At 51.6% G+C, this 57167-nt stretch carries 53 protein-coding genes, 1 tRNA gene and 1 riboswitch (1 of these 55 cut by a window edge); of the genes, 22 read left to right on the top strand and 32 right to left on the bottom strand.

The window, feature by feature from the left end; all coding sequences use genetic code 11:
- Positions 1 to 1323, bottom strand: the 5' portion of a protein-coding gene (dacB, locus tag DBY90_RS02060; protein ID WP_070491373.1) for a D-alanyl-D-alanine carboxypeptidase/D-alanyl-D-alanine endopeptidase. The gene continues 120 nt to the left of window position 1, outside the view; only the first 1323 of its 1443 coding nucleotides appear in the window; it begins with the start codon at positions 1321 to 1323; the stop codon falls past the left edge of the window.
- A gap of 473 nt (positions 1324 to 1796) precedes the next feature.
- Between dacB and hisC the strand changes: the two genes are divergently transcribed.
- Positions 1797 to 2876 carry a histidinol-phosphate transaminase gene (hisC, locus tag DBY90_RS02055; protein ID WP_070491371.1) on the top strand — a complete coding sequence of 360 codons (1080 nt, stop codon included), beginning with the start codon at positions 1797 to 1799 and terminating at the stop codon, positions 2874 to 2876.
- A 29-nt stretch (positions 2877 to 2905) separates the two neighbouring features.
- Positions 2906 to 3889: an imidazoleglycerol-phosphate dehydratase HisB gene (gene hisB / locus DBY90_RS02050; protein WP_070491368.1), complete on the top strand. Its 984-nt coding sequence runs from the start codon at positions 2906 to 2908 to the stop codon at positions 3887 to 3889.
- 405 nt (positions 3890 to 4294) lie between these two features.
- Here hisB and DBY90_RS02045 read toward each other — a convergent pair whose 3' ends face one another.
- From DBY90_RS02045 to metK, 7 genes are all read right to left on the bottom strand, one after another.
- Entirely contained in the window at positions 4295 to 5770 is a 1476-nt protein-coding gene (locus tag DBY90_RS02045; RefSeq protein ID WP_070491390.1) for a transferrin-binding protein-like solute binding protein, read from the bottom strand.
- Positions 5771 to 6087: 317 nt separating this feature from the next.
- Positions 6088 to 8184 (bottom strand): TonB-dependent receptor plug domain-containing protein, encoded by a 2097-nt coding sequence (locus DBY90_RS02040; RefSeq protein ID WP_107986455.1) that lies wholly within the window; start codon positions 8182 to 8184, stop codon positions 6088 to 6090.
- 533 nt (positions 8185 to 8717) lie between these two features.
- Entirely contained in the window at positions 8718 to 9140 is a 423-nt protein-coding gene (locus DBY90_RS02035; RefSeq protein ID WP_070491364.1) for a hypothetical protein, read from the bottom strand.
- Between the two features lies 1 nt (position 9141).
- Positions 9142 to 9939 (bottom strand): NUDIX domain-containing protein, encoded by a 798-nt coding sequence (locus tag DBY90_RS02030; RefSeq protein ID WP_070491362.1) that lies wholly within the window; start codon positions 9937 to 9939, stop codon positions 9142 to 9144.
- A gap of 74 nt (positions 9940 to 10013) precedes the next feature.
- Positions 10014 to 10391, bottom strand: a complete 378-nt coding sequence (acpS, locus tag DBY90_RS02025) for a holo-ACP synthase (protein WP_003744561.1) — start codon at positions 10389 to 10391, stop codon at positions 10014 to 10016.
- A 52-nt stretch (positions 10392 to 10443) separates the two neighbouring features.
- Positions 10444 to 11172: a pyridoxine 5'-phosphate synthase gene (gene pdxJ / locus DBY90_RS02020; protein ID WP_039856360.1), complete on the bottom strand. Its 729-nt coding sequence runs from the start codon at positions 11170 to 11172 to the stop codon at positions 10444 to 10446.
- A 166-nt stretch (positions 11173 to 11338) separates the two neighbouring features.
- Positions 11339 to 12508 (bottom strand): methionine adenosyltransferase, encoded by a 1170-nt coding sequence (gene metK, locus DBY90_RS02015; RefSeq protein ID WP_039856373.1) that lies wholly within the window; start codon positions 12506 to 12508, stop codon positions 11339 to 11341.
- A 191-nt stretch (positions 12509 to 12699) separates the two neighbouring features.
- Positions 12700 to 12809, bottom strand: a riboswitch (SAM-I-IV-variant riboswitch).
- A 92-nt stretch (positions 12810 to 12901) separates the two neighbouring features.
- On the opposite strand from metK, the gene DBY90_RS02010 reads away from it, so the two are divergent.
- On the top strand, positions 12902 to 13951 hold the full coding sequence (locus tag DBY90_RS02010; protein WP_070491359.1) for an FAD:protein FMN transferase: 1050 nt from the start codon (positions 12902 to 12904) through the stop codon (positions 13949 to 13951).
- 38 nt (positions 13952 to 13989) lie between these two features.
- Positions 13990 to 14211, top strand: coding sequence for a (Na+)-NQR maturation NqrM (nqrM, locus tag DBY90_RS02005; RefSeq protein WP_003744568.1), 222 nt, complete (start codon positions 13990 to 13992; stop codon positions 14209 to 14211).
- A gap of 374 nt (positions 14212 to 14585) precedes the next feature.
- Here nqrM and DBY90_RS02000 read toward each other — a convergent pair whose 3' ends face one another.
- Positions 14586 to 14933, bottom strand: coding sequence for a hypothetical protein (locus tag DBY90_RS02000; protein ID WP_070491357.1), 348 nt, complete (start codon positions 14931 to 14933; stop codon positions 14586 to 14588).
- 6 nt (positions 14934 to 14939) lie between these two features.
- Entirely contained in the window at positions 14940 to 15131 is a 192-nt protein-coding gene (locus DBY90_RS01995; protein WP_049228940.1) for a zinc-finger domain-containing protein, read from the bottom strand.
- A gap of 315 nt (positions 15132 to 15446) precedes the next feature.
- Here DBY90_RS01995 and DBY90_RS01990 point away from each other — a divergent pair, with 315 nt between their 5' ends.
- Positions 15447 to 15941 carry a DMP19 family protein gene (locus DBY90_RS01990; RefSeq protein WP_070491355.1) on the top strand — a complete coding sequence of 165 codons (495 nt, stop codon included), beginning with the start codon at positions 15447 to 15449 and terminating at the stop codon, positions 15939 to 15941.
- A gap of 81 nt (positions 15942 to 16022) precedes the next feature.
- Here DBY90_RS01990 and recO read toward each other — a convergent pair whose 3' ends face one another.
- The 3 genes from recO to dnaX all read right to left on the bottom strand — a co-directional run bounded on the left by recO (position 16023) and on the right by dnaX (position 19692).
- Positions 16023 to 16763 carry a DNA repair protein RecO gene (gene recO, locus DBY90_RS01985; RefSeq protein ID WP_070491353.1) on the bottom strand — a complete coding sequence of 247 codons (741 nt, stop codon included), beginning with the start codon at positions 16761 to 16763 and terminating at the stop codon, positions 16023 to 16025.
- Between the two features lie 341 nt (positions 16764 to 17104).
- On the bottom strand, positions 17105 to 17440 hold the full coding sequence (locus tag DBY90_RS01980) for a YbaB/EbfC family nucleoid-associated protein (RefSeq protein WP_003678854.1): 336 nt from the start codon (positions 17438 to 17440) through the stop codon (positions 17105 to 17107).
- A 143-nt stretch (positions 17441 to 17583) separates the two neighbouring features.
- Positions 17584 to 19692 (bottom strand): DNA polymerase III subunit gamma/tau, encoded by a 2109-nt coding sequence (dnaX, locus tag DBY90_RS01975; protein ID WP_070493322.1) that lies wholly within the window; start codon positions 19690 to 19692, stop codon positions 17584 to 17586.
- Between the two features lie 159 nt (positions 19693 to 19851).
- Here dnaX and DBY90_RS01965 point away from each other — a divergent pair, with 159 nt between their 5' ends.
- Positions 19852 to 20604, top strand: a complete 753-nt coding sequence (locus DBY90_RS01965) for an aldose epimerase family protein (protein ID WP_234403825.1) — start codon at positions 19852 to 19854, stop codon at positions 20602 to 20604.
- Between the two features lie 122 nt (positions 20605 to 20726).
- Here DBY90_RS01965 and mltB read toward each other — a convergent pair whose 3' ends face one another.
- The 5 genes from mltB to rpsF all read right to left on the bottom strand — a co-directional run bounded on the left by mltB (position 20727) and on the right by rpsF (position 23298).
- Complete coding sequence (gene mltB / locus DBY90_RS01960; RefSeq protein ID WP_070493325.1) at positions 20727 to 21809, bottom strand: lytic murein transglycosylase B; 1083 nt, start codon at positions 21807 to 21809, stop codon at positions 20727 to 20729.
- A gap of 112 nt (positions 21810 to 21921) precedes the next feature.
- The gene (gene rplI, locus DBY90_RS01950; RefSeq protein WP_070493328.1) at positions 21922 to 22374 is read right to left on the bottom strand and encodes a 50S ribosomal protein L9; all 453 of its coding nucleotides are present in this window, start codon (positions 22372 to 22374) and stop codon (positions 21922 to 21924) included.
- A 16-nt stretch (positions 22375 to 22390) separates the two neighbouring features.
- Positions 22391 to 22621, bottom strand: a complete 231-nt coding sequence (rpsR, locus tag DBY90_RS01945; RefSeq protein WP_003678863.1) for a 30S ribosomal protein S18 — start codon at positions 22619 to 22621, stop codon at positions 22391 to 22393.
- A 6-nt stretch (positions 22622 to 22627) separates the two neighbouring features.
- Positions 22628 to 22924: a primosomal replication protein N gene (priB, locus tag DBY90_RS01940; RefSeq protein ID WP_070493331.1), complete on the bottom strand. Its 297-nt coding sequence runs from the start codon at positions 22922 to 22924 to the stop codon at positions 22628 to 22630.
- Positions 22925 to 22926: 2 nt separating this feature from the next.
- The gene (rpsF, locus tag DBY90_RS01935; RefSeq protein ID WP_003757376.1) at positions 22927 to 23298 is read right to left on the bottom strand and encodes a 30S ribosomal protein S6; all 372 of its coding nucleotides are present in this window, start codon (positions 23296 to 23298) and stop codon (positions 22927 to 22929) included.
- A 212-nt stretch (positions 23299 to 23510) separates the two neighbouring features.
- On the opposite strand from rpsF, the gene serS reads away from it, so the two are divergent.
- Complete coding sequence (gene serS, locus DBY90_RS01930; RefSeq protein WP_070493335.1) at positions 23511 to 24806, top strand: serine--tRNA ligase; 1296 nt, start codon at positions 23511 to 23513, stop codon at positions 24804 to 24806.
- Between the two features lie 131 nt (positions 24807 to 24937).
- On the opposite strand, the gene DBY90_RS01925 is transcribed toward serS, so the two are convergent.
- From DBY90_RS01925 to DBY90_RS01910, 3 genes are all read right to left on the bottom strand, one after another.
- The gene (locus DBY90_RS01925; RefSeq protein ID WP_049228932.1) at positions 24938 to 25180 is read right to left on the bottom strand and encodes a putative hemolysin; all 243 of its coding nucleotides are present in this window, start codon (positions 25178 to 25180) and stop codon (positions 24938 to 24940) included.
- A 361-nt stretch (positions 25181 to 25541) separates the two neighbouring features.
- Complete coding sequence (locus tag DBY90_RS12575) at positions 25542 to 25736, bottom strand: hypothetical protein (RefSeq protein ID WP_141745315.1); 195 nt, start codon at positions 25734 to 25736, stop codon at positions 25542 to 25544.
- A gap of 288 nt (positions 25737 to 26024) precedes the next feature.
- Positions 26025 to 26786 (bottom strand): OmpA family protein, encoded by a 762-nt coding sequence (locus DBY90_RS01910; RefSeq protein ID WP_070492804.1) that lies wholly within the window; start codon positions 26784 to 26786, stop codon positions 26025 to 26027.
- Positions 26787 to 27227: 441 nt separating this feature from the next.
- On the opposite strand from DBY90_RS01910, the gene DBY90_RS01900 reads away from it, so the two are divergent.
- Positions 27228 to 28178 carry a CysB family HTH-type transcriptional regulator gene (locus tag DBY90_RS01900; RefSeq protein ID WP_049228281.1) on the top strand — a complete coding sequence of 317 codons (951 nt, stop codon included), beginning with the start codon at positions 27228 to 27230 and terminating at the stop codon, positions 28176 to 28178.
- A gap of 324 nt (positions 28179 to 28502) precedes the next feature.
- Positions 28503 to 29417 (top strand): MetQ/NlpA family ABC transporter substrate-binding protein, encoded by a 915-nt coding sequence (locus tag DBY90_RS01895; protein ID WP_070492803.1) that lies wholly within the window; start codon positions 28503 to 28505, stop codon positions 29415 to 29417.
- Between the two features lie 469 nt (positions 29418 to 29886).
- Here the strand turns inward: DBY90_RS01895 and DBY90_RS01890 are convergent, their stop codons facing one another.
- Complete coding sequence (locus DBY90_RS01890) at positions 29887 to 30744, bottom strand: c-type cytochrome (protein ID WP_070491345.1); 858 nt, start codon at positions 30742 to 30744, stop codon at positions 29887 to 29889.
- A 286-nt stretch (positions 30745 to 31030) separates the two neighbouring features.
- Here DBY90_RS01890 and DBY90_RS01885 point away from each other — a divergent pair.
- Positions 31031 to 31106, top strand: a tRNA-Arg gene (locus DBY90_RS01885).
- Between the two features lie 105 nt (positions 31107 to 31211).
- On the opposite strand, the gene DBY90_RS01880 is transcribed toward DBY90_RS01885, so the two are convergent.
- Positions 31212 to 32405 (bottom strand): amino acid aminotransferase, encoded by a 1194-nt coding sequence (locus DBY90_RS01880; RefSeq protein ID WP_070491342.1) that lies wholly within the window; start codon positions 32403 to 32405, stop codon positions 31212 to 31214.
- Between the two features lie 146 nt (positions 32406 to 32551).
- Here DBY90_RS01880 and folP point away from each other — a divergent pair, with 146 nt between their 5' ends.
- The 9 genes from folP (at position 32552) to DBY90_RS01825 (ending at position 42294) form a co-directional block, all read left to right on the top strand.
- Entirely contained in the window at positions 32552 to 33406 is an 855-nt protein-coding gene (gene folP / locus DBY90_RS01875) for a dihydropteroate synthase (protein ID WP_107986451.1), read from the top strand.
- A 442-nt stretch (positions 33407 to 33848) separates the two neighbouring features.
- Positions 33849 to 35186, top strand: coding sequence for a phosphoglucosamine mutase (glmM, locus tag DBY90_RS01870; RefSeq protein ID WP_003743468.1), 1338 nt, complete (start codon positions 33849 to 33851; stop codon positions 35184 to 35186).
- A 311-nt stretch (positions 35187 to 35497) separates the two neighbouring features.
- On the top strand, positions 35498 to 36181 hold the full coding sequence (locus DBY90_RS01860; RefSeq protein WP_060974965.1) for a DedA family protein: 684 nt from the start codon (positions 35498 to 35500) through the stop codon (positions 36179 to 36181).
- Positions 36182 to 36627: 446 nt separating this feature from the next.
- A complete protein-coding gene (locus DBY90_RS01850; protein WP_070492079.1) occupies positions 36628 to 37620 on the top strand; it encodes an asparaginase in 993 nt (330 codons plus the stop codon).
- A gap of 7 nt (positions 37621 to 37627) precedes the next feature.
- The gene (locus tag DBY90_RS01845) at positions 37628 to 38419 is read left to right on the top strand and encodes a TatD family hydrolase (RefSeq protein ID WP_070492045.1); all 792 of its coding nucleotides are present in this window, start codon (positions 37628 to 37630) and stop codon (positions 38417 to 38419) included.
- A 150-nt stretch (positions 38420 to 38569) separates the two neighbouring features.
- On the top strand, positions 38570 to 39526 hold the full coding sequence (gene thiL / locus DBY90_RS01840) for a thiamine-phosphate kinase (RefSeq protein ID WP_070492042.1): 957 nt from the start codon (positions 38570 to 38572) through the stop codon (positions 39524 to 39526).
- Positions 39519 to 40007, top strand: coding sequence for a phosphatidylglycerophosphatase A family protein (locus tag DBY90_RS01835; protein WP_045075013.1), 489 nt, complete (start codon positions 39519 to 39521; stop codon positions 40005 to 40007). Before thiL ends, DBY90_RS01835 begins: the two co-directional genes overlap by 8 nt.
- A 103-nt stretch (positions 40008 to 40110) precedes the next feature.
- Positions 40111 to 40479: a Co2+/Mg2+ efflux protein ApaG gene (gene apaG, locus DBY90_RS01830; protein ID WP_003743457.1), complete on the top strand. Its 369-nt coding sequence runs from the start codon at positions 40111 to 40113 to the stop codon at positions 40477 to 40479.
- Between the two features lie 423 nt (positions 40480 to 40902).
- Positions 40903 to 42294: an alanine/glycine:cation symporter family protein gene (locus DBY90_RS01825; protein ID WP_070492039.1), complete on the top strand. Its 1392-nt coding sequence runs from the start codon at positions 40903 to 40905 to the stop codon at positions 42292 to 42294.
- A 73-nt stretch (positions 42295 to 42367) separates the two neighbouring features.
- Here DBY90_RS01825 and DBY90_RS01820 read toward each other — a convergent pair whose 3' ends face one another.
- Both DBY90_RS01820 and DBY90_RS01815 read right to left on the bottom strand, forming a co-directional pair.
- Positions 42368 to 43867, bottom strand: a complete 1500-nt coding sequence (locus DBY90_RS01820) for a subtype B tannase (RefSeq protein ID WP_070492036.1) — start codon at positions 43865 to 43867, stop codon at positions 42368 to 42370.
- Positions 43868 to 43985: 118 nt separating this feature from the next.
- Positions 43986 to 44780, bottom strand: a complete 795-nt coding sequence (locus DBY90_RS01815; RefSeq protein WP_070492034.1) for a formate/nitrite transporter family protein — start codon at positions 44778 to 44780, stop codon at positions 43986 to 43988.
- A gap of 346 nt (positions 44781 to 45126) precedes the next feature.
- Here DBY90_RS01815 and DBY90_RS01810 point away from each other — a divergent pair, with 346 nt between their 5' ends.
- Both DBY90_RS01810 and parE read left to right on the top strand, forming a co-directional pair.
- A complete protein-coding gene (locus DBY90_RS01810) occupies positions 45127 to 45651 on the top strand; it encodes an RNA pyrophosphohydrolase (protein ID WP_003743450.1) in 525 nt (174 codons plus the stop codon).
- A 69-nt stretch (positions 45652 to 45720) separates the two neighbouring features.
- Positions 45721 to 47706: a DNA topoisomerase IV subunit B gene (gene parE, locus DBY90_RS01805; RefSeq protein ID WP_070492031.1), complete on the top strand. Its 1986-nt coding sequence runs from the start codon at positions 45721 to 45723 to the stop codon at positions 47704 to 47706.
- A 255-nt stretch (positions 47707 to 47961) separates the two neighbouring features.
- Here parE and DBY90_RS01800 read toward each other — a convergent pair whose 3' ends face one another.
- From DBY90_RS01800 to DBY90_RS01770, 7 genes are all read right to left on the bottom strand, one after another.
- Positions 47962 to 48600, bottom strand: coding sequence for an alpha/beta hydrolase (locus DBY90_RS01800; protein WP_070492028.1), 639 nt, complete (start codon positions 48598 to 48600; stop codon positions 47962 to 47964).
- Between the two features lie 113 nt (positions 48601 to 48713).
- Positions 48714 to 49715: a TraB/GumN family protein gene (locus DBY90_RS01795; RefSeq protein ID WP_107986483.1), complete on the bottom strand. Its 1002-nt coding sequence runs from the start codon at positions 49713 to 49715 to the stop codon at positions 48714 to 48716.
- A gap of 244 nt (positions 49716 to 49959) precedes the next feature.
- Positions 49960 to 50838 (bottom strand): NAD(P)-dependent oxidoreductase, encoded by an 879-nt coding sequence (locus DBY90_RS01790; RefSeq protein WP_070492076.1) that lies wholly within the window; start codon positions 50836 to 50838, stop codon positions 49960 to 49962.
- A 195-nt stretch (positions 50839 to 51033) separates the two neighbouring features.
- Entirely contained in the window at positions 51034 to 52155 is a 1122-nt protein-coding gene (locus DBY90_RS01785; protein WP_070492011.1) for a Csu type fimbrial protein, read from the bottom strand.
- Positions 52146 to 54563 carry a fimbria/pilus outer membrane usher protein gene (locus tag DBY90_RS01780; protein WP_107986443.1) on the bottom strand — a complete coding sequence of 806 codons (2418 nt, stop codon included), beginning with the start codon at positions 54561 to 54563 and terminating at the stop codon, positions 52146 to 52148. The genes DBY90_RS01785 and DBY90_RS01780 overlap by 10 nt, the downstream gene beginning before the upstream one ends.
- A gap of 37 nt (positions 54564 to 54600) precedes the next feature.
- Positions 54601 to 55326 (bottom strand): fimbrial biogenesis chaperone, encoded by a 726-nt coding sequence (locus tag DBY90_RS01775; RefSeq protein WP_070492006.1) that lies wholly within the window; start codon positions 55324 to 55326, stop codon positions 54601 to 54603.
- Between the two features lie 42 nt (positions 55327 to 55368).
- On the bottom strand, positions 55369 to 56007 hold the full coding sequence (locus tag DBY90_RS01770) for a spore coat protein U domain-containing protein (RefSeq protein ID WP_070492003.1): 639 nt from the start codon (positions 56005 to 56007) through the stop codon (positions 55369 to 55371).
- 432 nt (positions 56008 to 56439) lie between these two features.
- On the opposite strand from DBY90_RS01770, the gene tmk reads away from it, so the two are divergent.
- Positions 56440 to 57066, top strand: a complete 627-nt coding sequence (gene tmk, locus DBY90_RS01765) for a dTMP kinase (protein WP_070491999.1) — start codon at positions 56440 to 56442, stop codon at positions 57064 to 57066.
- The last annotated feature ends 101 nt before the right edge of the window (positions 57067 to 57167 follow it).

Genomic DNA, 57167 nt, shown 5'->3' with positions numbered 1-57167 from the left:
GTTGATGATTACGACGACAATCATCGGCTTGTCGCCCAGCCAGTAGCCTGCCAGTGCCCGCACGTTTTTGAGCGTGCCGGTTTTCAGACGCAGTCGGCTGCCGGGTTGTTTCAGGCGTTTTTTCAATGTTCCGTCCTGTCCGGCAATCGGCAGCGTGTCGATAAATTCCTGTTTAAACGGGCTGAAATAGGCTTTTTCCAGCATTTGCCCCATCATGTGTGCGGTAACGCGCTCGCTTCTCGATAAGCCCGAACCGTTTTCTAAAACTAGGTTTTCCGTATCAATCCCTGCAGTCGCCAATTCCAGGGAAACCGCTTGCGCTGCTTTTCTGCGTGCGGTTTCGCTGTCGCCGTTGCCGCCAAGTTTTAAGAATACGGACCGTGCAATCAGGTTGTTGGAATGTTTGTTCATGTCGGTCAGTATTTCTGACAATGGTTTGGAGCGCGAAACTGCCAGCGTTTTTGCGTTACTCGGTGCATAGGCAGTTTTGAGGTCGTCTGAAATCGTACCGCCGAGTGCGCGCCATTGATTAACAAAGCTTTTGTGTGCAAATTCTATGGAGGAGAGCATGTTGATATGCATTTCCCCGCCTAAACAACTCTCCGGAACCTTACCGCCGATATGTAGCTTTCCACCAGAATAGCTGGCACGCATATGATTTTGCAATGCGCCGCATTTCCCAGAGTTAGATAGTACTGTTTTGTTTTCAATAGGAATATCGGGTAGGGGAGGCGAAGTCGCGATGGTAATGCCGCCTGCGCTATCTGACTCCGGTCTGAGCCAGACAACCTTGTAAGCCAGCATATTCGGGTCGGGAGCGGTCATAAACGGCGAACCTGCGTCGGATTCGAAATCCGGCGGGTTGCCGACGGTACCCCAAAGATGGCGGTCGAGTACCAAGCTGCCTTTAATATGCCTGATGCCTTTGTTTTGCAGTTGTTGCAGGGCATTCTTCAGCCCGTCTTGGTCGAACACGGGATCGCCGCTTCCCACCCAATAAATATCGCCTTCCAACGAATCGCCTTCGATATGTCCGTTGGTTTTAAATTCCGTTGTCCAGCGGTAATCCTTACCCAAAGCTTCAAAGGCGGAAAATGCTGTTACCAGCTTCATCGTCGATGCCGGATTGACCGAGGCATCTGCTCTGTGTGATTCGATAACTTTGCCGCTGTCCAATTCTTGAACGTAGACGGAGATTTCGTCCGGCGGGATATTGCCGAGACTCAAGGCATAGGCAGAGAACGGCATTAAGCACAAATACCATGCCGCTACCGTTTTTTTCCAATTCATATTGTTGAGACTTCTGAAAAATACATAAAGCATAATTATAAAACAAAGTATCGTTACGGTAAAAAACAAATCAGGTGCATCAATGTCTTGAAACTTACTGTCTTGGAGTCATTGTCTTCTAGAATAAATACTATCTACCGCATCAGACAGCATTCCTTGAGTTCATATAAATAAACAGAATTTTTACCCATTTTAAAAGATAAGTTAAATAAATGAGAGAGTAAGGATTGCTGCATTGAATATTGCATAAAACGTTAAATAGTTCTCTAAAATACGATATTTTTTAATTTAAAATATATATGTCAGGTATTTTTTGGGATATAATATTAAAAATTAAAATCTATTAAAAATATATGGTTAAGCTGATTTTGAATAAAAATAAATAAGGAATATATCTTTTTATCGGTGGTGTAAATTATTTATTGATTTCTTCGGTGATTATTTAAAAAAGCTGTGTTATATTGCGGAAGAATCGTTGGTTATTTTGTAAAATCTGGAGGAAAATCATGAAAGATACAGCTAATTTCATCCGAGACGACATCAAAGCCATGTCCGCCTACCGAATTGCCGACTTGCCCGAAGGCTTCATCAAGCTGGATGCAATGGAAAGTCCGTATCATCCGTTTGCCCGTTTTTCCGAGCTGTCAAACGAATGGCTGCGGCTGATTGCCCAAGCGCCGATTCAGCTTTATCCCAACCCCGCCGCCAGCGGGCTGCAGGAAACTTTAAGAAAAGCCTTCGATATTCCTGAAGCCGCCGCCATCGCTTTAGGAAACGGCTCGGACGAGTTAATCCAATTCTTGACCCTGCTCGTTGCCCAATCAGGCGCGACCATGCTCGCGGTTGAGCCGAGTTTCGTGATGTATCGGCACAATGCCGAGCTGTACGGTATGAATTATGTCGGCGTGCCGCTCAATGAAGATTTCACGCTTGATTTGCCCGCCGTTTTATCCGCCATTGAAAAACATCAGCCCGCTTTGATTTTCATTGCCTATCCGAACAATCCGACAGGCGTATGTTTCCGCCGCGAAGAAGTCGAAGCCATTATCCGCGCGGCGCAGGGTATCGTGGTTGTCGATGAAGCATACGGCGCATTCAGCCGCGACAGTTTTCTGCCGCAGGCGGGCAGCGTTGAAAATTTGGTTGTGATGCGCACCATCAGCAAAATCGGTTTTGCCGGACTGCGCATCGGCTATGCGGCAGGAAACCCCGTCGTAATGGGCGAGCTGGCGAAAATCCTGCCGCCCTACAATATGAACCAACTAAGCTTGGCGACCGCCAAATTCGCCCTGCAACACCACGACGCGATTCAGACGACCATCGATATTTTAAAAGCCGAACGCGAACGCGTTTTCAGCGAATTGTCCGCCATAGGTCGTCTGAAAGCCTTCCCCAGCGAAGCGAATTTCATTACCGTGTGCGTTCCCGATGCAGACGCATTGTTTAACACGCTTAAAGAAAACCGCATCCTGATTAAGAAACTCCACGGCGCGCATCCGCTTTTGACGGAGTGCGTCCGCATTACCATCGGCAGTCCCGAGCAAAACGATGCCGTACTGGATATTATCCGCAAGCTTTATGCCTGATTTTTTAAAACCTCACAGAGAGTAAAATTATGACCATCACTCAACTCCACCTTGCCAATTTCCTGCAGCTTGTCGAAGAAGCAGGCTCGCTGACCAAACTTGCCCGCAAATGCGGTTACGACAACGCGGCATCCCTATCCCAACTGAAACGCCGCCTTGAAGAGCAGGCAGAAGACGAAAAAGCGCGCGGCATCCGCCCCAGCCTTGCCGCCAAACTCGAAGCCGGCATGCACAAACGCAAAGGCTGGTTAAACCGCGACCACAGCAAAGATAAAGAAAAAGCCGCTGCCGCCGAAGCCGCACGCCAAGAGCGTGCCGCCCAAGCAGCCGCAGTCGCCGCACCGGCATTCCATATGCCCGCAGAAGGCCGCGCAGTCAGCATCACCCGCAACACCAGCGAAACCCAAATTACCCTCAGCCTCAACCTCGACGGCACCGGACAATACCGTCTCGACACCGGCGTCCCCTTTCTTGAGCATATGCTTGCCCAAGTCGCCCGCCACGGCATGATCGACCTCGACATCACCTGCAAAGGCGATTTGCACATCGACGACCATCACACCGTAGAAGACATTGGTATCGTACTCGGTCAAGCCCTGAAACAAGCCTTGGGCAACAAAGCCGGTATCCGCCGCTACGGCCATGCCTACGTTCCGCTCGACGAAGCCTTGAGCCGCGTTGTCATCGACCTCTCCGGCCGCCCCGGACTCGTCTACAACATCGACTTCACCCGCGCCCTCATCGGACGCTTTGACGTTGACTTGTTTGAAGAATTCTTCCACGGCGTCGTCAACCACAGCATGATGACCCTGCACATTGACAACCTCAGCGGCCGCAACGCCCACCACCAAGCCGAAACCGTATTCAAAGCCTTCGGCCGCGCCCTGCGCATGGCAGCAGAATACGATCCGCGCATGGCAGGACAAACCCCGTCCACCAAAGGCACTTTGAGCGACGAATCCGTTGCCGTTGAAGTTGCCGTTGAAAAAGAAGAAGCGCAAAGCGAAGAGTAATCCGCTTTAATGAAAAAGGTCGTCTGAAAACCGGGAAACAGGTTTTCAGACGACCTTTGAACATGATAAGGATGCTTAATTATCGGTGTCTTTTGCTATTTTATGGTGGATTAACTTTAAACCAGTACGGCGTTGCCTCGCCTTGCCGTACTATCTGTACTGTCTGCGGCTTCGTCGCCTTGTCCTGATTTAAAGTTAATCCACTATATATTTCGAAAAGTACGAGATTGCGGAATGCATGGGGAATATATTGAATCTTCGTTATAACCTCTGTTGTTAACCATCATTCCCGCTTGCATAGAAATAACGAAGCAGGAAATTTCTGTCTAAATGACGATAAAAAAGGTCGTCTGAAAACCTGTTTACCAAGTTTTCAGACGACCTTTCGGCAGATTGAAGGATGGTTTATTGACGTTTCGCGCCGTAACCACCGATCAGGTGTTCGCTACCGTCTTGGTTTTTCAGACCGTAAGTACCGCCGATTTCAGCAGCTTTTGCACCGTAGAATTTACCGCTCAAATTACCTTTCAGACCTGCTGCGGCTGCTTCAACAGAACCCAGGAAGAGGTTGCCGTTCTCCCATTTTGCCGTACCTTTCATGTCGTAGTCAGTACCTTGTACAGTTACACGGCGACCGTTGTCATCAAGAGAATGGAATTGGGAATTGGAAGTCTCAAAGCGTACGCCTTTCAAGCCGAAATCGACGATAGCTTTAACGTCTGCAGTCAGCTGACGGCCTTGGTCGCCTTTCACAACATAGGCGGTAGTCAAACCGTTGTAAGTTGCCGTACCTTTTTCAGGCAGATCGGTGAACTTGGTTTCATCGCCCAGGCTTTGGTAGCCGAATGCAACGTCGTTTTTTGGATCAAAATAGTATGCAAAGGTTTGGTAAGCCCAGCCTGCCGCGGCAGGGTCGTGCATAACGATTTGTGTGCCATCAGTAAATTGGATGATATACACACCGTCGAAGCGTTTGTCAAAAACGAGATGTTTGCCGTCTCCAGCAACCAAGTTACCTTTTTTAAAGTATGCCAATTTATCTGCCAAGCTTTTGGCTCCGGCAGCTATAACAGGGCGTATATCACGAAGACGACCATCTAAATCGTTCAATTCGTCAAGCTTTGCCTGAGCTTTTGCGATAGCATCAACATCGCCTTGCTCCTTAGCTTGTTTCAAAGTCTCTTTGGCTGTTTCAATTTGAGTGTACAGTTCGGTAATCTTCTCGTCGATTGAGGCGCGACCATTAATAAAGTTTTTGCTGTCACCATCTATCTTACCGTTTTGTGGACCACCATCACTTTTCGTATTACCACCTGAAAATACTTTCATAATCAGAGAATATGGTGTGGTCCAATTGACTTGAGCGGCATTTTTGTTGGCAATTACTACGCCGTCCAATTTTACTTCGTCATTGTTTTTGAAGTCCAATGAGCTAATTAAACCGTTTTGATTGTTTTCTTTGCTGTCGGTAAGGTAGAAATCACCTGTATATTCTTTTCCGTCTGCTGTTCTGGTAAGACGTAACTGGGCATTTGGATTGCCTTGTTGTGCAGTGGCGGAGGAGATAAAACTGGTGTGCAGTGGTGTAGTGCCATTTACTGCTTCAATAGGTGCTTCATCAATCAAGTCCGCGAGATTGTCAGCGCGGTTATGACTAGGGGTTGCTGCTGCTACGGTATTGCCATTATTTTTGTTGGCTGCGCTGGGGGTAGCATTGTTTGGACTGCCGTTTTTAGCAGGGCTGCCGTTGCCGCCTGTGCTGGTTGATCCGGTGGAAAGTGCGGCTGTATCGCCGCCACCGCCACCGCCGCAGGCTGAAAGGATTGCCGCGCTGATGGCGGTGAGGATGATGGTTTTGATTTTGGTGTTGATTGCAGACATATTGTCCCCCTTTTTTTGGTTGAAATAGTGCGTTTTTATCAAACGGCATAAATCCAATATCATAGATACAATCATGACAAAAACAAAATGTTATTTGTGTTTTGCAGGGAGATGGGTGATTTGGCGGCGGTTTGTGTTTGATTTTTACGACAAAAAGTTGTTTAAGAATGTTGAGCGGTTGATTGTGCCATGTAGGGAAGGGTAATGGGGTGAAAATGGCGGCAGGGGGTAAATGTCTACCCTTAACCTAATACATTAAAAAAGGTCGTCTGAAACCCAAAAATCAGGTTTCAGACGACCTTTTGTCAACGTTTCTATCAGAAGCGGTAATTCACACCCAAGGCAAACTCGCGGCCGCGCTCGTAGAAAGGGGTACGACCGTTGCCGTCGGGGAAGCGTTGGCTGTGCGAACGGTATTGCTTGTTGCCGATGTTGTTGACGGCGAAGTTGACGTTCAGGTTGTCTTTTTTCAGCGGCTGCCAGTTGGCGTAGATGTCGTGTACGCCGTAGCCTGATTTCTTGCCGTGTATCGTGCCTTGTCCGCGGGCGACGTCGGTGTATTTCACGCTTTGGGCGTAGCGGCCGCGCCAGCCGATTTCGAGTTTGGGGTTTTCAAACTGGTAAGACAGGCCGGTCAGCCATTGGCGGCCGGTATTCCAGAAGGTGAACGAGCTTTCGTGGTCTTCCGCTTGAATCGGGCTTTCGCCGTAGTACATTTCGCCGTTCAGACGGGGTTTGACGTAGGACACGCCGGCGCGCGCGGTCAGGCCACCCCAGCGGTAGGATGCGTCAAGTTCGTAGCCGTAGGTTTTGAGCGTGCCGCCGTTGTAAATCTTGCCGCGTTCGGTAATGGAGGCGGTGTTGTTGTTGATTTTTGCCCAACGGTAGACGATGAGGTCTTTGATGCGTTGGTGGAACACGCTGCCGCTGACGTTGAAGTTGTCGTTGCGCCATTTGAAGCCCAGTTCGGCACGGCGGGCGGTTTCGGCTTTGAGGTTGCTGTCCAAATCGGCGGCGGCGCCTGCGCGTTCGTTAGCCAACAGGGCTTCGTTCAGGCGGGGCGCACGGCTTGCCTGATTGAGGTTTGCCAAGAGCGAGAAGTTGTCGTTGATGTCCCAAATTGCGCCGATGCTGGGGTTGAGCTGGCCGTGGGACGCGCTTTGTTTGCTGGCAGCGTTGTATTTGAAATGGTCGTAACGCAGGCCGGTGGTCAGGGTAACGGGGTTCAGGTTCCAGATGCCTTCCGCGTACACGCCGTATTCGGCTTTTTTCTCTTTGTCGCGGTCATACAGGCCGAGAATCTTCAGCCATGCGCCTTTGTCGGACGGCTCGGAGGTTTCGTGGCGGTAGTTGACGCCGTATTTCACCATGTGTCCGTCGCCGAAGGAGCTGGCGAGGTTCAGGTTGGCGCCGGTCGCTTTGATTTTGCTTAACTCAAGCTGGCCGATGGGAACGCCGCCTTGCGCCGTGCCGGAGGCGTGGGCTTTCGGGGAAGGCGCGCCTTTAGGCGGCTTGGTGTCGTCGGTGTTGATTTGGAAGACGTTGGCGTCGATTTTGTCGAGGAAACCGACGTTGCGGCCGCGGTATTCCAGATTGTAGGATTGTTCTTTTTGATAAGTGCCGTCCACGCCGACGTAGCTGTCAACGTTTTGGAACTCGGCTTTGTCGGTGCGGTTGCCTTTTTGGTATTCCTGACGGTAGGTCAGGCGGATGCCGTGGTCGTCATTGAAGTCGTAGCCGATTTTGGCGAGGTAGCTGTGCTGTTTCAGACGACTGCCGCGGTTGACATTGCCGTTGCCGTCTTTGTAGTCGCGGTTGTTGAGGAAGTTGCCTGCAAACAAGGCATCGAAGCCGTTTTGATAGCCGTAAACCGCCGCGTTGCCGGTTGAGCCTTTATTGCTGCTCAAGCCCGCGCCGAGTTTGAAGCCGAAAGGTTTGCCGTCGGTCAGCAGGTCTTTCGCGTCAACCGTCGTTACGCGGATGGTACCGCCGACCGCACCCAAGCCCGCGCTCGCCGCGCCCGTGCCTTTTTCGACGTTGATGCTTTTCACCAAAGCGGGGTCAAGCTGGAAGCGACTTTGGTGGTGGAAAATTTTGGTGGATTGGCTGGTGCCGTCCACTTCCAGATTAATCTTGTCTTCGCCGACGCCGCGGATGCTGTAAAACTGCGCCACGCCGTTGCCGCCGCCGACATCCATGCCGATTTGGTCTTTCATGACTTGTTTCAAATCGGTCGAAGTTTCGCGGTCAAGCTGGTTGCGGGTAACGCGGGTCGGTACGGCAGTACCGGTAACGACGACTTCTTTCAATTCGGTTGTTGCTTCGGGTTTGATATTTTCAGCATGGGCAAAGCCTGAAGACAGTGCCAGCACCATGATGCTGAAGCGGAAGGCGGGGGAATGGGGGGATTTCATAGTTCTTCCTCTAGACGAGTTTTGATGGGTTACGTTAATTTGAGAGTGCGTATTCTAATATTAATTGATAATGATTTGCAAGGAATATCATTTATTAAGAGAACATTAATCATATAATCATAATTTCAGAGATTGGGATTTGCTGATGTGTTTTAGCCAAACTTGATGGCAGGCGGATTTTGGGAAGGGTAGGGGAAACCTGTGTATTAGGAAGAGTGGGCTTGTTGTGATGCGGATATTTTGATGGAGGGATAGCGCATAGAGAAAGGTCGTCTAAAAACGGATTTCAGACGACCTTTGGTGAAATAAAGGGAAAGGATAGCAAGAGAAAATATAGTGGATTAACTTTAAACCAGTACGGCGTTGCCTCGCCTTAGCTCAAAGAGAACGATTCTCTAAGGTGCTGAAGCACCAAGTGAATCGGTTCCGTACTATCTGTACTGTCTGCGGCTTCGTCGCCTTGTCCTGATTTAAATTTAATCCACTATAAATCTTTCTCCAAAAAGTTTTCTTGCAGAATACGAGTAGAACGCTTACTGGGCGGTAAAGGTCGTCTGAAAAGTCTGTCCGCCTATGGTGATATCGGCGATGTAGTCGCGTCTGCCTTCAACGCAGACGGGCAGGCGGATTTGGTGCGCTTGCCAGGTGCGCGGGGATTGCTGTTTGAGCATGTAGCGGTTGAAGCCCATGTCCATATCTTTCATGCTGAAGCTGATGCTGACTTGTTGTGTTTCGGCAGGGGCATTTTCGACGGTGATGTCGAAGGCGGAACGGGTGCTGATGGGAGTGGAGCGGACGTGTGAGCCGTCGGGTAGGGTGCAGCCTTTGATAAGGTCGCACTCGGTAGCGCGGGCTTGGGGCTGTTGTTTTTGCCACCAGTCCAGCAGTAGGAGTTTGGCGGTAGCGAAGAGAATGAGGAGGACACCTGCGAGGAGGAGTTTGCGGTTTTTGTCCATTTCAGACGACCTCGGTGTCGGTCAGGACTGCGTGTGCGCCTGTTGAAAGCCAGCGGTCGAGATAGTTTGAAACCAGTGTTTCGGGCGCGGCGACAATCAGCGGAACGGATACGCCTTGTTCTAATATTTCAAGCACTTGTCGTGCGCTTGCGTCGTCGTTGACTTGCCAAACGACGACGTCGGCATCTTGCACGCGTTGCCATTGTTCGCGGGTGTGTATTGATACCCAAACGCTTTGGGCTTGGGGCAGCTTGCCGAGCTTGTGCAGCTCGGTTTCTGAGATGAGGATGTTGGCGTGGTGCGGTTCGGCTAGGGAGTAAGGCGCGACGCGGTATTCGCCGCTGCGGTTTTGTCCGTGCAAACCGGTTTTCAGACGACCTTGAAGCTGGCGTGGGACGGAGAGGGCGCGTAGCAGCGGACCGTTGGCGGGCAACATGGGGGCGACGTTGAAATCGCCCGCTTTTTGCCACGACCAAGCCTGTCCTTCGCGGGATTGCGGTTCGCCCGTCCATTGGTCGGGGTTTACCCATAGGAATTTCAGGCAGACGCGGGCGTGTTCGTAGGAATGGATTTTGGTCAGCCAAGGCGTGGCGGCGAGGATGCGGATGCCGAGTTCTTCTTCAAACTCGCGTTGCAGGGCTTGGAAGTCGGTTTCGCCTGCTTCGACTTTGCCGCCGGCAAATTCCCAATATCCGGCATAGGGTTTGCCTTCGGGGCGGGAACTGAGCAGGTAGTCGCCGTCTTGGTTGAGCAGGATGCCGGCAACGACGCGGATAAGGGGGCGGGTGTCTTCGGTCATGGGGTAGGGGAAAAGGTCGTCTGAAAATTCGGAAAAGTCGGATTTGAGAATCCGACCTGCCGATGGGTATTGTCTTATTTTTCGGCAATGACGAATGCCAACACGGTGTCTTCTTCGTCGCTCATGCTGAGGCTGACGTGGCTGATGCCTTGTTCTTCCAGCCATTTGGACAGGGCGGGGGCGTAGAAGAATTCGGGTTTGCCCAATGCGTCATGTCCGATGCCGATGTTGCGGAAGGAAACCGCGCCGCGTATGCCCGTGCCGACGGCTTTGGCGAAGGCTTCTTTGGCGGCAAAGCGTTTGGCGAGGTAGTTGACGGGCTTGCCTGCTTGCGGAAATTCGAGCAGCTCTTCGGGCGTAAGGATGCGCTCGGCAAACGCTTGTCCGAACTTTTTGCTCAGGCGGATGATGCGTTTGAGGGAAACGATGTCTGTGCCTATGCCGTAAATCATGCGGTGGTCTCCTTGTTGAGAGAAGGTCGTCTGAAAAGGTGGGTGTCGCCTATCAAGGCAGCAGCCTTGCCCTGAACATGGTTTCCTTCATCTGGCGGACGGCTTCGGGCAGGCCGAGGAAGAGGGCTTGGGCAATCAGCGAATGTCCGATGTTCAACTCGCGGATGGCGAGGATTTGGGCGATGGGGGTAACGTTGTGTATGGTCAGTCCGTGTCCGGCGTTGACGACCAAGCCCAAATCACTGGCAAAATGCGCGCCGTTTTGCAGACGCTCGAATTGTTGGATTTGTTCGGCGTGGCTGTGTGCGTCGGCGTATGCGCCGGTGTGCAGCTCGATAACGGGCGCGCCGACATCATAGGCGGCTTGGATTTGATCGTTGTCTGCATCGATGAAGAGCGAAACGCGGATGCCTGCGTCGGTCAGGATTTTAGTGAATTCGGCAATTTTTTCTTGTTGCGCCAATACGTCCAAACCGCCTTCGGTCGTGATTTCCTGACGTTTTTCAGGCACGATGCACACGTCTTGCGGCATGACTTTAAGCGCGTTTTCCAGCATTTCTTCAGTCAACGCCATTTCAAGGTTTAGGCGCGTGCGGATGGCGTTTTTGACGGCGAACACGTCCGCGTCTTTGATGTGGCGGCGGTCTTCGCGCAGGTGCATGGTAATCAAATCCGCACCGTGCGTTTCCGCGACCAATGCCGCTTCCACAGGGCTGGGATAGGTCGTGCCGCGGGCGTTGCGGACGGTGGCGATGTGGTCGATGTTTACGCCTAAGAGCATGATGTGTCCTTTCTTTGGATTTTCAGACGACCCGCTAATTGTAATCTTTCTGGTCGAAAAAGGCAGCATACCGATGCATGCTGCCTTGCTGATTGGGAAAAATTGCAGTTGCCATAAGGATGGAAGGTCGTCTGAAACTCCCTTTCAGACGACCTTTAGTACCTTTTTATACGCCTGCAGCTGCTTTCAATGCGGCTGCTTTGTCAGTGCGCTCCCAAGTAAATTCGGGCTCTTCGCGGCCGAAATGGCCGTATGCGGCGGATTTGCTGTAAATCGGGCGCAAGAGGTCGAGCATTTGGACGATGCCTTTGGGGCGCAGGTCGAAATGTTCGCGAACTAAGGCAATCAGTTTTTCTTCGCTGATTTTGCCTGTGCCGAAAGTGTCGATGGAAATCGAAGTCGGTTCGGCAACGCCGATGGCGTAGGAAACCTGAATCTGACATTGAGTCGCCAAACCTGCGGCTACGATGTTTTTCGCGACATATCGGCAGGCGTAGGCAGCGGAACGGTCCACTTTGGACGGGTCTTTGCCGGAGAACGCGCCGCCACCATGCGGAGCCGCGCCGCCGTAGGTATCGACGATGATTTTGCGGCCGGTCAGACCGCAGTCGCCTTGCGGGCCGCCGATGACGAAGCGGCCGGTCGGGTTGATCAGGTATTTGGTTTCGGCAGTCAGCATTTCGGGCGGCAGAACAGGCTTGATAATCTGCTCAATAACGGCTTTGCTCAGTTCTTCATGGCTGATGGCAGGGTCGTGCTGGGTGGACAGGACGACGGTGTCGATGCGTTTTACTTTGCCGGTTTCGCTGTCGTAAACCACGGTCAACTGCGCTTTTGCGTCGGGACGCAGCCACGGCAGGCGGCCGTCTTTGCGCAATTCGCTTTGACGCTGCATCAGGCGGTGGCTGTAATAGATGGCAAACGGCATCAAGGTCGGGGTTTCGTCGCAGGCGTAGCCGAACATCAGACCTTGGTCGCCCGCGCCTTGGTTCAGGTCGATGCCTTCGCCTTCGTTCACGCCTTGGGCGATGTCGGGCGATTGCTGGTCGTAGTACACGCCGACCGCACAGCCGTTGGCGTCAAAGCCCAGCTCGGACGAATTGTAGCCGATGCGTTTGATGGTTTCGCGTGCGACTTTGATGTAGTCCACATGGGCGGTGGTGGTGATTTCACCCGCCAACACGCACAAACCGGTGTTTACCAGAGTTTCCGCCGCGACGCGCGCTTTGGGGTCTTGTGCCAAAACCGCATCCAAAATCGCATCGGACACTTGGTCGGCTACTTTGTCCGGATGGCCTTCGGAAACCGATTCGGAAGTAAACAGATATTCGCTCATTTCAATATTTTCCTTCAAAAACAAGCCGTCCGCTTTCAGACGACCTGTTGTTTCATCATATATCCCACAACGGAAATCATAACAAAATTTCCACCTGCGCTCCATCCAAATGATAAATATTCCCACTTGGATAAAGCGGTTCGGAATCCTGCCCGTACAGAACATACAGGCAAAAAAATTCCCGCATCAAGCGGGGGGATTTGAATTGCCCTCTCGGACCACATCGGCTTTGCAGCCGTCCACCTTACCTTTCCGTCTGAAAAGCAGGTTGGCATGGAATTCCCAACTCTTAATGCAGCGCGGATGTTAGCAGAAAAGCCCTTCCCCCGCAAGCCGCGCGCCCTTGCGTTTTACGTTACAATACGTCGTCTGAAAACACCCGAACACCCTATCATGCACCTGCCCTCCGCCATTCCCGCCCTTGCCGCCGCCCTCGCCCTTACCCTGCCCTTGGGCGCATGCGGCAAAAAAACATCCGAACAAACCGTGCTTCAGGGCGAAACGATGGGCACGACCTATACCGTCAAATACCTTTCAGACGACCTTCCCAACCCGCCCGCACCCGAAGCCGTGAAAAAGCAGATTGACGGCGCGCTCGAAGAAGTCAACCGCCAAATGTCCACCTACCGCGAAGACTCCGAAATCAGCCGCTTCAACCAAATGCGCGAAACCCGCAAACCCATGCCCGTTTCCGCCGATTTCGCCGCCGTTACCGCCGAAGCCTTACGCCTCAACCGCCTCACACAAGGCGCGCTTGACGTAACCGTCGGCCCGCTCGTCAACCTTTGGGGCTTCGGGCCAAACAAAGAAATCACCCGCGAACCCACCCAAGCTGAAATCGACAAAGCCGCCGCCCAAACCGGTACCGACAAAATCATCCTCACGCAAGACGGCAAACAAGCCACGCTCGCCAAAACCCAGCCCGAAACCTATCTCGACCTTTCCTCCATCGCCAAAGGATTCGGCGTGGACAAAGTGGCAGGCGAACTTGAAAAACTCGGCATCAACAACTACCTTGTCGAAATAGGCGGCGAGTTGCACGGCAAAGGACGCAACGCCCAAGGCGAACCTTGGCGCATCGGCATCGAACAGCCCAACATCGTCCAAGGCGGCAACACCCAAATCGTCATCCCCCTCGACAACCGCTCTCTCGCCACCTCCGGCGACTACCGCATTTTCCACGTTGACCCGCAAGGCAGGCGGCTGTCCCACATCATCGACCCCAAAACCCGCCGTCCGCTGTCGCACCGTCTCGCCTCCATCAGCGTCGTCGCCGACAACGCCACCACTGCCGACGGTCTGTCCACCGGACTTTTCGTACTTGGCGAAACCGAAGCCCTCAAACTCGCCGAACAGCAAAACCTCGCCGTTTTCCTGATTATCCGCGAACAAAACGGCTACCGCACCGAAATGTCCGGCGCGTTTAAAAAACTACTCCATTAATATCCACGCACTCATATCCATCCCACAGGAACACCATCATGAAAACCCTACTCCTCACCTTCGGCCTTTTCCTCCTCGTCATCCTCGGCATGGCGGTCGGCTATATTTTCTCCAAGCGCACCATCAAAGGCAGTTGCGGCGGCATTTCCTCGCTGGGCATGAAAAAAGTCTGCGACTGCGACACCCCGTGCGACACCCTGCAAAAGAAACTGGACGAACAGAAACAGCAGGAAAACAAAGGCATCACCGTCGATCACTAAACCCTGCCCGAATCAGGTTCAGCCTTGCTTTGAGCTTGGCAACACAAAAGGTCGTCTGAAAACCGCATATTGCAGTTTTCAGACGACCTTTGATTTGAAGGTGTAGCTGTTTTTAAAAGGCAGATAACAATTTATCGAAGCTGCCTAAATCGCCGTCATTCCCGCGCAGGCGGGAATCCAGCCTTCGGTTTTTTAGAGGTGCTTAAAGATTGCCGCAAGCCCGAACCTCCGGGTTTACCGTCTCCGCGCAGGAGGGAATAACTGAACAGATACTTCCGATGTGGATTTACGATACCGAACTTGTCAAAAGGTCGTCTGAAAAACCATCGTGTAAGGTTTTTCAGACGACCTTTTGATAAGGATTTCAGACAGGATTATTCGATGATTTCGGTGAAAACGACGGTTTTACCGCCACGGGTAAGCGTGGCGAAGCCGTCTTGAAGCTGCCATCTTGTGCTTGCGTTGCGGTATTCCGTGGTTTTGGTCATCGAATGGGTTTGCGTCAGTTTTTCAACCGTACTTCCCTGATGCAGCTCGACCGTCATCGGGCTGTTGCTGTTGACGTAGATGGCGGAGATGCGGCTGCCGTCGGCGGCTTGGTAGCGGATGGCGTTGTTTTGCGCTTCGACAACGACGGCGCGCGGGGCATCGGGGCGGACGGCTTTATACGAACCGCAGGCGGCACACAGTCCGAGCAACAGCAGGAGGGCGGATCTCTTCATAGCGGCTCAATAATGGTGGTGGGGAATGTGGCCTTCGAGATGGTAACGCGTTCCGCAGTAGGGGCATTCAATGTCGCTGTCGGACTGAATCGGGAGGAAGACGCGCGGATGCCCGTTCCAAGTTTCGTGATTGGGGCCGGAGCAGTGCAGCGGCAGGTCTTTGGGCTGGATAACGACGGTTTCGGTGTTTGCGTTCATGATTTTTCCTTGGTAAATCCGACCTTATTGTACGATATAGTGGATTAACTTTAAACCAGGACGGCGTTGCCTCGCCTTAGCTCAAAGAGAACGATTCTCTAAGGTGCTGAAGCACCAAGTGAATCGGTTCCGTACTATCTTGTACTGTCTGCGGCTTCGTCGCCTTGTCCTGATTTTTGTTAATCCACTATATATCGCCTTCTTGTGCAGCGCAAAAGGTCGTCTGAAAAGAAGTTTTGATTTGATAATGCTTTGGTTATAATGCAATTTTTATAAATCAGCTTTAAATCCACTTTATTTCAGACTGGCTTTAACATGACGACACTTTTCCGGCAGGATGATTTGAACCCTCAAGATGCGGCAGAATTCCTCTACACATTGAGCGCGGCGTATTTGGATTATACGGATGCGGCAGGCGATGAGGAAATGCGGTGTTTGAACGACGAGCAGCACACGCTGACGGCTTACTGCTATTTGGACAGCCAAGTGCAGGAGGGCGGCTTTGTGCAGCTGATCGCGGCAGGTTACGGCGAATATGTGTTCCATAACCCCGTTGCCGACAGCCTGCGCCGCTGGCGGATTAAACCGACGCCTAAGATTTTGGATAAAGCGAAGGCTTTATACGAGCGGGACGGCGCAAAAATCGAGGAAATGGCGGATGGCGGGGCATCTTTGGACGAGATTCGTGCTAAGTTTCCCGATTTTGAGGAATTGGACGGCGAATATTACGAAATCACGGACGACGATATGGCGGCGGCTGTGGCGTATGTGTTGGCAAATTGGGAGAAGTTCGCAGAGATTGCGGATTGATGTGCACGGTATGCTTTTGATTTTCCGCATCAGGATGAAACTAAGAGAAAAAATCGAAATGAAAAGGTCGTCTGAAAAGGATTAAACGCCGAAACTGAATTGCTGGAGCTGTTGCAAAACCTGTCTGGATTTAATGCCTTCGGGCAGGAGGTTGTCAATCAGTAGGCGCGTAATTTTTAGCGACTGTCCGAGGCTTTCGGAGTGGGTGAAATCGCCTTCGCGCAGATGAATCAAGATGTTGCCGCCGACTGCAACACCATGGTTGCGCGGATTGAAGCGTTCGGCTTCTTCGATGGGGACGACCGCGGTTTCAGGCGTCAGCCAGTAGGTTTCTTCGGCGCGGATTGCTTCGCCATTGCCATCGTGGAACAAATCGGGCGCAAATCCCAAGCGGGTAAGTAAAGTCCATTCAAAGCGTCGCAGCGCGGCGGTATGGCTGCTTTCGCCACATACCGCCCGCATGACCGCCTCCAGCGCGTCGTAAAGCTCGGGTATCGGGTCTTCTCGAGCCGTCAGTTTGAGCATTAGTTCGTTGATATACAGGCCGCTGAACAAAGCTCTGCCTTGTGGCTGCGGCCAGCCGCCTATCCACTCCGCACGATGCAGCGTTTTCAACTCTTGCGAACCGTACCAAGAGGCGCTGACCGGTACAAACGGCACCAACACGCCGCGCAGCTCGCTCTGCCGCTTGCGCGCACTTCTCGCCAATAACGCCACGCGCCCGTAGCGGCGGCTGAACACTTCCACCCACAAACTGCTCTCGCGCCAAGGGGCGGAAGCAAGTAGGAAGACGGGTTCGTGGTTGATGCGCTGGTTGGTCATGGGCAGTTGGCGTTGCTGGGGAATGGTGGAAAAGGGCGGTTGATTGTATGGTGTATAGTGTATTAACTTTAAACCAGTACGGCGTTGCCTCGCCTTAGCTCAAAGAGAACGATTCTCTAAGGTGCTGAAGCACCAAGTGAATCGGTTCCGTACTATCTGTACTGTCTGCGGCTTCGTCGCCTTGTCCTGATTTTTGTTAATCCACTATATTTTACCAAAGCGGGCAGGGGTCGTCTGAAAATATTGGACGGGTATCGATTTGTCAAACCGATAATCCGAAGGTCGTCTGAAACTGCTTTTGGGCGTTTCAGACGACCTTTATTTGCTTTTACGGCGCGGGTTTAACGGAAGAAGTCACCCATGCCTGCGGGCAGACCTTGGGTGAACGCACCCATGGTTTTATTGGTGGTTTCTTCGGCTTTTTCAGAAGCGGCGTTGATGGCGGCGAGCACCAAATCTTCGAGCATTTCTTTGTCGTCTGCGGCTTCTTGAATCAGGTCGGGGCTGATTTCGAGTTTGCGGACAACGTGGGAACAGGTCATCACGACTTTAACCAAGCCGTTGCCTGCTTCGCCTTCTACTTCGGTCTCGGCAAGTTTCGCTTGCGCTTTTTTCATGTTTTCCTGCATTTGCTGCGCCTGTTTCATCAGGCCGCCTAATCCGGCTTTTCCGAACATATTTAAAACTCCTGTGGTTGAATCGTTAAGGTGATGGGGTGATACCGTTTTGGTGTCTAAGGGTCGTCTGAAAGCGGGTTGACGGTTTTCAGACGACCTGAATGTTTATGTATCCGAATGGAAACGGAAATTCTCGATTGCCGTTATTCCGCCTGCTCCGCCAATTCCAAAGAATCGGGCTGCCATTTGGCTTCGAAAACTTTTAAAACCTGACGCGCGGTTTCGTCGGCTTCGAGCAAATCCTGTGCCTGTTGCCTGCCTTCGAGCTGGAGGCGTTGGCGGCGCATGGTCGGGGTTTCCCAGCCTGCATCGTCGCGCCACGGTTCGGTTTGCAATTTCAATGGCAGACCGTAGGCTTCAGCGAGCGTGTTTTTGATTTTGTCGAGCCGCTCTTTGTTGGCGGTCGCGCGGGCTTCGTCGGTCATCGACAGCATCATCAGATGGCTGTCTGTGTCGTAGTTCGTCCATGCGGCGTGTTGCGCCAGCATTTGCGCGGCGCCAAGCTTGCGGGCGAAGTGTCGGACGATTGCCGCCCAGTTTTCGGTGGAAAACTCGGGCAACGGTGCAAACTGCGTGTCGTCTTCGTCGTCGCTGTCTTCTTCGGCTTCTGCCGTATCGGCAGGAACGGCGTGTTCCCAATCCGGCGGCGGGGGCATTTCTGCGCTGTCTGCTACGGGATAGTCATGCTCGGGAGAAACGTAACCGTAGAAGGGCTCTGCGGTATCATCATGCGGAAACGCTTCTGCTTCTGCGGCTTCAGCGATTGGGGTCGTCTGAATTGGGTTTGTGTTTTCAAGGTTTTCAGACGACGTTTCGGCTTGAGGGGTCGTCTGAAACGGGGTTTCTGCTTCGTTTGCGGACGGAGCATCTGCTGCTTCAGAGGTCGTCTGAACACTCTCCGCTGACTCTTGCGCAGGCGTGTCCGTTACGGTTTCTTCATCGCCTGGTGCGTCTTCCCAAGGCGGTACGTCGTTGTTTTCTTGAGTCGGAACCGGTTCGGCAACCTTGTTTTCAGACGACGTGGCAGGCGTAGGGGTCGTCTGAACGGATGGTTTGGCGGCTTCAGACGTGGGAAGTTGCAAGGGCTTTTTTGCGGTATGAACACCCGTTTCGGCAGAATGCAGCTCGGTGTTTTCAATATGTCCGCCAATGTCGTGCGCATCCGCCGCCAACGGTGCGAACGCAAGCATACGCAACAGGGTCATAACGAAGCCGGCGTATTCGTCAGGTGCAAGGCTCAAATCCTGTTTGCCGTGGATGGCGCATTGATAATAAAGCTGGATTTGTTCGCCGCTGAGTGCTTGGCTCAATTGCAACAGGGTTTCGCGCTCAGGGTCGTCGTGCACCAAAGCGGAAGGGACTGCCTGTATCAAGGCGAGGCGTTGCAACAGCATGGCAAGTTCGCTCAACGCGCTGTCAAAGCCGATGGCGCGCGCTGCCATTTCCTGCGCTTTCGCCAGCAGGGCTTCGCCGTCTTGGTTGACGATACCCGCCAGCAGTTCGTACAGATATTGTTTGTCCACCGCGCCTATCATTTGGCGGACGTCTTGTTCGGCAACGCTGCCCGAACCCATGGCGATGGCTTGGTCAAGCAGACTTAAAGCATCGCGCATCGAGCCTGCGGCGGCACGGCCTAAGAGTTGCAGGGCGGCGGGTTCGTAGGCGATGTTTTCGTTGTTTAAAACGTGGGCAAGGTGGTCGGCAACCTGCTGCGAAGTCATGTTGCGCAAGACAAATTGCAGGCAGCGGCTCAAAACGGTGATGGGGACTTTGTGCGGATCGGTGGTGGCAAGGATGAATTTGACGTGTTCGGGCGGCTCTTCCAGCGTTTTCAACATGGCGTTGAACGCGCTTTTGGAGAGCATATGCACTTCGTCGATGATATAGACTTTGTATTTGCCGGCGGTCGGCGCGTATTGGGCGTTTTCCAATACTTCGCGGATGTTGTCGATACCGGTATTGGAGGCGGCGTCGATTTCCAGCAGGTCGACGTAGCGTCCAGTGTCGATTTGCGTACAGCTTTGGCACACGCCGCAAGGTTCGCCGTGTTGCGCGTTTTCGCAGTTGAGGCTTTTCGCCAAAATACGGGCGATGGTGGTTTTACCCACGCCGCGCGTGCCGGTCAGCAGGTAGGCATGGTGCAGACGGCCTTCGTCCAGCGCGTTGCGCAAGGCTTTGACGACGTGTTCCTGACCGACTAAATCGGCAAAGGTTTTCGGACGCCATTTGCGGGCAAGAACTTGATAAGCCATAAGTTTTTCTCTGCTGGAAATAAATCGGAAGGTCGTCTGAAAAGTGGTTGAACGCCTTTCAGACGACCTTGAAAGATGCTTGGTATTTTAGCATTTTTTTGATTTTTATTAAGGATTTTCTCTCTGCATATCGGTAATGGCGCGTATACAAATGTTAGAATGTTACAAAATTTAAAACAACCTAAAGAACAAGCCGCCATGTCTGAAATCATCTTACGCAATCATTCCGCATCCATGCAGATAAACATCCTGGGCGCATATGTAGACAACTTGATTTTACAAGGTCGGGAAGTGTTATTCCCGAAAACCAGCGTCCAAGTCGGTACTGATACAAAATTACGCGGCGGGATGCACGTCTGCCTGCCGCAGTTCGGACCGGACAGTAAAAACCATTTGGCGCAACACGGTTTCGGCAGAACCTCTACTTGGCAAATCCGTTATCAAAATGAGTCAAATGTCGGCTTGAGATTGATCAGCACGGCAAAGGGCTACGAAAACGTCGAATGGCTGCTGGATTACAGTCTGCCGAACGAAAATGAAGCAGTCGCCACGCTGACTGTCTGCAATTACGGCGATGCGCCCGTGCGCACTTCGCCCGGCTTCCATCCCTATTTCCCCGCCGTCGGCACCCAATTCGATTTCAACGGCGCGCCCTACGATGCCGACTATATCGCACACACGGAATTTGTCGCCTCGCCGTCGGATACACACGTCGCGTTTGACGGACTGAAACTCGACATCCGTACGCAAAACCTGCCCGTTTACGCGCTTTGGAGCGACCGCAACGGACAATACACCTGCGCCGAACCCACCGCCGAAGGTAACGCATTTTTATCGCCTGCGCGCGGCGGACAGTTTGTATCGGGACACGGTAAAAAGCATTACGGCATGAAAATCCGTTTGATTGCTTGAGTTTTGTTGGGTTTGTAGTGATTTTCTCAAATCCACGGGCGATTTGAGCGGCTCTATTGTTTACTATCGTGAATTTGAGTTCTCAAATAAAAAACCACCTTGAAAAAGGTGGTTTTTGAATATTACAAACCGTTGTTGTTGATTGCATTGGCGATATCACGCACGGCGGTAACATACATTCGGCTGTTGTTATACTGCCAAACTGTATAGAAATTATTCAGACCGAGATAATATTCAAATACGCCCGGACTGGTTTCCAAACTGAATAAAACGGCTTTTTCATTGTCTGCAACCGCTTGTTGCGGCACCACGCCCATCGCTTTGAAATCCGCAACGGTACGGTTCAAGGCGGTTTTTTCATCAATGATGGCGTTCAAGTCAGGCGTAATCGTCAGATTGACGGGAATAATCATTTTGCCGCCTGTTTTCCAGCCGTGCTGCTTCATATAATTGGCAACAGAAGCGGCAACGTCGCCGATATTGTTCCAAATATCGCGGTGTCCGTCGCCATCATAATCAACCGCCCATTTGCGATAACTCGAAGGCATGAATTGCGGCATACCCATCGCGCCCGCATAGCTGCCTTTGAAGTCAAAAACGTTCTCTTTTTCTTCTTTCGCCATCAGCAAAAGCTCAATCAGCTCGTTTTGGAAAAACTCGGCGCGGCGCGGATAATCAAAACCTAAGGTACTCAAGGCATCGGCAACGCGGAAGCTGCCTGTGTTTTTACCGTAGTTGGTTTCAATCCCGATAATCGCCACAATCAGCTCGGCAGGTACGCCGTATTTGCGCGTCACATCATCGATAACGGCACGGTTGGCAGCGTAAAACTGTTTGCCGCCGTTGAATTTCGTTGCGCCGGAGTTGCCTGTACGGAATTCATACCAAGGGCGAGAAGTTGACGGGCGGTACATGATATTGATGATATTGCCCTTGTAAACCACGCCATTAAAAAAGTTTTGCAGCTCTGCCTCTGTAAACTGCTTTTTCGCTGCTTCGTAACGGATAAACTGGCGGACATTGGTATTGGCATTAAAGCCGCTGCTGGCAACCGATTCCGCAGCAGAATCAAAAGCAGGACGCTGGTTTTTGCTTTGATTAATCGGCTCAACCGTTTTAGCAGATTCAACGTTTGTTTTGGTTGTACTACAAGCGGAAAGCAACAACGCGGTTGATATTCCGATGAAAGGGATAAGTTTTTTCATATCTGGATTTATAGTCACTAAGGAAGCAGTCTTAATTATGCAAAAAGGTCGTCTGAAAGATGGCAGGAATATGCATTCCATTCCCTTTCAGACGACCTTTTAAGACTGTCTATTACTCGGCAGCTGCAACAACAGCAACGGTAATCGCAGCAACGGCGTCAGTGTGCAGAGCCACTTCAACTTCGTACTCGCCTACGGCTTTCAGAGGACCGTTAGGCAGGCGGATGTTGGATTTTGCAGCTTCAACGCCTGATGCAACAATCGCAGCAGCGATGTCAGCATTGGTAACGGAACCGAACAGACGACCGTCCACACCGGCTTTTTGAGCGATAGTGATGGTTTGACCGTCCAGTTTTTCTTGACGTGCTTTAGCATCAGCCAAGATTTCGGCTTGTTTGGCTTCCAATTCGGCACGACGTGCTTCGAATTCTTTCATGTTGGCTTCAGTAGCGCGTTTGGCTTTGCCGGCAGGAATCAGGAAGTTACGGGCATAACCGTTTTTCACGGTAACGATGTCGCCCAAGTTGCCCAAACCGCCGATTTTCTCTAACAGAATAATTTGCATGATTTAAACTCCAAAATTATTTGTGTTGATCGGTGTAAGGCAACAGAGCCAGGAAGCGCGCGCGTTTGACTGCAGTAGCCAATTGGCGTTGGTAATGCGCTTTGGTGCCAGTGATGCGGGCAGGGATGATTTTGCCGTTTTCAGAAATGAAGTCTTTCAGCAAATCAACTTGTTTGTAATCGACTTCTTGGATTTTTTCAGCCGTAAAGCGGCAGAATTTTCTACGTTTGAATGATTGACGAGCCATTGTCGTTTAACCTTTATATTCTTTAATGTTCTGTATGCGGAGTATCGGTCTTGGGAAGCGTTTGCTGCGCTGTGCGAGAAAGCCTTCTGCTTCAACCATCATTTCTTGCCGATACTGCCATTCTTCAGCCTGCTTACCTAAAATACGCGCAGGAATTTCAAAACTGACCAGGCATTTTTGCCCGTTTTCTTCCTGCCAAGATTCATGCTTTAACATAATATCCAAAACAGGGATTCCTGCCGGCGTATATCTCAAGGGTTCAACCTTGTAAATCAGGGCGGTAAGCTTTGTAAGATTATCCAATCTTATTCGGCTGCTGCAACTTCTTCAGCCGCACCGTTCAGCAAGTTTTTTGCTTTTTCGCCACCCAGCATAGGAGAAGCTTCGGTTACAGCATGTTTTGTTTTGATGGTCAGATGGCGCAGTACGGCATCGTTAAAGCGGAAAGCGGTTTCCAGCTCTTCAACTACTTCAGGAGTAGTTTCGATATTCATCAAAACATAGTGTGCTTTGTGGATTTTGTTAATCGGGTAAGCCAGTTGACGGCGGCCCCAGTCTTCCAAGCGGTGGATTTTGCCGCCGGCTTCGGCAATCATGGTTTTGTAACGTTCAACCATAGCAGGCACTTGCTCGCTTTGATCAGGATGAACGATAAACACGATCTCATAATGACGCATGTTATCTCCTTATGGATGATTAAATACAGCCTTTTGCCATGCGAAAGCAAAAGGCAAGGTTTGACAAAACGATGGATTCTATCCCATTCTTACTTTTTCTGCAATGCATGATATGTAAGAAAGGGTTTTTTGAATAAAAGTGTTGTCATGAAAAGATTGGCGATTTGGTTTACAATAATGCCATTTCTGAATTCTATCGAGAGAATAACAAAATGTTAGACATCCAACAGCTCCGCAGCCACACCGCAGCCGTCGCCGAACGTTTGGCGCAGCGCGGTTACGAGTTTGATACCGCACGTTTCAATGCCTTGGAAGAGCAGCGCAAAGCCGTCCAAGTAAAAACCGAAGAACTGCAAGCCTCGCGCAACAGCATTTCCAAACAAATCGGCGCATTGAAAGGACAGGGCAAACACGAAGAGGCGCAGGCAGCCATGGATCAAGTTGCCCAAATCAAAACCGATTTGGAGCAGGCAGCCGCCGATTTGGATGCCGTTCAGAAAGAATTGGACGCATGGTTGTTGAGTATTCCCAACCTGCCGCACGAAAGCGTACCCGCCGGTAAAGACGAAACCGAAAACGTCGAAGTCCGCAAAGTCGGAACGCCGCGTGAGTTTGACTTTGAAATCAAAGACCATGTCGATTTGGGCGAACCTTTGGGCTTGGATTTCGAAGGCGGCGCGAAACTGTCTGGCGCGCGCTTTACCGTCATGAAAGGTCAAATCGCCCGCCTGCACCGTGCGCTGGCGCAATTCATGCTCGATACGCATACGCTGAAACACGGCTACACCGAACATTACACGCCCTACATCGTGGACGACACTACCCTGCAAGGCACAGGCCAACTGCCTAAATTTGCAGAAGATTTGTTCCATGTTACCCGCGGCGGCGACGAGAGCAAAAAAACGCAATACCTAATTCCGACCGCCGAAGTGACGCTGACGAATACCGTTGCCGACAGCATTTTGGCGGAAGGCGATTTGCCGCTGAAGCTGACCGCTCATTCTCCATGTTTCCGCTCCGAAGCGGGCGCATACGGCAAAGACGTGCGCGGTCTGATTCGCCAACACCAGTTCGACAAAGTGGAAATGGTGCAAATCGTTCATCCCGAAAAATCATACGAAGCGCTGGAAGAAATGGTCGGTCACGCCGAAAACATCCTGAAGGCTTTGGAACTGCCCTACCGCGTGATTACCCTGTGTACCGGCGACATGGGCTTCGGCGCGACCAAAACGTATGACTTGGAAGTTTGGGTTCCCGCGCAAAATACCTACCGCGAAATTTCAAGCTGCTCCAACTGCGAAGATTTCCAAGCCCGCCGCATGAAAGCACGTTTCAAAGACGAAAACGGCAAAAACCGCTTGGTACACACTTTGAACGGCTCCGGCTTGGCGGTCGGCCGCACTTTGGTTGCGGTTTTGGAAAACCATCAAAACGCCGACGGCAGCATCAATATTCCTGCCGCCTTGCAGCCTTATATGGGCGGCGTGACCAAACTGGAAGTCCGATAAGCCGTGTAGCTGCATTCCATCGCTAACATATCAAAAGGTCGTCTGAAACCCTTAAACAAGGTTTCAGACGACCTTTCTTTATCGACTTTACGCGGCAATCAGAACATCATCTCGTCCGAATGCCCAAAGCGTTAATTTTTATTGTTCTGACGGAAATATTCCCATTCTTCAACGACCGTACCGTCCGGCAGATGGCACAGCGCATATTCGCCGCCGTCCTTGTCTTTTTTCATTTCCAATTTCCCGCCCTGCTTCACGCAAAACTCAGAAGCCGGATTAGACATACCGACCATAGGGGCATCTTCCTTACCAGACGTACCACAAGCTGCCAAAACCGTAGCGGCGGCAATGCTTAAAACAGCAGGTTTAATCATATTATTTCCTTTCGATATTGTGATTCAGACGACCTCAGCCCAAATTTCGCGGCAGGCGACACGAGCCGCCGCGCTGTGTTACGGGTCATCCGAACAGAATTAGACAGTTCCTGTTGAAAGAAAGTTCTTCACGTTTGAGTAAACAAACGCAATCAGCCCCATCGGATTATCCGCCTATTTCCTGCTTTCGCTGCTCATTCCGCCAACGATATAGTGGATTAAATTTAAATCAGGACAAGGCGACGAAGCCGCAGACAGTACAGATAGTACGGAACCGATTCACTTGGTGCTTCAGCACCTTAGAGAATCGTTCTCTTTGAGCTAAGGCGAGGCAACGCCGTACTGGTTTAAAGTTAATCCACTATACTTTAGGCGGCGGCGCCTGTCTCACACCGAAACCGAACAGCCCCGCCAACTGCCTGCTGTCTTCCAAACGTCCGCCCGCTTCCAAAGTGAATCGGCGGGCAACCTTCTTCCACGGCCACGTCAACCGTTGCTTGGCTCGCGCTTCGACGGCGTGTTCGCAACGATTGGAGACCTTTGCAAAATTCCCCAAAATCCCCTAAATTCCCATCAAGACATTTAGGGGATTTCTCATGAGCACCTTCTTCCAGCAAACCGCACAAGCCAATGCCTTTGCAAAAAAGCCTTTCTCCCGACAGCCGAAACCCAAAAACAGGTTTTCGGCTGTCGGGAGAAAGGCTTTTTTGCAAAGGTCTCTTTTTGATTATTTATGGAGGTGGGTGTAAGAGGGAGGGTAAAAAGTCTCTTAATTTGTAGAGGGGAAAATACAAATATAAGAAAACCCCGCATATGCGGGGTTTTGAATTAAAACTAAATTTAGTTAAGGTTTGGCGTAACCGTGTACACCGTTGTAGGGGGAAGGAATCCAACCTTCATCTACTGCGGGACGCTCACCTTGACCTTCAATTGTTTGACCCGGAGCGACTTGTTTAGTAACAGTGCTGCGGATTTTTACGTCAACACGGCGGTCAGGTTCGATACATGCAATCAGAGCAGCACGTTTTTTGGCTTTGGATACTTTTTTGCCCAGTTTTGCTACTTCTGCTTCACAAGTAGCAGTCATTTGAGCTTGAGATTCGCCAAGACCTGCAGCGGAAACTTTGCTGGAGGGGACACCACGGCCAACCAAGTAGTTGGCAACTACGTTTGCACGGCGTTCGGACAGAGCTTGGTTGTACTCTTCTGAACCCATAAAGTCGGTGTGGCCTTCGACACGCACAGTTTGAACGTTTTCATTGCTCAGGCGTTGGGCTAATGCGTCCAAGTTCTCTTGAGCTTCAGGGCGGAGGTTGTCTTTATCGAAGCCGAACAGTGTTTTAGAAGACAGAGATACGGTTTCGTCAACATATTCGGGAGCTTGTTGGACTGCGGCTACTGCTTCGCGGTCACCACATTCGACACGACCTTGGGTCTCTTTGTCGAAATAGCTGTTTCTCCAGCATTCGCCATAGTTGTTACGGACAACTTCTTGAGATTGGCTGCTTACGACGTAGCCGTGTTTGGTATGCGGTTCGCTTGCCATTGCGGTGCCGGAAGCAACCAATGCAACGAACAATGCGCTTAATTTCAGCTGTTTGGTCATTTTATTCCCTCATCTAAATTGTTATGCGGCGGGTGTTTAAGAACCGCTGCAAATTACCAATATACAGGCCGCAGCATACTAAGCAGCGGCAAATCGGATATATCAGTTTGCACTATAAAGAAGCATGGTGCCTACTGTCAATACTCAATGCCTCATACAATCATGAAACTGCCTGCTTCCTAGCTTCGAATCATGCCTAAAAATCAAGTTTGTGTCATTTATTTAGGACGAAATTAGAGCTTGTTGCTTTTTGTTGTTGTATGGAGGCAACAAATTATTTGGTTTGAAAAGACAGTTTTAATAATTGATTTGTATAGTGTGAGTTAAAACAAAAGTTTCTATTTGAGGTCAGAGGGCTGCCGACAATTTAGGAAAAATATGTTAAATTGTCCGTCGTTTGTAGTGCAAATCATACAAGTAAACATTGAACACGAGCCGTTTATGAAATTACAGCAATTGAGGTATGCATTGGAGGTATACCGGCATAATTTGAATGTATCTGAAGCTGCTGAAGCACTATTTACTTCCCAGCCAGGGATTTCTAAACAAATCCGGCTTCTTGAAGAGGAGTTGGGGGTGCAGATTTTTATCCGAAGCGGCAAGCGTGTGGTATCTGTGTCCCAACCGGGAAAGGCTGTTTTGGAAATTGCGGATCGGATTTTGCGTGATGTTCAGAATATTAAAAATATAGGAAGTGAGTTTACCGAACACGACAGTGGTTCTCTGGTCGTTGCGACAACACATACGCAGGCACGTTATGCTCTTCCCTTAATTGTGGCAGAGTTTGTCAAACGTTATCCTAAAGTAACGCTGACCATCAAGCAGGGTAGTCCTGCGGCGATTGCCCAGATGGTCAGTAATGGGGAGGCGGATATTGCGATTGTAACTGAGCGTATCGATGAGCATCCGGAGTTGGGTAAATTAACTTGTTATGAATGGAATCATGCGGTTATTGTGCCGCATGAACATCCTTTATTGGATTGTAAAAATCCCTTAAGTATTGAGGATTTGGCTTCTTTCCCTTTGATTACGTATGAATTTGCATTCAATCAGGGGAGTAGTATTGCCCGGGCTTTTAATAAAGCCAGGTTAGAGCAGCCTGATGTCGTGTTATCAGCAGCAGACACTGATGTTTTAAAGACGTATGTCCGTTTGGGTCTTGGTGTTGGGTTGATGGCGAAGATGGCTTACGACCCTGAGAATGACACGGATCTGGAATTAGTGGATGCCTCGCATTTGTTTGAGTCGTCTCCAACTTGGATTGCCGTTAGGAAAGATACCTATCTTAGGGGTTATGCATATGATTTTATAGAATTGTTCGCGCCTAAGCTGACACGTGAAGTGGTCGATAGAACGCTTTATGCTCCAGTTGTCGAGGACTTTTCTATTTGATCGTTGGTAATGTAATCTATTTAATATGAAATAAAAAGGTCGTCTGAAACCCTGTCTACAAGATTTCAGACGACCTTCTTTAATCTATTCGTACGTTTGGGGTAACGCGAGCTAGATCTGTTGACTTGGAAAATTGTAGGCTATCATAGCGCGTAAGTTTTGGATTGTGCCGAGTTTTATTTCGAATATACTGTGGTAATAATAAGAATCAACAGAAAAATCTGCAAAAAACACCCTGAGTTTTACCAAATAGATTTAAAATTCTCGTTTTTTGACGGCAGAGGTCGTCTGAAAACTGTTTCAATGAATTATCAGGAGTAAGATATGCAAGTAAATACTTTTTTTAAAACCCTTTCTGCTGCTACGCTTGCTGTGGTGCTTGCAGCTTGTGGTGGTCAGAAAGATAGCGCACCTGCCGCATCCTCCGCATCTCCGGTTGCCGATAATGGCGCGGCGAAAAAAGAGATCGTCTTTGGTACGACCGTTGGCGACTTTGGCGACATGGTCAAAGATCAAATCCAACCTGCGTTGGAGAAAAAAGGCTATACCGTCAAACTGGTTGAGTTTACCGATTACGTCCGTCCTAACCTCGCTTTGGCTGAAGGTGAACTGGATATCAACATTTTCCAACACAAGCCTTATTTGGACGACTTCAAAAAAGAGCACAAATTAGATATTACTGAAACTTTCCAAGTGCCGACTGCGCCTTTGGGTCTGTATCCGGGCAAACTGAAATCTCTGGATGAAGTTAAAGACGGCAGCAGCGTTTCTGCGCCTAACGACCCGTCCAACTTTGCCCGTGCATTGGTAATGTTGAACGAATTAGGTTGGGTCAAATTGAAAGACGGCGTTAATCCGCTGACTGCTTCTAAAGCCGACATTGCTGAAAATCCGAAAAACATCAAAATCGTAGAACTGGAAGCCGCACAACTGCCACGCAGTCGAGCCGACGTCGATTTTGCCATCGTTAACGGCAACTATGCCATGAGTAGTGGTATGAAGCTGACCGAAGCCCTGTTCCAAGAACCGAGCTTTGCCTATGTCAACTGGGCAGCAGTCAAAACTGCCGATAAAGACAGCCAATGGCTCAAAGATGTAACCGAAGCCTATAACTCCGATGAGTTCAAAGCCTATGCGCACAAACGCTTCGAAGGCTATAAATATCCTGCTGCATGGGGTGAAAATGCAGCCGCCGGTGCAAAAGCCGAAGCAGCGTCTACTGCTTCAGCGGCAAAATAAGCTATAAGCTAAAAAACAAAAAAGGTCGTCTGAAAACCAACATTGGTTTTCAGACGACCTTTTTAATTGGAATTCTTGCCGCAAATCGGTATGAATTGAAATTCAAGCCTGCCTCTTATCTTGTAAGTGGAGGAGTGGTGAAATAGGGAATGATGATGAAGGTATTGCTTGCGGCAATTTTGTCATTTGGGAGATCAGGCTTCAACACTGATTTTTAAGTATCTGCACAATGCGGGCTATAGAGCAGCTTGGATTTCGAATAACTTTGTTGCTGTAACGGTAATCTTGCACTTTTCCTGTTTCGGTAGGGAAAGTTAGGGTATGGCTTGTATGCAAGTATAAAATCTTAGAGTTGCCATCTGCTTTCTGTTTTTCTCTTGTTAAGCGGAAGCAGGTGGTATAGCCATCAAAAACGCACCTTGTTTGAAGGTGCGTTTTTGATCGGGTATCTATGGCGTTTTTGAACAAATCAGAATTTAGCGCCTGATTGGTTAGCCATGTAGTTGACCGCTGCTTTGACTTCGTCGTCGCTCAGACCAGCGTTACCGCCTTTGGCAGGCATGGCGTTGAAGCCTTCGAGCGCGTGTTTGTGCAGTGTGTCCTTACCTTGTTTGATACGCGGTGCCCAGTCTTCTTTTTTGCCGACATGGGGAACGCCGGGGATGGCGCCGCCGTGACACGCTTTACAGTTGGCTTCGTAAACTTTTTGACCGTCTGCACCGCCGGCTGCAGGAGCGGTTACGCCTTTGTCGTCGGCTTTAGGTGCGTCGGCTGCGGGAGCAGAACCGGCAGCGGCCGGTGCGGATGCGGCTGCATCGCCTGAAGCTGCTTGGTCGGCAGGTGCTGCGGCATCCGGATCAGGGAAGTTGCCGCCGCTCTTGTTCGCCATGTAAGTGATGGCGCGTTTGAGTTCTTGGTCGGTCAAATCGGCTGCACCGCCTTTGGCAGGCATAGCGTTAAAGCCGTTCAGAGCGTGTTGGAACAGCGTGTCGAAACCTTGTCCGATACGGGGAGCCCAATCGCCGTTGTTTTCGATTTTAGGTGCGTTGGGGACGGAGCTGTCCGCAGCGTGACATTGGAAACAGATTTTGTTGAAAATCTGATCGCCTTTGCGTTCGCCTACCGGAATGCCGTCGCCTAAAGTGAGCTGCCCTACGGGCTGGATACGGGTTTGCGTGGCGGCTTCGGACGATTGGTTAACGTCTGCGAACGAGCCGCTGCCCGCCAATTTGATGAGGAAGTAAATGACTGCAATAGCAATGATGATACCGCTCACAAGGGTAAACAATGCAGAGCCTTGGGCTTTTGAGTCGCGGAGTTGTTTCATTTGGTAGGCCTCGCCGTTAGGTTAGGTTGTGCTTTGAGTTATAGTTTGGTGTGTTAAACGCAGTTAACAATATTTTGCTGGATTATACTGAATTCACAGGGGCTTTCCAATCGCTCTTGTGGAAAATATACGCAAAGGCGGCAGTTTTTTGCCGTTTGTTCAGGGGTGGATTGGTTATGTTGTTGATTATTTGCGGGGAATTTTCTGCAAATTTGTCTTGTTTGCGCCATTCTGCATAATAGGCTTTGCCAACAGGCGGGATTTGCGTTAATCTTACGCCTTCCCTGCACCCATAGCTCAGTTGGAAGAGTGTCAGTTTCCGAAGCTGGAGGTCACAGGTTCGATCCCTGTTGGGTGCGCCAATTATAGAGAGGCCGTCTGAAAGATGAAAATTTTTCGGGCGGCCTTTTGATTTACTTCAAATAAAACTACATCGGGTTTCAGACGACCTGTTTGCTTTTTGCGTTTTATTTCAACACTTCGGCAAACGCATCGGCGACATAGGCGATGTTCGAGGCATTCAGTCCGGCGACGCACATCCTGCCCGAATCCAGCAGGTAAACGGCAAATTCGTCGCGCAACCTGCGGACTTGTTCCACACTCAATCCTGTGTAGCTGAACATGCCGCGCTGTTTGATGAAATAAGTGAAATCGCGGTTGGGGATTTGGGCGGTCAAGACGTCGTAAAGTTTCTGTCGCATGGCGCGGATGCGGTCGCGCATAACATAGACTTCGTTTTGCCATAAGGCGTAAAGTTCGGGGCTGTTCATCACATCGGCGGCGATATACGCACCGTGCGCGGGCGGGCTGGAATAGATGCGGCGGACGGTGAATTTGAGTTGTCCGAACACCAATTCCGCTTCTTCTTTATTCGGGCAAACCACGCTCAAGCCGCCGACGCGTTCGCCGTAGAGCGACAGGTTTTTCGAGAATGAATTGCTGACGAACAGCGGCAATTCCATTTCCACCGCTTTGCGGATGGCGTAGGCATCGCTGTCCAAATCGCCGCCGAAGCCTTGGTAGGCGATGTCCATAAACGGAATCAGTTTGCGCGTTTTGATGATGTGCAACACTTCGTCCCATTGCTGTTCCGACATATCCACGCCGGTCGGGTTGTGGCAGCAGGGATGCAGGATTAGGACGCTGTTTTCGGACAGGGTGTTGAAAAACGCGGTCATTTCGTCGAATTTCACGCCAACGGTGGCGGGGTCGTAATAAGGATAAGTGCCGACCTCGAAACCTGCGCCTTCAAAGATACCTCGATGGTTGTCCCAAGTCGGATCGCTGACGTAGGCGCGTGCTGCGGGGAACCAGCGATGCAGGAAATCCGCTCCGACTTTGAGCGCGCCCGAGCCGCCCAAGGTTTGTACGGTAACGATGCGTCCTTGCGCGAACGCGGGGTTGTCTTTGCCGAACAATAAATGCTGCACCGCGCTGCGGTAAGTGTTCAAACCTTCCATCGGCAGATAGGACGACGGCGCAGGCGTGGCGGCGCGGGCGGTTTCGGCACGGCTCACGGATTCCAATACGGGCATTTTGCCTTCGTCGTCGAAATAAATGCCTATGCTCAAATTGACTTTTTCGGGGCGCGGGTCGTTTTTGAAGGTTTCGACCAAACTCAAAATCGGGTCGCCGGGGTAGTATTCGACGTGTCGGTACATGGCTGTTTCCTTTGTCAGACGGTTTGGGACTTGAAACCTGATTTTGGCATTAAACGGCAGGATTTGTAAAACAGGGTCGTCTGAAAGCTGCATGATGTTTTCAGACGACCTATAATTTCGTCTTCATTATTTTACGGAACACCATCATGACCACGCGCATCTGGCAGGCAGGCAGGTTTGAAATCGGTTTGGACAAACCGAAAATCATGGGTATCGTCAACCTGACGCCCGATTCTTTTTCCGACGGCGGCATGTATTCGCAAAACGCCCAAACAGCCTTGGCTCATGCCGAACAGCTTCTAAAGGAGGGTGCGGACATTCTCGACATCGGCGGCGAATCGACGCGGCCGGGTGCGGATTATGTTTCGCCTGAAGAAGAATGGGCGCGGGTTGAGCCTGTTTTGGCGGAAGTGGCGGGGTGGGGCGTTCCCATCAGTTTGGACACGCGCCGTACGGTGATTATGGAAAAAGCGTTGGCGCTCGGCGGTGTCGATATTATTAATGATGTGGCGGCGTTGAATGACGAGGGCGCGGTCGAATTGCTGGCGCGTCAATCGGACACGGGTATTTGCCTGATGCACATGCAGGGTTTGCCCAAAAACATGCAGATTAATCCGAAATATCAAGATGTTGTCGGTGAAGTAGCGCGGTATTTGAAAGCGCGGACGGCGGAATGTATCGCGGCAGGCATTGCGCCGCAACGCATCGCGCTTGACCCCGGTTTCGGTTTCGGCAAAACCTTGCAACACAATATCGCGCTGATGCGGCATTTGCCCGAATTGATGGCGGAAACAGGCTTTCCGCTGCTCATCGGCGTGTCGCGCAAACGCATGATAGGCGAGCTGACCGGCGAGGCAGAGGCGGCGGAACGCGTACACGGCAGCGTGGCGGCTGCTTTGGCTTCCGTAGCGCGTGGCGCGCAAATTGTGCGGGTGCATGATGTGAAGGCGACGGCGGATGCGTTGAAGGTGTGGGACGCCTTAGGCATTACCGGTATTTAATAGCTTCTGTTTTGGAAGCAAAAAAAACATTTGAAAATGAAATGTCGGCAGTCCCTGAAATATAGTGGATTAACAAAAATCAGGACAAGGCGACGAAGCCGTAGACAGTACAGATAGTACGGAACCGATTCACTTGGTGCTTCAGCACCTTAGAGAATCGTTCTCTTTGAGCTAAGGCGAGGCAACGCCGTACTGGTTTAAAGTTAATCCACTATAGTGATAAAGAGGTCGTCTGAAAACGAGTTTGGCGGTTTCAGACGACCCGTTTGTTTAATCCGGTTAACTTGTTTCGGGTTTTGATAAGATAAGAAACTATACCGCTCAGGCTCAATCTAATTACGCTAAACATAAATCCCAACAGTTTTGCATAAAATCCCTCTATACTGCCCGTTATGACATTTACGGGTAACCCCATTCTAAAACATCCTCACGGAGTAAACTCATGGCAAAAAAATATTTCGGCACGGACGGCGTGCGCGGCGAAGTCGGTCAATTTCCGATTACTCCCGATTTCGTATTGAAACTCGGTTATGCGGCGGGGCAGGTGTTGGTGCAGCATGACGGCGGGCAGAAGCCGACCGTCCTGATCGGCAAAGATACGCGCATTTCCGGCTATATGCTCGAAGCCGCGCTGGTGGCGGGCTTTACCGCCGCAGGTGTCAATGTTATCCAAACCGGTCCGCTGCCTACGCCGGGCGTGGCTTATCTGACTCGTGCGCTGCGTTTGTCCGCCGGTGTGATGATTTCCGCGTCGCACAACGTCTATTCCGACAACGGCATCAAATTCTTTGCCGAAGGCGGTGTGAAACTGAGCGATGAAATCGAGTTGGAAATCGAAGCCAAAATCGACGAGGAAATGAAAACCCAGCCGTCCGCCCGTCTCGGACGCGCCCGCCGTATCAACGGCGCGGACGATCGCTACATCGAATTCTGCAAATCCACCTTCCCCAGCCATTTGGATTTGCGCGGTCTGAAATTGGTGGTCGATACCGCACATGGCGCAGGCTATGACGTTGCGCCCAAAGTGTTCCACGAACTCGGTGCGCAAGTCGTCAGCATCGGCGACGAACCCAACGGCTACAACATCAACGAAAAATGCGGCGCAACCCATCCCAAAGCCTTGCAGGCCGCCGTATTGCAAAACGAAGCCGACTACGGTATCGCGTTGGACGGCGACGGCGACCGCCTGATGATGGTCGACCGCAACGGCAAAGTGTACGACGGCGACAGCCTGATTTACGTCATTGCCAAAGCCCGCGCCCGCGAAGGCATCAACATCGGCGGCGTGGTCGGCACGGTTATGACCAATATGGCGATGGAAATTGCCCTGAAAGAGCAGGGCGTCGATTTCTGCCGCGCCAAAGTCGGCGACCGCTATGTGTTGGAACAACTGAACCAACGCGGCTGGCTCATCGGCGGCGAAGCCAGCGGCCATATTTTGTGTATGGACAAACACAACACCGGCGACGGTATCATCTCCGCGCTGCAAGTTTTGGCGGCGCTGCAAATCCTGAACCAAGACCTTGCCACCGTTTGCGCCGACTGGCAGCCGTATCCGCAAACCATGATCAACGTGCGCATTCAAAAAGGTCAGAAATGGCAGGAAGCCTCGAAAGATGTATTGGCTGAAGTAGAAAAAGAGCTCGAAGGCAAAGGCCGCGTCGTATTGCGCGCATCAGGTACCGAACCAGTCGTGCGCGTCATGGTCGAAGCGCGTCAGGCGGACTGGGCGAAAAAGGGTGCGGAACGCATCGCGGCAGCCATCACCGGCAAGCAGTAATGCCGTCAAAAAATCAATCAGGTTTTTAGCAAACCTTGGAACTGCCGTCGTTTCCACGCAAGCGGGAACGGCGGTACAGTGGATTGATTTTAAATCAGGGCAAGGCGGGGGAACGCCATGCCGGTTTAAGGTTAATCCATTGTGATTGTGTTTTTTAGGATTCGAGGTCGTCTGAAACACATCAATTCATATTGTTCACACCTATTTTCATAACCTTCCTTGTTATTTCTTTCAGACGACCCTATCTTTGGTAAAATACGACATTCAGTTCAAATGAATTTCCCCTCCACATTACAACCGACGGATACGCCATGTTTGCCTTTTTAGAAGCCTTTTTTGTCCAATACGGCTACGCAGCCGTGTTTTTCGTTTTGGTCATCTGCGGCTTTGGCGTACCGATTCCTGAAGATTTGACGCTGGTGACAGGCGGTGTGATTTCCGGCTTGGGGTACACCAATTCGCATTGGATGGTTGTCGTCGGTATGCTCGGCGTGTTGGCGGGCGACGGATTTATGTTTGTCGCCGGACGCGTGTGGGGGCAGAAAATTCTCAAGTTCAAACCCATTGCCCGCGTGATGACGCCAAAGCGTTACGCGCAGGTGCAGGAGAAATTCGACAAATACGGCAACTGGGTATTGTTCGTCGCCCGCTTCCTGCCCGGTTTGCGTACCGCCGTTTTCGTGACTGCGGGCATCAGCCGCAAAGTTTCCTATACCCGTTTCATTCTGATGGACGGGCTTGCCGCATTGATTTCCGTGCCGGTTTGGATTTATTTGGGCGAATACGGTGCGAACAACATCGATTGGCTGATGGCAAAAATGCACAGCCTACAATCCGGCATCTTTACTGTTTTGGGTATATTGGCAGTAGCGTTGGCATGGTTCTGGTGGAAAAAACGCCAGCGCCTCCAGTTCTACCGTACCAAATTGAGCGAAAAGCGGGCTCAGCGCAAAGCCGCCAAGGCAGCCAAAAAAGCCGCGCAAAGCGAACAATAAAATCAAGTCCCCTGACAAGGTTGCCGATATTCAATAGTTTCCGTGTTTTTTATCCAAAGCGGTATCTCCTGCGTTGGAAATTTTCGCAAGGTCTCTAACCTTGTTGCGGTTTTCGTCTTGAATCTCACGCTTCGTGAATATAGTGGATTAACAAAAATCATGACAAGGCGACGAAGCCGCAGACAGTACAAATAGTACGGAACCGATTCACTTGGTGCTTCAGCACCTTAGAGAATCGTTCTCTTTGAGCTAAGGCGAGGCAACGCCGTACTGGTTTAAAGTTAATCCACTATAAGAATCCACTTGGAAAATTAAATATCGGCAGCCCTTGGGTGCTTTTTCATTTCAAGGTCGTCTGAAAACCGTCCGCGCCGCCAAATTGCCAGCCTGTCCGAAATATAGTTAAATAAGCCGCATCATTATTTTCAGACGACCCGATGATGCCCATGAAACAAAAAATCTTCGTCCTCTACACAGGCGGCACCATAGGCATGACCCAAAGCAGCGAAGGTCTGCGCCCCGATACCGCGCTGGTCAGCCAAGCCCTTTCCCCCTTTTCAGACGACCTCGACTTCGAGTGGCACGTCTGCAATCCTTTGATTGATTCCTCCTCCGTCACTCTGCAACACTGGCGCGACTGGCTGGACATCATCGCCGCCAAACTGCCTTCCTGCGACGGCATCCTGATACTGCACGGCACAGACAGCATGGCGTACACCGCCAACCTTCTCGCGCTCGCCCTGCAAGGTTTGGGTAAACCGATCGTCCTGACCGGCTCCCAATGGCCCTACGCCGCCAAAAACAGCGATGCCCCACGCAACCTCTCCACCGCCGTTGCCGCCTTCAGCCTCAAGCTCAAACAAACCGTCATCGCCTTTGACGGCAAACTGTATCCCGCCGTCGGCAGCAGCAAAGTCAGCACCGAAACCGCCGCAGGCTTCGACAATCCGCATTTCGGCGCTATCGCCGAATGGGATGAAACCCAAGGCTGGCACAATCTTCGCATCCCGTCCCAAGACGCGGCGGATGTTTCAGACGACCTTAAAATCCGTTATCCCGACCCGCAGGCAAAAATCGCCGTCCGCACGCTTATCCCCGGCTTTGCCGTCCAAGAGCTTGCGGACGGACTCGGACAGCTTCCCGCCCAAGCCCTTATCCTGCAAAGCTACGGACACGGCAACACACCCGCAGACGAAGGCTTTATCCGCGCCGTGCAAGACTTCACGCAGCAAGGCAAACTGCTGCTCAACATCAGCCAAGTCCAACAAGGCAGAACCGCCGCCGTTTACGCACAAGGCAACGCGTTCCGCAACTCGGGCATCATCAACGGCGGCAAATGCAACCTCGAAACCGCCACCGCGCTGATGACCCTCGCCGTATCGCAAGGCTGGGGTGCGGAAGATGTAGAAAAAGAGTTGGTAAGACTGCAATTATTGTGAAATCGAAATGAACCTGACCGACACCCATTGCCACCTTGCCGATCCCGCCTTACGTGAAAACCTGCCACACGTTTTGACCGCCGCGCGGGAGGCAGGAGTAGGGCGGTTTATCGTTCCCGCGACTCGGCCGCAGGATTGGCAGGACGTGGCGGATTTGGCGGAAAGGTCGTCTGAAAACCCGCTTTTAGGCAATATCCATATCGCGCTCGGCATCCATCCTTGGTTTTCAGACGACGTTTTTGAACCGAATTTCCAGAGTTTGGAACAAGCATTGAAAGCGCGTCCGACGGCATGGGTCGGCGAAATCGGTTTGGATTTTTACGACAAAACCCAAACGCAACGACAGCGCGAACGGCAAATCCAAGTTTTCAGCCGCCAGCTTGTCATCGCGCAAACCCTGCGCCGCCGCGTGATTATCCATAATCTAAAAACCACCGCCGACATCGCCGCCGCCGTCAAACAGACAGGTTTTACCCAAAGCGGCATCGTTCACGCCTTTTCAGGCAGCGCGGAAGAAGCGCGCGTGTTGACGAAACTGGGTTTCAAAATCGGCATCGGTTCGCTGTTGCTCAACCCGAACGCACGGAAAATACGCGAAACCCTCAAAACCTTAAATGACACTGATTTCGTCTTGGAAACCGACAGCCCGTTTATGCTGAAAAACGAAATCAACACGCCCGCCAACATCCGCCAAATCGCCGCTGTTGCCGCTGAAATTCGCGGTGTTACCTTTGAAGAGATAGCCGAAGCGACCGAGCGGAATGTGGAAATGTTGCTGGCAGCAGAAAAGGTCGTCTGAAAACATCCCGTCTTATCGGAATCCTGTTTTCATACGACCTTTGGTTGCGAATCCTGGTGATAACGCAATGAACATCGCTATTTATAAAAGGGATGTCTTGCCCTACGGTTTCCTGTAAGGTAAACGAGTTGACAATTTTTTACACTAAATATGACAGAATTTGACTTTATTAGACAGTTTTTGCAAAAACAGCAGGCGGAAGGTTTGGTGTTGGGTATCGGGGACGATGCAGCCATCATCCGTCCAAGTATAGGATTTGATTTGTGTTTTAGTTCCGATATGTTGATTAAGGGCAAACATTTTTTTTCAGATGTTTCTCCTGAAGATTTGGCATGGAAAATGCTAGCAGTTAACATATCCGATATGGCGGCGATGGGTGCCGTTCCAAAATGGGTTCTGCTCAGTGCGGGATTGCCCGATTTGGACGAAGAATGGCTGACGCGGTTTTGCGAAAGTTTTTTCTCGCTGGCACAACGTTTCGGCATCACGCTTATCGGCGGCGATACGACCAAAGGTGATTTGGTATTCAACATCACCATCGTCGGCGAACTTCCCCAAGGGCAAGCCCTGCGGCGCGATGCAGCGCAAGAGGGGGACGATATTTGGGTGTCCGGACAAATCGGTATGGCTGCGGCAGCATTAAACCATCGTCTGAAAAACTGCATCCTGCCGCCGGAAATCTTCGGACTTTGCGAAGATAAACTCCTCAGGCCGGATCCAAGAGTAGATTTAGGTTTGGCACTTTTGCCGCTTGCCCATGCCGCCCAAGATATTTCGGACGGGCTGGCGCAGGATTTGGGGCACATTTTGACAGCGTCGTCTTTGGGGGCGGAAATTTCGGCTGATGTATTGCCGGTTCCCGAAGAACTGAGAACATCGCTGCCTGAAGAGCAATGGACGGCTTTCGCCTTATCGGGCGGCGACGATTACGAATTGGTATTTACCGCTTCCGCAGACCGTCGCAGTGAAATCCTTGCCGCAGCAGCGCAATGCGGTGTGGCGGTAACGAGGATAGGGAAAACAAACAACTCAGGCCGTCTGAAAATAAAGGATAAAAAAGGCGGCGAATTATTGCTTACTTCACGGGGGTTCGATCATTTTGGCTGAATTTAAACCTACTTTTACATGGCTCAAAGAGCGTCCTTTATGCTTCTTGGGCTTTGGTTTCGGCAGCGGTCTTTCTCCCGTTGCGCCGGGAACGGCCGGTACTTTGGCTGCTTTGCCTTTGGCATTTGTCCTTCATTTGATCGGAATCGGCGGCTGGGTTTTGGCATTGTTGTGTATCGCCATGTTTGTTTGGGGAATCCGCATTTGCGGTTATACCGAAAAAGAACTGGGCATACAGGATTACGGAGGTATCGTTTGGGATGAAATCGTAGCAATGATTTTGGTTTTGTCTTTCGTGCCTTTCCGGTGGAGCTGGTGGCTTGCGGCTTTTATCGTGTTCCGATTGTTCGACATGCTCAAGCCTTGGCCGATTAAATGGTTCGACAGCCGCATCCACGGCGGACTGGGCATTATGCTTGACGACCTGATCGCCGCACTGATGACCGGTCTGGTATTAGGGCTGGCATCTTGGATTTTTTAAACACACACAATTAAATATATGACTGCCGATAAAAAATATAAGGCAGGCACACTTTCACTCACGTTTAAATAAAAATAGAACCGCATCATCACGAGGAAGCAAAATGAATAATATAGAAATCAGTGTAAAGCCGCGTTATATCGCCGGACAAAGCGATGTTTATCGTGATCGCTATGCTTTTAATTATCAAATCACCATCTGCAACCGCAGCAATGAAGTTATCACATTGCGCCAGCGGTTTTGGGAAGTTACCGACGGGCACGGGGAAATCGGGCAGGTCGGACACGGCGGTTTGATCGAAGAGCAGCCTGTCCTGTATCCGGGTGAGGAATACGAGTACAACAGCGGCTCGCAAATCAGCACACCTTGGGGCAGTATCGAAGGCGCATACGAGTTTGAAGACAGTATCGGCGAGCGTTTTATCATCGGCGTGCCGAAGCTGGATTTCAAAGCAGGCTTTACCCTGCAATAAAATACCCGAAAACAATACAAAGCGGGAATTCAAGGTCGTCTGAAAGAAATAAGGGGCTTTCAGACGACCTTTTTTTGCCTGTTGGTTTAAATATTGAGTTGTTGTTTTTAACGGCAAGAAGGTCGTCTGAAATTTATCGTGAATCGAAATGGAAGGCTCTATCTTTTTAAGTTTGTACAGAGAGGAGGATAGGTATTTTAAGTCTATGATGTTTATTGGCTTTTTGTAATACTGAAATACAGATTTCCATTTGCGCAGACTGACGTCAGACGGGTATTTTTATTTTAATGTTCTCTGCATTGAGATCCGACGTGATGAGTTTAGATTTATGGAGAAAATAAGGGGCATATCATCAGACCGTTGCGTTTTTTAACGCTTTATGCTGAAATGACCACACACTAAAAACATGACGAGGAGGAAACCATGCAATTATTTTTGGAGAATTTAAAAGCGTTTTTTGAAACAGTCAGCGGCTGGGTCTGGGGACCTGTTATGCTGGTGTTGTTGGTCGGAACGGGCGTTTTGTTGACCGTTATGCTCAAAGGCCTGCAATTTTCTATGCTCGGTTACGCCCTCAAGCAGGCGTTTATGCCGCAGAAAACAACGGATGACGGAGAAGACCACGAAGGCGATATTTCCCATTTCGCAGCTTTGATGACCGCTCTGTCCGCCACCATCGGTACAGGCAACATTGCCGGTGTGGCGACCGCCGTAGTGACCGGCGGTCCGGGTGCGGTATTTTGGATGTGGATGACTGCCATTTTCGGTATGGCGACCAAATACGCCGAGGGCGTGTTGGCGGTGAAATACCGCGTGACCAACTCCAAAGGCGAGATGTCCGGCGGACCGATGTATTACATCGAAAAAGGCTTGGGCAAAAACTGGAAATGGATGGCGTTGGCGTTTGCTTTATTCGGTACATTCGCTTCGTTCGGTATCGGCAGTTCGGTACAGTCCAACTCGGTTGCGCAGGCCGTTCAGACGAGTTTCGGCGTAGAACCGGGCTATACCGGCATCGTCCTGACCATTTTGACTGCCATCGTCGTTTTGGGCGGTATTAAAGGTATCGCTAAAGCTGCTTCGTTTATCGTACCTGCGATGGCGGTGTTTTACGTTTTAGGCGGCATTGCCATTATTGCTGTAAATTCGGACTTACTGGCACCCGCTGTCAAGCTGATTTTCTCTGATGCGTTCAGCGCGCAGGCTGTGGCAGGCGGCGCAATCGGGACGGTGATCCGCTACGGCGTGGCGCGAGGCGTGTTTTCTAACGAGGCGGGTATGGGTTCCGCACCGATTGCCGCCGCGGCTGCGAAAACCGACCATCCCGTCCGTCAGGCATTGGTTTCTATGACCGGGACGTTTTTGGACACGATCGTCGTCTGCTCGATTACGGGAATTGTATTGGTGATGGGTTTGCTCGGTGAGGGCGGTGAGTTTGTCAAACCGGAATTGAGCGGCGCGGCGCTGACTACCGTTACTTTCCAAAAAATGCTGCCCGGTTTCGGCGGCTGGGTTGTTACCATCGGTTTGATTTTCTTTGCCTATTCGACCATTTTGGGCTGGTGTTACTACGGTGAGAAATGTGCGGCATATGTATTCGGCGAAAAATCTGCGAATCTCTACCGCGTTTTTTACGTCGCCTCGGTCATGCTGGGAACAGTCTTGAGCCTTGATTTGGTATGGCTTGCTTCTGATACGTTCAACGGATTGATGGCCTTGCCCAACTTAATTGCCCTCTTACTGATGGCGAAAGTAATTGTCAGAGAAACGCAGGATTTCAAACAGAAAATCCGCAGCGGCGAATTGCCTCATTAATTTGAATGAAACAAAAGGTCGTCTGAAAACCAAGATTCAGGTTTCAGACGACCTTTTTATTATCGGGTTAGCGTTATTTCTCAGGGCTGCGGCTGACTTGCTTCATCCAGGCAAACAGTTCGTCCAAGTCATAATCGCCGCCGTGTCCGACATCCCAAGGCAGGGCGTAATCGACGGTGTAGCCGTTGTTTTGCAGCTTGGCGGCTAATATGGCGGAGACTGCCAACGAGGTGTCGCGGTCGTTGGTGCCGACGCGGATGCGCCAGTTTTGCGGCAGGTTCGCGCCCGGTTTGCCGATGTAGTTGAGCGGGTTCATGATTTTGACGGTTTCTTCGTCCGCGATTTCGGCGTTGGCGGCGATGTTGTTTTGCATGGAGAACGCGGTGAAGTGCCGCTTATCGACAGTATTGTTGCCGAAAAGCTGGTTTTCGCCCGCGCTCAAATCTACGCCATCAAAGGCGGGCGGTGTTTTTTGGCGGCCGGCGGCTTTGGCGTAGGCATCGAAATCGACGGAGACGACTTTGCCGTTGCGGACGGTCAGCCAAGCGCGGTCGCTCAAGTCTTTGCCCGCATCAAGCTGGATTTGGGCGGATTGGGCGAGCAGGCCGGCAATATGGTTTTTAAAGCTGCCGTTGCCTTGGGCATCCAGAGTCAGGGGTTTGCCTTCGGGAGATTTCAGGTTCAGGCTGTTGAGATAGGCGGGGTACAGCGGTTTGAGGAGGTCGGACAGTTTTTTCTCGTCGTCGGTCAGTGTGCCGGCGACCAGCTCGCGTTTGACGCGGTAGTCGAGCATGGAAATATTCATTTTTTTGTAGTCGTTAACGCCGTTGAATTGCCATTCGTAAGCCATGTCGGCATGATCCAAATCGGTAATCGGGCAGTAGGCGGATACGGCGAAAACTTTGTCGCTGCCTTCCGCTGCGCCTAAGGCTTTGAGGTGGTTTTCGTAATCTTTTTGATCGGCTGTTGCGCCTAAGAGTGCGGACATCGCGCCGCCCGCGCTTGTTCCGTTGGAAATGATTTTTTCGGCATCGCCGGGTATGGCTTTGTCGTTGGCTTTCAGATAGCGGACGGCGGCTTTCAAATCAACGATCGCGGCAGGTGCTTTGCCGGTAGATTCCGTTCTGCCGCGTGCGCCCGGGGAGGCGACGACATAGCCTTTGGAAAGGGCGGTCAGAGCAGCGTTCGGCGATTTTTGACCGTCTTCGGGCTCGCCGCGTTTGCCTTCTAAAGCAGGCTTGCCCGGTTCGGCAGGCATATAGCCGCCGATTTGGTTGGGCAGGAAAATCGGTGCGGTTTCGGCGGTAAAGCCGTCTATCTCACCGCCGTTGTAATAGGCTTCGGGGACGTAAATATTGATGATTTCGTAGCGGGTATCGACAGGATTGCGGACGTAAACCACGTTTTCGTAAGCGCGGAATTTAACCGCCTGACCGTTCACTTCGATGCTTTGTTCGGTGTATTTCTGTTTGGAAAAGTCCAAGTCGTATGTTTTGGCGGTTTGGACGTTGGCGCAGGCGTTTAAGCCCAGCGCGACGGAAACGGATAACAGTGTTTTGTTCAGCGTATTCATGGTGTACTTTCTGAAAGGGTAACGGAGCGATGATAGCTAAGACAAAGGTCGTCTGAAAACGTTTTATCCTGTTTTCAGACGACCTTTGCACTTCTAAACCTTTTCAATACCAATCTATTCAAGACTCGGCGCAATCTTTCAGCGTATCTTTATAAGTATAAAGGTACGACGCGCCGACAAATGATGCCCCGCCAAAGGTATTTCCTAAAAATACAGGAATCATGTTGAAGAAAAATTGCCCCCATGTAATGTCTGCGCCCGCCAAAATACCGGCGGGGATGATGAACATATTGGCGACAAGGTGTTGGAAGCCGTTTAACACGAAAATCATGACGGGAAACCAAATCGCCAACATCCGCCCCGCCGTATGCTTGGCGGCAAAGTGCAGCCACGCGCCCATACACACCATCCAGTTACACGCGACCGCCGAGACGAAAGCTCTACCGAAATCCATGTGGACTTTGGCTTCCGCCACCGCAATCGTTTTTTCCGCCACGCTGCCTTCAGTCATGCCGACATAGTGTCCGAGGAAAAACGCCATCGCCAGCGTTCCCGCCAAATTGCCCAGACACACGACGACCCAGTTGCGCAGCAGCATTTTTGTGGAAATCCGCCCTGCCAAACGCCCCAAAGACATAATCATCATATTGCTCGTTACCAGCTCGCCGCCGCCGAGCAGGATGCAGATCAAGGCGATGGGGAACATCGATGCGCCGAGCAAAGTCGCCAAGCCGCCCCATTCGTGCGGAATGCCGCTGACCACTTTCAAATAGGCAAGATAACCGAAGCCGATGTATCCGCCCGCCAAAACACTCAAAACTGCCAGCGTGGAAACGCTGGATTGTGCCTTGGCACAGCTTTTATCGAGGACGACCTGTAAAATTTCCTGTGGGTATAAATCGCGCGAAGCCATGATTTTCCTTAAAGTGGATTGAGGTGGGAACGCCGTTTCTGAAGACGGCAAAACTGTCGCGGTAGGGCAGTGTCGAGGGATGCCGGTGTACGGTCTTATCAGGTAAAAAACAATAGTGTATTAAACCTAAAATGCGGCCGCGTTGCCTTGCTTTGGCTCAAAAGAAAGATTATTACATGAGGGGTAATTGAGATAAGGCGGGAAGTATATATGTTTCAGATACGTTTGAAGGAACCTGCCGTATCTGGTTTCAAATGCCCGCCGATACGGTCTCCCGATTTGTCAAACCCGCCCGATTTATGGGAAAATCGCATGATTTAATTTTAATTTAACGAAGGGCGACACCGTGTTAGACAGAGAAGGCTATCGCCCCAATGTCGGTATCATCTTAATCAACAACCGCAATGAAGTCTTTTGGGGCAAGCGTGTGCGCGAACATTCGTGGCAGTTCCCGCAAGGCGGCATCAAGCCGGGCGAAAGCCCCGAAACCGCCATGTACCGCGAGCTGTACGAAGAAGTCGGGCTGCTGCCGCAACACATCAAAATCGTCGGCAGAACGCGCGACTGGCTGCGTTACGACGTGCCGAGCCATTGGGTACGCCGCGAATGGCGCGGTTCGTATCGCGGGCAGAAGCAGATTTGGTATCTTTTGCGGCTGGTCGGGCGCGACAGCGACATCAATCTACGTGCCTGCCACCATCCCGAGTTTGACGGCTGGCGTTGGCACCAATATTGGGCTCCCGTTGACGAAGTGATTGATTTTAAACGCGACGTTTACTTGGGGGCATTGAAAGAACTCTCCTCCCGCTTCCTGCGCGGCATGGAAAGCTACGAAGACTTTACCGCGCGCCTGCCTTTTGACAACCGATAAAACAACGAAACGCAACGCTTTCAGGTCGTCTGAAAGCGTTGTTCTTCCTTTCAGACGACCTCTTCCCCTATGACTAAAAACAACCAATACAGCGAATCCAGCATCACCGTCCTCAAAGGCTTGGAGCCGGTCAAAGAACGTCCCGGCATGTACACCCGCACCGACAGCCCGACCCACATCTGCCAAGAAGTCATCGACAACGCGGCGGACGAGGCGTTGGGCGGTTTCGCCACTGAAATCGACGTGCGCATCCACGACGACGGTTCGCTTTCCGTACACGACAACGGACGCGGCATTCCCGTCGGGCTGCACCCTGTCGAAGGCGTACCCGTGGTCGAACTCGTGTTTACCCGTCTGCACGCGGGCGGCAAGTTCAACAAAAAAGACGGCGGCAGCGCGTATGCCTTTTCAGGCGGCCTGCACGGCGTGGGTGTGTCCGTGACCAACGCCCTCTCCACCCGCCTCGAAGTAACCGTCAAACGCGAAGGCAAAATCCACCGCATCGTGTTTGCCGGCGGCGACGTGGTCGAACCGTTGGCGGAAGTGGGCAAATGCGCCGTCAAAGATAGCGGCACCGAAGTGCGCGTCTGGCCGGACGGCAAATATTTTGAAAGTCCGAATTACAGCATCCCCGAACTCGAACGCCTGCTGCGCGCCAAAGCCGTGCTGCTGCCGGGCGTGCGCGTTTCCCTGACCCGTCCGGTCAAAGGCGAAGACGAAGCGCACACCCAAACCTGGCACTACCCCGACGGTCTGAAAAGCTATCTGACCGACCTGATTGCCGACGCGCAGGAAGCCGTACCGCTGTTCTCCTGCGAAAACTACATTTCAGACGACCACAACGGCGATTTCAGCATCGGCGAAGGCGCAGCGTTTGCCCTGACCTGGCTGGAAGAAGGTTCGTGCGCCAACGAAAGCTACGTCAACCTCATTCCCACCCCGCTGGGCGGCACGCACGAAGCAGGCTTGAAACAAGCCGTGTTCAACGCCGTCAACAATTTCATCAATCTGCACAACCTCCTACCGCGCGGCGTAAAAGTGCAAAGCGACGACGTGTTCAGCAAAACCGCTTTCGTCCTCTCCGCCCGCGTTCTCGACCCGCAATTCCAAGGCCAGACCAAAGACAAACTGACCAACCGCGACGCGCTGAAACTCGTCGCTGCCGTATCGGGCGACCCTTTGGAGTTGTGGCTGAACCAAAACGTGGACTTCGGCAAAAAAATCGCCGAACTTGCCATCCGTCAGGCACAGGCGCGGATGCGTTCGGTTAAAAAAATCGAAAAGAAAAAAGGCAGCGGCGTCGCCGTCCTGCCCGGCAAACTGACCGACTGCGAAAGCGAAGACATCCGCGAAAACGAACTCTTCCTCGTTGAAGGCGACTCCGCCGGCGGCTCCGCCAAACTCGCCCGCGACAAAGCCACCCAAGCCATCCTGCCCCTGCGCGGCAAAGTGCTCAACAGCTTCGAAGTCCACCCCGACCAGCTCTTCGGCAACGCCGAAATCCACGACATTTCCGTCGCCATCGGCGTCGATCCGCACGGCATCAACGACAATCCCGACTTAAGCGGCCTGCGCTACGGCAAAATCGCTATTCTGTCTGATGCCGACGTGGACGGCTCGCATATTCAAGTTTTGCTGCTGACCCTGTTCTACCGCCACTTCCCGAAACTGGTCGCCGACGGACACATCTACGTCGCCCAGCCGCCGCTGTTCCGCGTCGATGTCAACGCACAAGGCAAAAGCAAACCCGCTCGCAAATTCTACGCCCTCGACCAAAACGAACTCGACAGTATTTTAGAACGGCTGCAAAAAGAAGGTGTCAAAGAAACCGCCTATTCCATCAGCCGTTTCAAAGGTTTGGGCGAGATGAACCCCGACCAGCTCAAAGACACCACCATGCACCCCGACACCCGCCGCCTGTTGCAGGTGCAAATCCCCGAAGGCGCGGATGACGAAACACGCAACATCTTCGTCAAACTGATGGGCAAAGGCGAAGCCGCCGCCCGCCGCACATGGATGGAACGAGAAGGCGATACGGCTCAATTGGATATTTAACGCCGTTGGTTTGAAAAGCAAAAAGGTCGTCTGAAAACGGATTTGGGTTTTAGACGACCTTTTCTCAATTATCTTTAGATTGTTTGATGGAAAGAACGACTGCTTGCAGGAGACCTATATTTGTGCGGCAGCAGGCAGGGTCCAGGTAAATGGAGAAAAGGCATCAAACCCTGAAAAACGATACCCTGAGTGGAGGCTGTATATTGGAAACGTCGTCTGAAAATGTTCAGACGACGTTTTTATATGGGAATCTGCTTAACCCAAAACCGATGGGACGAAGCGGGCGATGGTATCGCGCAGGACGATGAGTTTGCCGTGGAAGAAGTGGGATGAGCCGGCGATGGTGATGACGGGCAAACCTTGCGGTTCCGCCCATGTCCAAGCCTTGCTGATTTCAACGACTTCGTCCTCCGCGCCATGAATCATCAGTGTTTTGAATACATCGGGAACGGAGGCAGGCTCGGGGCGGTCGGTGTAGTGGTGTACTGCCGCGCCGATGAGCAGCAGTAAATCCGGCTCGCGCTCTTGGGCGGCGAAGGTGGCGACATAGCCGCCGAAGGAGAAGCCCGACAATGCGAACTGTTCGGCTTCGGGATGTTGCGCGCGGGCGTAGTCGATGACGGCGATGCAGTCTTGCGTTTCGCCGCGTCCGTAATCGTGTGTGCCTTCGCTGTTGCCCACACCGCGCAGGTTTGGCAGGTAACAGTGAAAACCGAGCTGAGATAAGGCTTTGGCGGCGGTTTGAATGACTTTGTTGGTGTTCGTGCCGCCTTGCAACGGATTGGGATGGTTGATGACTGCCACGCCGCGTGCAGGAGTTTGCGCGGCTGGAAGGTAGATGGTTTCGAGCAGCCCCGCGGGACCTGCGATTTGGATGATGTCGGGTTTTTGCATGGGAGGTTTCCTTAGGTAGTGGTGTTTGGGTATGGGAATATGTATTGCCTGCAAGAGGTCGTCTGAAAACTGGGGATTCGGGTTTCAGACGACCTTTTGTTGTGTGGTTTGTGTTACCACATCAATATCTTGGGCATGGGCGTTACTTTGTAACCGTCTTTGCGCAGCAATTCGATTAACCCTTGTTCGGACATCAGGTGCATGATGCCGACGGCGAACAGCGTGCTTTTTTCGGCGGATTGGGCTTTGATTTCAGGCAGCCATTTCAAATTGCGGCCGACCAATAAGTCGTTTTGAAACCAGTCCAGCATCAAAGGGGCAAGTTCGGGGTATTTTTTCAGGGATTGCTGTTCGTATTTTTTATGGGTATCGGCGAAACTGTCAAAGTTGCCGCTTTCGTAAAGACCGTACATTTCATGGGTTTGTTCGAGAAAGTCTTCGTTGTCGTCCGTGGTTGTTTTCAAAATACGGATGATGGTTTCTTCGGGAAAGGCGGAAAAATTTTCCGCTAATTGAGGCATGGTTTCGAGGAAGCGGCGCGGCTTGCCTGCTTTTTGCGCTGCCTCGGAAAGTAGCATATCCACGCCTGTCGTGGAGCTGTATTCGGCGGGGTAAACGCTTTGGGCAAATAGGAATGCCGCCCAAGGCTTCATCCCGTCGACAGCTTCCGCCAAGGGAGCGGTTTCGGGATTTATGCGGAAGGCTTCTTGCAGGGCTTGGAAAGCTTTATCGCCGAGCTTGGCTTTCAGGGATTTGGTGTCGGTGGCTTGGCTGAAAAACTGTTGGTATTGTTGTTGCGTTTCCGGATTTTCTTCCGGCAATAAGTCGACTTCCGTGGTCAGTTGTTCGACGGAGGCAAGCAGGTTTTCGGCTTCTTTCGATAGGACGGCTTCTTTTTTGCCGATGTGGATGGTGCCGGCAAGGTAAGAGTCGGGCTGACCTGCTTTACTGATTTTCCAAACGTTGCTGGACAGTTGCGGTACCGACCAGTCGACAGACGCAGCGGAGGCGGTTTTGATTTTTTCATCGGAAGCAGTATGTTCTGCTTCGGGTTGGCAGGCGGTCAGGGTAAGGAGGGTAAAGCCTGCGGCAAGGAGGGAAAGGAATGGGCGCATGAAATTTCCTCTGAAAGATGGGGCAACGGGATGATGTGCAATGTATAGTGGATTAACTTTAAACCAGTACGGCGTTGCCTCGCCTTGCCGTACTATCTGTACTGTCTGCGGCTTCGTCGCCTTGTCCTGATTTAAAGTTAATCCACTATATTTGAATGGTCGCAATACGCTAATCCGACAAGCAGGGTCGTCTGAAAATGGATATGGTTTTTCAGACGACCTTTATCTGCCGGATTCGACCACTCTATTTCTGATGTTCTGCCAGTTTCAGGTAAACGCCGGCAACGTCTTGTTCGCCGTAACCTGCTGCGACGGCTTGACGGTAGCTCTCGGCAACGGTTTCAACGGCGGGCAACGAATTGCCTGCCTGTTTCAATTCGTTGACGGCGAGGTTGAGGTCTTTTGAGGCGTGTTTGAGGGCGAAGGCGGGCGGGAATTCGCGGTTTGCCCACAGGGATTTTTTGGTTTGGAACATAGGCGAATCCATCGCGGAACCGCCGACGGCTTCGATGATGGTGTCGGTATCGATGCCGAATTGACGCGCCATCAGCATGGCTTCGCTGTATGCTTCGCCGAAGATGCCCAAGAGCGAATTGAGTACGAGTTTCGCGCCGGAGCCTTTGCCGACTTCTCCAAAGTGGAAGGTTTTTTTGCCGAGGATGCCGAACACTTTTTGCAAGGGGTTTAAAACTCTCTCTTCGCCGCCGAAAAGAATCAGTAATGTGCCGTTGGTGGCGGGAACAACCGAGCCGGAGACGGGGGCTTCGGCGAACTGCCCGCCCGCCGCTTCGACGATGGCTTTGATAGCGAGGTTTTCGGACGGGGCGATGGTGCTCATGTTGACGATGATTTTGCCGTCAAGCTTTTTTCGGGTATCTTCGTCGAGGATGTCGAGGATGGCGGCGTAGTCGGAAACCATCAGGAAAATAACGGGATACGCGCGGATAAGTTCGGCGCGGCTTGGGTAAACTTTCGCGCCTTTGGTTTGCAAGTCGGCGGTTTTATCGGATGAACGGTTGTAAACGCCGACTTCGATGCCTGCATCGAGCAGGCGCGTTACCATCGGATTGCCCATCTGCCCCAGGCCGATCCAGCCGATTTGAGTGTATTCGTTGTTTGACATGGTGTTTGCTCCTTTGTTGGTTTGATTTGCCATCATATCGGTTTGAAGGTCGTCTGAAAAGTTTTGAAGGTTTTCAGACGGCCTTTTTGGGAATACAAATGAGAACATCCGCCGTTATTCCTTTGCAAACAGGAATAACGGCGGATTGTCGGTTTCTATAACGCTACTGTTTTTCTTTTCAGACGACCTTTCGGATCAGTATCGGATATCGACGGTTACCTTATCCTTATACTCGCCCGGGGTGTAGTCGGTGTTTTGGACTTCTGCCGAAATGGTGTGCGTCTGATTGCTGCTGTCGCCGGTAAATCTTTGCGCGCTGCCTGTACCCGAAGATTGGTTGCCCCAGGGCTCTGAACTGTTCCCTTTTTTGAGAACGTAGGGGACTTTGTCGGTGTTGGCGGGATTGGTGGATTTCATCTCGCCCCTGCCTTCCTGATTGTTGTTGGAAGGAATCAGACCGACGGTGTAGGGCGTGCCGTTGGTGCAGCGGACGGTGAGGTTGCCCGACCGCTTCAGGTTGGTACTGCCTGCGGTATGTGTGCCAAAGTCGATGTTGTCGGCGGAGATGAATTCGCAGACGGGGCTGGCATGTGCCTGTACGGTAAAGGGGAAACTGTCGTTGGATGAGTAATATGTACCGCAGTTGGCGGGATGCTTACTCCAAAAAGTCGAATTCCAATTCAGCGAGGCCGATACATCATTGAAGATAGCTTCATACGGGCTGCCATCAGCGTAAGGTGAGGCGGTTTCCTGATGGTTGAGGAGTTTGGCGGTGAGGGTAATTTGACCTGAAAAGGTACCCTTGGGGCCAATAATCAGCTTATCAGTCATATAGGGTGTGGCGTTGCTGTTGGGCGCGTTGCTGCCCCAGACGGTGCCGTCGGGTTTGTAGAGCTGGAATTGTAAGGTGTTGGTAGGACGTTTGGGGTGGGTAAGCAGCCTCGGATTGTTTTGTGAAGGGGAACGATTGCCGCCATTGATATTGAAACACAGACGGGTATGAGAGGTACTTGTCAAAAAACTTTGACATGAGTAGCTGATGGTGGCTTTGGCTTCAGGAATCTGTCCTTCGAGCAGGTTAATACCTTGTGCGGGGCTACCGAATGACAAGATATTGCCGCTGACCCCAGAAATACTGCTGACGGAGGCGGTACATGATATGTAGTTGCCTACCTCTCCATTGTGCGCCCATGTTTGGACAGGGGCAAACATCAGCCATAAGGCTGCGGGCAATATGGTTTTGTAGAGCAGTCGCGAAGTCTGAATGAAACCTGCAGGGTTTGTTTTCAGACGACCTTTCTTTATATTTATCTGCATATGATGTCTCCCAGTTCCGGGATGGAATCCGGATTGTGTGTTTCAGGGTAGTCCGCCTCAAAGGTGCAAGTGCCGCCGTTTTCGGGGAGGATGACGGTGAAGCGGTTTCTACCTTTTTTCATGTTTTCAATATATGTTTTGCCGTCGAAGCCGGTTACGGCTGCCGGTGTGCCGTCTTCGGCAGTAATGCTGCCGCCGCTCGGGAGTAATTGGTTTTGTGCGTCTTTCAGCGTCATGGTGGCGGCGCGGGTACGCTGGATTTTGAATTCGACGCGCATGCCCGAGCGTTCGGGCGGAGCGATTTCGGCGACAGTGTGTTCAAGCTGGACGTCCAGCGGCAATTCGGCGATATCGACGCTGACGGTGTTTTTTTGGTAGGCGGAGAGGCTGGGGATCAGTGCCAGTCCCTTGCGGTTGGTTTTGCCTACGGGCATGCCGCCTGCGCGGATGGGGACGTCCGCCATATCGCCGGTGCGGACGACGGCAAAACTGTCGTTGACTTGGCGGGTGGCGAAGAGGCTGCCGCCCATGAGGACGAGACCGCCCCTCCAGCCTGCGTTCCAGTTGCTGTTGCCGCTTTGGCTGTAAACGTTTGCCCAGCCGTCGCCGTAGGTGTTTTGATGGCGGATGTTGCCGTTGAAGGTATTGCTGCGGCTGCCGTTTGCGTTGTCGTTTTGCTGCCAGCCTATGCCCCAGCTGGTGCTGCCCATGCCGCTGCTGGTTTTGTTCAGGGTTGTCTGATAGCTGTTGTTGTGTTTGTTTCTGCTGATGCCTGCGGAGGTTGAGTAGCCGTTGTCGAGGCTGACGGAGAGGCCTGCGTGGAAACTCAGTTCGCGCCTGTTGCGGAAGTTTTTATTGGCGCCGGCGTAGAGCGAGGTACGGTTTTTGAAGCTGCGGCTCCAGCCGAACGAGCCTACGCCGTCGGCGGGGCTGCCTTCTGTGTGGGAATGGACGTAGGAAAGGCTGAATGAGCCGAGTTTGTCGCTGCTCCAGCCTGCGGATGCGGAGGCGGATGTGGCGGGATGGCGGGTGGCTTTGAAAAAGTCTGCGCCGTATGCGGTATCGCCCAGTTCGGCAAATTGCCCGTTGGTACGGCTTGCGCCCGCGCTGAAGGAGAGCCTGTCCCATTGGGTACTGAAAAACGCGCTACTGCGTCGTCCTGTTTTGCCCGCAAAGCGGCTTTCGGCATAGGTAAGATTGAGTTGTCCGAGCGAACCCAATACGGTATCGGCGGCAATGCCCGCCTGACGGTAACCGTGCGCGGCTTCGCCGTGGATTTGGGCGGTCAGGGTATTGCTGACGCCGTAACGCAGCGTGCCGGAGGCGGCGGGGTCGGATTGGTATTTTGCGGAACGGATGCCGTAATCGCGGCGGACGTAGCCCGCTTCAAACGACCATTCGTTCAAGCCTTTTGCTAAAAGTCCGCTGCCGCCGTAAAGCGGCATATCGACGACGACGGTGCGCCCGAGTACGTCGGTGGTGACGACTTGGGCGTTGCTGCGGCCGCTGATGGACGGCGGCAGGATGAGTTCGTATTCGCCCGCTTCGATGTCGCGGCTCATTTGTTTGACGCCGTCGAGGTAGAGGTCGACCGTGCCGGGCAGGGTGCTTTTGCCGAGGTAGGAACGCAGCGGGGCGGTTTGTTTCCACGGGCGGGTGTTGTAAGTGCGGGAGATTTTAATGCCGCCGATGCGTGTGCCGCCCCATGAGCCGATTTGTCCGGTCAGGGTGTCGCCCACGGTCAGCGATATGCCTTGTTCGGGCCAGACGGTGCGCCAGTAGGTATCCAGGCGGGCGGTGTTGCCGTGGGCGCCGCTTTCTTTGTTGCGGCTACGGTTGGCAAATTGGGTGTGGTTCAGATAGCCCCAAGGTGTGCTCAGGCGCATTTCGCCGAAAACGCCCTGTGTGCCGTTGCCGGAGCGGTTGCGCGAGATATTGGCGTCATAGTTCAGAACGGCGGCAAAGCCGGGTTTGGCGATGGCGTAGCGGTTTTCCTGCAATGCGCCGATTCGGGCGGTTTTCAGGTCGGGCTGCCATTCGAGGGGGGCGGTGAGATCAAGGGTTTGCGCGGCGGCATCGTATTTCGCCTGCAAGCCGGGGATAGTGGAGAGTTCGAACCATACGCCCGCGCCAGGTGTGGACGCGCCGTCCTGAATTTCAGGTACAACGCCGTTTTTGCCTGCTTCGGCAGCTTCTGCGTCGGGCAGGGCAATACCGTAGGCGCGCAGGGATTCGGGGCGCGCATACAGCACGCCGTTACGCGACATGAAAGGTTCGATACCGTCGCGTATGCTGCCGTTGACTTTGACCTGCGGGTAAACAGTCAGCCATGCCTGCTCGTAGGCAGCAGGCGCAGCCTGCGTCAGGATGTCTTGAGCAGGAGAGGGCAGGGCGTAGAAACACAGCATCAGCGCGGTACTTAACCGCGTCAGCCGTGTTCTTAGGTCATGGGGCGGCAAACCGTACCTCCGTTTGGATCGGCATACCGTTTACCGTGGCATTCAGACGACCTTGGTTCAAAGAAGAGGGGGAAACTTCCAGCTCGCGTTTCCAAGTGTTGCCCGGCAGGATGTAGCCCGCCAGACCGCTTGCCAGCGTCAAAGCGTCTTTGGCAGAGGTCGTCTGAAAAGTAATATTGCTCAGTTGCGCATGGGCATTGCCTGTATTTTCGGCAACCAAAACCGTTTTGCCGTTCGCGGCTTTTTCCGCACGCCATTGCAGCTTCGGTTCGGTATTGTTTTGAACGTTGACAAACAGCGGTAGCGAGTAGCGCATTACCAACTGAATGCCTTTTTGCGGTTTCAAATCAGGAGCGGGCAGCTCGTCCACAATCAAGCGGTAGGCTTCTTCAGCCTGTTTGTCGGACGGTTTGACGCGCATCACGCGGAATTGCTGCTGCGCACCCGCTTCCATTTTGACCATAGGCGGGCTGGCAATGACGGCATCGGTAGGTTCGAGAATCTCTCCGCCGTTTGCGTCCTGCGCCCAGCGGAATACGCGCACTTGCGCCGTCAACGGCTCTGCGCCCTTGTTTCCCAAAGTAAAAATACCCGCCCGCTGTTTGGCGGGCAGGGACAAAGATGTCGGACTGACTTGCAAGCCGGCGGCATGGCTTGGTAAAACCGCTGCCGCCGTCAGCATACCGACAAGTGTGCTGATTGCTTTTTGCATGAGGATTTTTTTAGTTGTTTTGTTTTGAGGGAGTAAACCGGATTAGTAGGTCAGGGTTACTTTGACTTGGTCTTGGTAGGTGTCGACAAATTTATTCAATTCATTTGAAGGTACGGTCGCAAATACAGGGAGTTTAATTGCCTCTCCTGAAGCTAAGCCTTTACCTGCTAATGAAAGCGCATTGGACCCAGTACCCCATGGGGTTTGAGTAATTGTTTCTGCAACAGTAAAATCGATTGCAGAGGTGCCACGAGTTACTTGCGGTTGAAATAATTCGTACGCGATAACATCGCTATTGCCAGTTATAAGACCTTTCATCGTACCTTTACCATTGCTAGTTGGTACATTTTGAGGTTCCAAAGCTACTGTGAAAGGTGTGTTTTTACTGCAGCTGATATTCAGACCGGTACCTATGCCACCAACGTTATTTTTGGTAATGGCGGCTGCATTGGCTGATGCGACGTGAGTGTCGAAGTTGATGTCTGCACCAGCTAAGGTTGGGTTTTCGGCAGTAATTTTCGCACCGTTCGAACCAGTACTTGTTGTCATGACTTCGCAAGTACCGGTCAATTTCAGGTGTACATTAAAAAAGCCATCTTGAGTAGTTTCGGCCATTGCGGTATTGCCCATCATCATGAGAGAAGCCAGAGCCAGAGAAGTTAAAGTAAAACGGGTTTTCATCGGAATTTATCCTTATAGGTGAGTTTAGATGTGTATTAACACAGTCTCCGTAATATTTTCTGTGTAATGCTTATACAGTAGGCTTTTGTGCCTGAACGGTATATATGACATTATTATGATTTGTGATTATTGTTTCAACTGTTATTGTTTTATATTTTATAAGTTCCTGTGTTTTTTGTAAATTTTTGTATTATTTTTTGTTGTTTTTTTGCAAAGTGAAAGGCTTGGTCGGTTGATTAAAAAGATAAAAGGTCGTCTGAAGGCAGTATTCAAGGTTTGCGGGGTTTTCAAATCACATTGATTTGAAAACCTGGAAATGTCGGAATTGTATGCGGGAAATGCCGCATTGAAAGGCAAGGTCGTCTGAAAGCATTTATAATCCCGCTTTCAGACGACCTTTTGAACATCCGTTCTCTAAATAAACTTGACCTTATGAAACCCAAATTCATCACTCTGGACGGCATAGACGGCGCGGGCAAATCGACCAATCTTGCCGTTATCCGCCAATGGTTCGAATCCCATAATCTTCCCGTATTGTTCACCCGTGAGCCGGGCGGTACGCCTGTTGGCGAGGCTTTGCGCGGAATTTTGCTGAATCCTGCGACAAAAGCAGGGCTGCGCGCGGAGACGTTAATGATGTTTGCCGCGCGGCAGCAGCATCTTGAAGACGTTATCCTGCCTGCTTTGGCGGACGGCGTTCATGTTGTTTCCGATCGTTTTACCGATGCAACTTTCGCGTATCAGGGCGGCGGTCGCGGCGTTCCTCTGCAAGATATTGAAATGTTGGAAAATTGGGTGCAGGGCGGGTTTGGTCCTGATTTGACGTTGCTGTTGGATGTGCCGCTGGAGGTATCGATGGCGCGTATCGGACAGACGCGTGAGAAAGACCGTTTTGAGCAGGAACAGGCGGATTTTTTCACCCGCGTGCGTGCTGTTTATCTCGAACGCGCCGCCGCGCATCCCGAGCGCTATGCGATTATCGATAGCAACCGGAGTTTGGAAGAGGTAAGGACTGATATTGAATATGCGCTGGCGCGCAGTTTCGGCATGGATATTTAAAAACGAATGAAGGTCGTCTGAAAGTATTATGTTTTGCCTCAAAATTAGCTGTTTCAGATAGAAAATAGCGGTATGCGCCGTATTGGGAACATGATAAAATT

The organism is Neisseria mucosa (assembly GCF_003044445.1).
Classification (GTDB): Bacteria; Pseudomonadota; Gammaproteobacteria; order Burkholderiales; family Neisseriaceae; genus Neisseria; species Neisseria mucosa_A.
This window is presented reverse-complemented; position numbering and strand designations above follow the sequence as displayed.

Excerpts from the sequence above, each read along its gene's own strand:
- hisC (WP_070491371.1), top strand. The coding sequence starts at position 1,797 with ATGAAAGATACAGCTAATTTCATCCGAGACGACATCAAAGCCATGTCC.
- hisB (WP_070491368.1), top strand. The coding sequence starts at position 2,906 with ATGACCATCACTCAACTCCACCTTGCCAATTTCCTGCAGCTTGTCGAA.
- DBY90_RS02045 (WP_070491390.1), bottom strand. The coding sequence starts at position 5,770 with ATGTCTGCAATCAACACCAAAATCAAAACCATCATCCTCACCGCCATC.
- DBY90_RS02040 (WP_107986455.1), bottom strand. The coding sequence starts at position 8,184 with ATGAAATCCCCCCATTCCCCCGCCTTCCGCTTCAGCATCATGGTGCTG.
- DBY90_RS02035 (WP_070491364.1), bottom strand. The coding sequence starts at position 9,140 with ATGGACAAAAACCGCAAACTCCTCCTCGCAGGTGTCCTCCTCATTCTC.
- DBY90_RS02030 (WP_070491362.1), bottom strand. The coding sequence starts at position 9,939 with ATGACCGAAGACACCCGCCCCCTTATCCGCGTCGTTGCCGGCATCCTG.
- acpS (WP_003744561.1), bottom strand. The coding sequence starts at position 10,391 with ATGATTTACGGCATAGGCACAGACATCGTTTCCCTCAAACGCATCATC.
- pdxJ (WP_039856360.1), bottom strand. The coding sequence starts at position 11,172 with ATGCTCTTAGGCGTAAACATCGACCACATCGCCACCGTCCGCAACGCC.
- metK (WP_039856373.1), bottom strand. The coding sequence starts at position 12,508 with ATGAGCGAATATCTGTTTACTTCCGAATCGGTTTCCGAAGGCCATCCG.
- DBY90_RS02010 (WP_070491359.1), top strand. The coding sequence starts at position 12,902 with ATGCACCTGCCCTCCGCCATTCCCGCCCTTGCCGCCGCCCTCGCCCTT.
- nqrM (WP_003744568.1), top strand. The coding sequence starts at position 13,990 with ATGAAAACCCTACTCCTCACCTTCGGCCTTTTCCTCCTCGTCATCCTC.
- DBY90_RS02000 (WP_070491357.1), bottom strand. The coding sequence starts at position 14,933 with ATGAAGAGATCCGCCCTCCTGCTGTTGCTCGGACTGTGTGCCGCCTGC.
- DBY90_RS01995 (WP_049228940.1), bottom strand. The coding sequence starts at position 15,131 with ATGAACGCAAACACCGAAACCGTCGTTATCCAGCCCAAAGACCTGCCG.
- DBY90_RS01990 (WP_070491355.1), top strand. The coding sequence starts at position 15,447 with ATGACGACACTTTTCCGGCAGGATGATTTGAACCCTCAAGATGCGGCA.
- recO (WP_070491353.1), bottom strand. The coding sequence starts at position 16,763 with ATGACCAACCAGCGCATCAACCACGAACCCGTCTTCCTACTTGCTTCC.
- DBY90_RS01980 (WP_003678854.1), bottom strand. The coding sequence starts at position 17,440 with ATGTTCGGAAAAGCCGGATTAGGCGGCCTGATGAAACAGGCGCAGCAA.
- dnaX (WP_070493322.1), bottom strand. The coding sequence starts at position 19,692 with ATGGCTTATCAAGTTCTTGCCCGCAAATGGCGTCCGAAAACCTTTGCC.
- DBY90_RS01965 (WP_234403825.1), top strand. The coding sequence starts at position 19,852 with ATGTTACAAAATTTAAAACAACCTAAAGAACAAGCCGCCATGTCTGAA.
- mltB (WP_070493325.1), bottom strand. The coding sequence starts at position 21,809 with ATGAAAAAACTTATCCCTTTCATCGGAATATCAACCGCGTTGTTGCTT.
- rplI (WP_070493328.1), bottom strand. The coding sequence starts at position 22,374 with ATGCAAATTATTCTGTTAGAGAAAATCGGCGGTTTGGGCAACTTGGGC.
- rpsR (WP_003678863.1), bottom strand. The coding sequence starts at position 22,621 with ATGGCTCGTCAATCATTCAAACGTAGAAAATTCTGCCGCTTTACGGCT.
- rpsF (WP_003757376.1), bottom strand. The coding sequence starts at position 23,298 with ATGCGTCATTATGAGATCGTGTTTATCGTTCATCCTGATCAAAGCGAG.
- serS (WP_070493335.1), top strand. The coding sequence starts at position 23,511 with ATGTTAGACATCCAACAGCTCCGCAGCCACACCGCAGCCGTCGCCGAA.
- DBY90_RS01925 (WP_049228932.1), bottom strand. The coding sequence starts at position 25,180 with ATGATTAAACCTGCTGTTTTAAGCATTGCCGCCGCTACGGTTTTGGCA.
- DBY90_RS01910 (WP_070492804.1), bottom strand. The coding sequence starts at position 26,786 with ATGACCAAACAGCTGAAATTAAGCGCATTGTTCGTTGCATTGGTTGCT.
- DBY90_RS01900 (WP_049228281.1), top strand. The coding sequence starts at position 27,228 with ATGAAATTACAGCAATTGAGGTATGCATTGGAGGTATACCGGCATAAT.
- DBY90_RS01895 (WP_070492803.1), top strand. The coding sequence starts at position 28,503 with ATGCAAGTAAATACTTTTTTTAAAACCCTTTCTGCTGCTACGCTTGCT.
- DBY90_RS01890 (WP_070491345.1), bottom strand. The coding sequence starts at position 30,744 with ATGAAACAACTCCGCGACTCAAAAGCCCAAGGCTCTGCATTGTTTACC.
- DBY90_RS01880 (WP_070491342.1), bottom strand. The coding sequence starts at position 32,405 with ATGTACCGACACGTCGAATACTACCCCGGCGACCCGATTTTGAGTTTG.
- folP (WP_107986451.1), top strand. The coding sequence starts at position 32,552 with ATGACCACGCGCATCTGGCAGGCAGGCAGGTTTGAAATCGGTTTGGAC.
- glmM (WP_003743468.1), top strand. The coding sequence starts at position 33,849 with ATGGCAAAAAAATATTTCGGCACGGACGGCGTGCGCGGCGAAGTCGGT.
- DBY90_RS01860 (WP_060974965.1), top strand. The coding sequence starts at position 35,498 with ATGTTTGCCTTTTTAGAAGCCTTTTTTGTCCAATACGGCTACGCAGCC.
- DBY90_RS01850 (WP_070492079.1), top strand. The coding sequence starts at position 36,628 with ATGAAACAAAAAATCTTCGTCCTCTACACAGGCGGCACCATAGGCATG.
- DBY90_RS01845 (WP_070492045.1), top strand. The coding sequence starts at position 37,628 with ATGAACCTGACCGACACCCATTGCCACCTTGCCGATCCCGCCTTACGT.
- thiL (WP_070492042.1), top strand. The coding sequence starts at position 38,570 with ATGACAGAATTTGACTTTATTAGACAGTTTTTGCAAAAACAGCAGGCG.
- apaG (WP_003743457.1), top strand. The coding sequence starts at position 40,111 with ATGAATAATATAGAAATCAGTGTAAAGCCGCGTTATATCGCCGGACAA.
- DBY90_RS01825 (WP_070492039.1), top strand. The coding sequence starts at position 40,903 with ATGCAATTATTTTTGGAGAATTTAAAAGCGTTTTTTGAAACAGTCAGC.
- DBY90_RS01820 (WP_070492036.1), bottom strand. The coding sequence starts at position 43,867 with ATGAATACGCTGAACAAAACACTGTTATCCGTTTCCGTCGCGCTGGGC.
- DBY90_RS01815 (WP_070492034.1), bottom strand. The coding sequence starts at position 44,780 with ATGGCTTCGCGCGATTTATACCCACAGGAAATTTTACAGGTCGTCCTC.
- parE (WP_070492031.1), top strand. The coding sequence starts at position 45,721 with ATGACTAAAAACAACCAATACAGCGAATCCAGCATCACCGTCCTCAAA.
- DBY90_RS01800 (WP_070492028.1), bottom strand. The coding sequence starts at position 48,600 with ATGCAAAAACCCGACATCATCCAAATCGCAGGTCCCGCGGGGCTGCTC.
- DBY90_RS01795 (WP_107986483.1), bottom strand. The coding sequence starts at position 49,715 with ATGCGCCCATTCCTTTCCCTCCTTGCCGCAGGCTTTACCCTCCTTACC.
- DBY90_RS01790 (WP_070492076.1), bottom strand. The coding sequence starts at position 50,838 with ATGTCAAACAACGAATACACTCAAATCGGCTGGATCGGCCTGGGGCAG.
- DBY90_RS01785 (WP_070492011.1), bottom strand. The coding sequence starts at position 52,155 with ATGCAGATAAATATAAAGAAAGGTCGTCTGAAAACAAACCCTGCAGGT.
- DBY90_RS01780 (WP_107986443.1), bottom strand. The coding sequence starts at position 54,563 with ATGCTGTGTTTCTACGCCCTGCCCTCTCCTGCTCAAGACATCCTGACG.
- DBY90_RS01775 (WP_070492006.1), bottom strand. The coding sequence starts at position 55,326 with ATGCAAAAAGCAATCAGCACACTTGTCGGTATGCTGACGGCGGCAGCG.
- DBY90_RS01770 (WP_070492003.1), bottom strand. The coding sequence starts at position 56,007 with ATGAAAACCCGTTTTACTTTAACTTCTCTGGCTCTGGCTTCTCTCATG.
- tmk (WP_070491999.1), top strand. The coding sequence starts at position 56,440 with ATGAAACCCAAATTCATCACTCTGGACGGCATAGACGGCGCGGGCAAA.